Below are 53,815 nucleotides of genomic sequence, written 5' to 3'. Positions count from 1 at the left end.
GCTCAAACCGGACAAGCCCACAGGCTCGCCGCGCGACGTGGCGCTGGCGGGAGTCTGGGCGGGGCTCAAGAGATCAGCCAGGCTGTGACGATCCAGCTGCTCCAGGAAGGCCGCGAGCGCCTCGTTGAAGATCCCGGTCAGGCGGCAGCGGCCAGTCAGGCTGCAGGCATTGCCATTGCCGAGACACTCCACCAGGTAGAAGTCGGGCTCCACGGCACGCACCAATTCGCCGAGCATGATGTCACCCGGCGCCAAAGCCAAGCTCATGCCCCCGCCTTTGCCACGCACGGTACGAATCCAGCCGCCCAGGCCGAGCTGGTGGGTGATCTTGGTCAGATGGGCTTCCGAGATGTCATAGGCCTGAGCGATCTCAGCCGTGGTGCAGAGCCGATCGGGTTGCTGACCCAAATAGATCAGCATGCGCAAGGCGTAGTCGGTCATGGTGGTCAAGCGCATGGCTGATCCTTGTTGGTTTTGAACGGGGCCATGTACTCATCCGGGAAGCCCATCAACCCTGGGCCGCAGAAGCATGGGACCATAACGCCACAAATACAGGGCAAATGCCAAGGTCCAGCACAGGGCAGACAGCCAGACCGCCCATAGCAAGGCCGCCGGCAGCAGCAGCGGCAGAAACACCCGCAGCACTGCGGCCGCAAGCAAGGCCAAGTAGGCCGCCGTCTCCACCGGCCCAGCTTTCAGCGGCCGACCCGTGTGCCCGAGGGCGGTGCGCGTGATCATGCCCAGGGTCATCAGTCCGATCAGGCCCACCGTCAGGGCATGGGTCGCAGAGGCCGCGGGCAGCCAGTCCAGGGTCGCCGCTGCACGCAGAGCCAGGTGCAGCAAGAGCCAAGCGTAGGCCGCGTGCAGCACCCAGACCAAAGGGTTGCCCAGGGTCTTCCAAGGCTGCCAGAGCGCGAAGCGCAAGCTGTGCGCCAGCAAAGCCGGCAGCAGCGCCAGAAGCATCACGGGGCCACTCAAGCCCAGTGCGTCGCAGGCGGCCAGCAGCAGCAGCGCCGCCAGTGCGACGCGCTCCAGGCGAGGCTCACGGCGCGCGTTCATGCCGGGCACACCATTGTTGGAGAACATGGGCAGCACTCGGCCGGCCATGACGGCAATCATGAACAAGAGCAAATCGAGCGCAAAGGGCAAGCCCAGGCCTTGAAAAGGTGCCACCGGCAGCTGAAGCTCGGCCCACAGGCCCAACTGCCCGAGATGTAAAGCAGCGGTGGCCAAGCCCAGGGCCAGCAGCAAGCCGACAAAGAAGTAATTCCGCCGGTTGCCGCCTGCGTGCAGGGCACGCCACAAGCCCCAAGCCGCCAGCCAAGGCACGGCCACATTGACCGCCAGCGAGGCCCACAGCCAAGGCGTCAGCACCAGCACGCGGGCGAGCACCCAGAGCGCCGCCAGCGCCATCAAAGGGCGGCCCGTCGGCGTGGCCCGCCCCGACCAGTTTCGACCGGCCGTGAACAAAAAACCGATCACGATGGCCAAGGCATAGCCGAACACCATCTCATGGGCATGCCAGGCTGAACCGCGCAGACCTCCACTGGCCAGCAAGCCGCTGAATTGCAGCGCCCACAAAGGCACGGACAGCATGGCCAGCAAGGCGGCCAACAGATAAAACGGCCGAAAGCCCAGATCCCAGAGCGCCAACCCCTGGCCGGATCGGTGCCGCCGAGGCGGCTCCTGCAACTGAACGAACACAGTGCCCATCCTGCTCTCCTCCTGCCGCTTCGCTCAGCGGGCGCCGCTGCAGCAACCGCAGCAACTCTGGGCCACCAAGCGCCGACCGATACGAAGACGCCATTGCGTCGGACCAGCATCCAAAACCTCCCAATCGAACTGACCGGGCCACAAGGACTGGAACTGCTGCCTCAACGGAACAGGTTCATGGTCGCTGTGTAGCTCGAACCAAGCGCCGACCGGCAAGCTTTCAAAGTGCCGGAAGATCAGGACGTGGCGCTGCGCCGGGGCAACCAGTCGCACATCAATAACGGAGTGTCTGGCCGGCACGGCGCAGTGGTCGGAGTCGATGTTCATGCGAGATCCCTAATAAGTTGCATTCACAATGAATCTATTGTTTCGCAACCCGATCCGTAAAGCAACATATAAAATGCATCTTCTGTTTCGCCGCCATGCACTTCAGCGAACGGAATACGATGCGATGTGCACGGCGAGTCCTTGTCGGAGCGGAAGACAAGCGAGACAGCCCTTCGCGCAAAACTGCGGGCAGTAGTCCCTCAACTTTCAGAATGCTGTCAAACCAACGCTTGCGAGGGCGAACGACTGCAACGCGAAGCCGCCGCGACGCACCCGGATGCCAACGCAGCGCGTAATGGCCTCCAACGTCTGCTGGAAGAGCTCGCCGCGGCGCACCGGGGAAAGACGAGCAGCGTGTCGAGCTCGAGGCAGATCGCCGCGCGCATGCCGGCACTGCAGCGCGGCTCCAGGAGGCTCCCGCGCAGTTGGATCTTGGTAGCCAACAGCAGCAGCAGACGCAGGAGGCTTACAGCAGCGCCCTTGCCAAGGTGTGCCAGGCTGACACTGCTCCCACCTCATCCGGCAAGAGGGGTTTGCAAAATTGGAATACCTTCCGACCAGGACCAACGAGATGATCTGGCCCGGCAAGCGCACCGGTTAATTGTGGCCAGTGAATCGCCCCGGGTTTCGAGGAGGCTCCAACTCTGGAGAATGGAGCCATGAAGAAGTCCCCGAAGTTTTCGCCCGAGGTGCGTGAGCGTGCCGTGCGCATGGTGCTGGAGCACCGAGCAGAACACCCGTCGCAGTGGGCGGCCATCGAATCCATCGCCGACAAGATCGGCTGCGTGCCGCAGACCTTGCACACTTGGGTGAAACAGCACGAGGTCGATGCCGGCCAGCGAGACGGTGTCTCGACTGCGGAGGCTCAGCGCATCAAGGAACTGGAACGAGAGGTGGCGCCCGTTTGACGTAGAGACCGCGCACCATCTCATCCTCGGCGCGTCGCGCCCAGTCCTCAGCATCACGCTTGAGGCGGAAAGTCTTGGTGGCAGTGGGGAAGCCGGTCTTGCGGATGACGGCTTTCCAGTTCCCTGATTCGGTCTTGACGATGGTAGGCATGCAGGCTCTCGATTGGCACTGTCCCTGACCACTGTACCGAATTTGTACCTTTGGGTACTTTTCGGTGCGCAGCGGAGCGAAGAAATCGCCCGCAAACCCGCATGAATACTTGGTAGGCCGTACAGGACTTGAACCTGTGACCAAGGGATTATGAGTCCCCTGCTCTAACCAACTGAGCTAACGGCCCCCCGGGGGACTTGCGACCCTTGGAGAAAAGGAAAAATCGCCGGCCTTGCACCGGCGAAGCCCGCGATTGTATAGGGGGGAGCTGCGGGCGAGGGCTGGGGCCCCAAGGGGCTCGTGAATCGCGAGTCGTGAATGGTGAAGCAGCCTGACCCGCAGGTGTTCACCTGTTCACCCGTTCACTCATTCACCACGCGCGGGGTACGCGCCCGCCCCTCATTTCTGCGACAGCGCCTGACTCACCATCCTCGAGGTGATGTCCACGATCTGGATCATGCGGTCGTAGGCCATGCGGGTGGGGCCGATGACGCCCAGGGTGCCGACGACCTGGCCGTTGACCTCGTAGGGCGAGGAGACGATGGACAGCTCTTCGAAGGGCACGACCTGGCTTTCGCCGCCGATGTAGATGCGCACGCCCTCGGCGCGGCTGGAGACATCGAGCAGGCGCATCAACTGGGTCTTCTGCTCGAACATATCGAACAGGCGGCGCAGGCTGCCCATGTCGTTGGAGAAGTCCTGCACGGTGAGCAGATTGCGCTCGCCGGAGATGATGACGCGCTCCTGCTCGTCGGCCATGGCTTCGCTGCCCACCTGGACCGCGGCGCTCATCAGGCCGGAGATTTCGCTGCGCAGCTGGTCCACCTCGCTCTTGAGGCGCTCGCGCACGGCCTCGAGGCTCAGGCCGGCGTAGCTGGCGTTGAGGCGGTTGCTGGCCTCGGCCAGCTCGGCCTGGCTGTGGTCCTGGGCGGTGAAGATGACGCGGTTCTGCACATCGCCATCGGGCGAGACCATGATGACCAGCACACGGCGCTCGCCCAGGCGCAGGAACTCGATGTGGTGGAAGACGCTGGGCTTGCGCGGCGCGGTGACCACGCCGACGAAATTGGACAGGCTGGACAGCAGATGCGCGGCGCTGGCGATCACGCGCTGGGGCTGGTCGGGCTGGATCTGGGCCTCGATCGGCCGGTCATCGGGCACCACCAGGCCGGGCTGGGCGGTCAGCATGGTGTCGACAAAGAGGCGGTAGCCGCGCGCCGTGGGGATGCGGCCGGCGCTGGTGTGGGGGCTGGCGATCAGGCCCAGCTCTTCCAGATCGGCCATCACATTGCGGATGGTGGCAGGGCTCAGCTCCAGACCCGAGGCTTTGGACAGGGTGCGGGAACCGACAGGTTGGCCGTCCGCGATATAGCGTTCGACCAGGGTTTTCAGCAGGGATTTGGATCGCTCGTCGAGCATGGCGGCATTGTAGGGACTGGCGCCCGCCTTCAGCGGACTGACATAGTGCTGTGGTGTAATTCTTCGCTATGGCCAAACGTTTCCAACATGTGGCAATCGTCGGCAAACACCAGGCCCGCGGCATACGCCCGATTCTGGAGGAGATTGCCGATTTTCTGATGCGGCAAGGCCTCGATGTTTCCCTCGAAAGCGAAACCGCCCTCAACACCGGCATGACGGCCTTCGAGGCCTTGACGACCGAGGAGCTGGGCTCGCGCTGCGACCTGGCCATCGTCGTCGGCGGTGACGGCACCATGCTCGGTTTCGCGCGCGAGATGGCGCCGCATGGCATCCCGCTGGTGGGCATCAACCAGGGCCGGCTGGGCTTCATCACCGACATCTCGCTGGAGAAGTTTCAGGAAGCGCTGGCGCCGATTCTGGACGGCGATTTCGAAACCGAAAAGCGCTCCATGCTGGAAGGCTCGGTCTGGCGCGATGGCGAGAGCATCTTCGACGGCCTGGCCCTGAACGATGTGGTGGTCAGCCGCGGCGCCACCGCCAGCATGGTGGAGCTGCGCATCGATGTGGGCGACGAGTTCGTGGCCAATATGCGGGCGGATGGCGTGATCGTCGCCTCGCCCACCGGCTCCACCGCCTACGCCCTCTCGGCCGGCGGCCCCATCATGCACCCCAGCATCGGCGGCTGGCTGCTGGTGCCGATTGCCTCGCACACGCTGTCCAACCGGCCCATCGTGCTGCCGGACACCGGCGAGGTGCGCATGGAGATCGTGGCCGGCCGCGATGCCAGCGTCAATTTCGATATGCAAAGCCTGGCCAGCCTGCTGCACGGCGACCGCATCACCGTGCGCCGCTCGGCCCACCAGGTCTGCTTCCTGCACCCCAAGGGCTGGAGCTATTACGCCACCCTGCGCCGCAAGCTGCGCTGGTATGAAGGGGTGAGCTGAACCATGTTGCGACGCCTGAGTCTGCGTGACTTCGTCATCGTGCCCGAGCTGGAACTCGATTTCGGCGCCGGTTTCTCGGTGCTGACCGGCGAAACCGGCGCCGGCAAGTCCATCCTGATCGACGCGCTGCAGCTGGCCCTGGGCCAGCGCGGCGATGCCGGCGTGGTGCGCGAAGGCGCGGCGCGCGCCGAGATCTCGGCCGAGTTTGACTGCCCCGCGCACCTGAGCGGCTGGCTGGACGAAGCCGGTTTTGAATCCGAGGGCGCCAGCTTGCTGCTGCGCCGCGTGATCGACAGCCAAGGCAAGAGCCGCGCCTGGATCAATGGCAGCGCCGCCACCGTGAGCCAGCTGCGCGAGCTGGCCGACCGCCTGCTGGACATCCACGGCCAGCACGCCTGGCAAGGCCTGACCCGCCCGGCCTCGGTGCGCGAGCTGCTGGACCAGTACGCCGACCTCGACACCCGCCCCCTGGCCGCCGCATTCGCCGACTGGAAGCGCGCCAGCGAAGCGCTGGACGCCGCGCAGACACGCCAGAACGAGCTGCTCAGCGAGCGCGAACGCCTGGCCTGGCAGATCGGCGAGATCGACCGCCTGGCCCCGGGCGCCGACGAGTGGGACGAACTCAATGCCGAGCACCAGCGGCTCTCGCATGCGCAATCGCTGCTCGACGCGGTGCGCGCCGCGCTGAACGCGCTCAGCGAAGCCGAGGACAGCACGGCCGAAGGCCTGACCGGCGACGCACTGGACCGGCTGGAAGATGTGCTCGAGTACGACGCCCGCCTGGCCCCGGCCGTGGAAGCCCTGCGCGGCGCCCAGGCCCAGATCCAGGACGCCAGCCACACCCTCAGCGCCTATCTGCACAAGGCCGATGGTGAACCCGGCCGCATGGAAGAGCTGGACGAGCGCGTCTCCGCCTGGCTGACCCTGGCCCGCCGCTACCGCCGCCCGCCGCAGGAGCTGCCGGCCCTGCATGCGCAGTGGCGCGAGGAGCTGGCCGCGCTGGACGCCGCCACCGATCTGGCCGCCCTGCAAACCAGCCTGGCCGCAGCCCGCAAGGCCTTTGATGCCGAGGCCCGCCGGGTCAGCGCGGCGCGCGCCAAAGCAGCCCCGGCCCTGGCCAGCGCCGTCACCGCCGCCATGCAGCTGCTGGGCATGAACGGTGGCCAGTTCGACATCGCCCTGCTGCCGCAGGAACAACCGCAAAGCTACGGCCAGGAGTCGGCCGAGTTCCTGGTGGCCGGCCATGCCGGCAGCGCACCGCGGCCGCTGGCCAAGGTGGCCTCGGGCGGCGAGCTCTCGCGCATCGCCCTGGCGATTGCCGTGACCACCTGCCAGAAGACCGGCACCGGCGTGAATGCCGGCGTGGGCACCTTGATCTTTGACGAAATCGACGCCGGCGTCGGCGGCGCCGTGGCCGAAACCGTAGGCCGGCTGATGAAGCAGCTGGGCCGCAGCCGCCAGGTGCTGGCCGTCACCCACCTGCCCCAGGTGGCGGCCTGTGCCGACCACCATCTGGTGGTGGCCAAGGCCTTGCGCGGCGGCCAGACTTGCAGCGATGTACAGCCGGTGCTGGGCGAAACCCGCGTGGCCGAAATCGCGCGCATGCTGGGCGGCGAGCGGCTCTCCTCGGCCGCCCAGGCCCATGCCCAGGAGATGCTGGACCTGTCGGCCCTGGACGCAGCGAACACGAGCCCTTCTTCACTCTCTTCCCCCTCTTCTCCTTCCGCCGGCAAGGCCAAGAAAGCACGTTCATGAGCACGACGACATCCCCCTACGATGCCGCCCAAGCCGAAGCCAGCTCGGTGGTCCTGGTGACCGGCATGTCCGGCGGCGGCAAGTCGCTGGCCATGCATGCGCTGGAAGATGCCGAGTTCTTCTGCGTGGACAACCTGCCGGCCGAGCTGCTGCTGGACTTCCTCAAGCTCGAAGCCCAGCGCGGCGAGCGCCGCGTGGCGATTGCGGTCGATGTGCGCAGCGCCGGCTCCCTGCCCCTGCTGCTGCCCCTGTTCAAGCAACTGCGCGCCTCGGGCGTGTCCATCCGCTCGATCTTTCTGGATGCCAACACCGAGACCCTGATGCGGCGCTTCTCGGAAACGCGCCGCCCCCACCCGCTGCGCATCGACGAGACCAGCCAGTTCGGCGAGCTGGACGGCGGCGAATCGCGCACCCGCGGCGGCCACGGTGGCTCGGACAACGGCCACCGCGCCCTGCTGGAAGCCATCGAGCTGGAACGCGAGATGCTCGCCGCCCTGCGCGTGGAATCCACCGTGCTGGACACCAGCCAGCTGCGCCCGGCCCAGCTGCGCGCCTGGGTGCGCGATCTGGTGCTGGCGCCCAGCAACAAGCTGACCCTGGTGTTCGAGTCCTTTGCCTTCAAGCATGGCGTGCCCAGCGATGCCGACTTTGTGTTCGATGTGCGCGTGCTGCCCAACCCCTATTACGACCGCGAGCTGCGGCCGCTGACCGGGCGCGACAAGCCGGTGGCCGATTTCCTCCAGGCCCAGCCCGAGGTGCAGGTGATGTTCAAGCAGATCGGCGAGTTCCTGAACCGCTGGCTGCCCAACTTTGCCGCCGATCAGCGCAGTTATCTGACCGTGGCCATCGGCTGCACCGGCGGCCAGCACCGCTCGGTCTATCTGGTCGAGACCCTGGCCCGCCTGTTCGGCAAGCATGGGCCGGTGCTCAAGCGCCACCGCGAGCTGGACGCGCGCTGAGCGCCTTTTTCACTCTCGCCATGAAAAAAGCCCCGCATGCGGGGCTTTTGTCTTTGTGAGGCGGAAGCTCAGAAACGGTAGCTGGCCTTGAGGCTCAGGAAGCGGCCGCGCGGGTCGCCCTGGCTGTAGTCGTAGCTGCCGGTTGAGGCATCCCAGGGCAGCTTGGCATCGCTGAGGTTTTGCAGGGTCAGCGTGGCCTGCAGCTGGCGGCTGAGCTGCCAGTCCACATTCAGATCCACGGTGTTGATGGCGCGCACACGCTCGGCGATTTCGGGCCGCGGGCGGTAGGTTTGGGTGTAGCTGCCCACGCGGTTCCAGCTCAGGGTGCTGGTCCAGTCGCCCAGGGTCCAGACTGCGCTGGTGCTGCTGCGCCAGGCCGGCAGGGAACCGAACTCATTGCTGCCCGCGCCGTTGACAGCGGCCTCGCCTTCGGCCGGCGGCAGGGTGAACTGCAGCAGGCGGCTCAGCTGGGTCTTGAGCTTGAGGCGGCCGGCGCCGCCGAGCGCGAAGCTGCGGCTGGCCTCGATGTCAAAGCCCGAGACGCGGCGCGTGCCCTGGTTCTTGAACTGGCGGGTCAGCGAGACGATGCGGCCCTGCTCGTCGCGCAGCACGCGGCCGGGCAGGCGCGCCTCGTTGGCGATGATGAAGTCGGCCGTCTCGGTGTCGATCAAGTCCTTCTGGCGGATGTTGAAGTAGTCGACGCTGATCTGGCTTTGCGCATCGGGCGAAAGCACCACACCGAAGTTGAAGTTATTGGCCCGCTCGGGCTTGAGGTTCGGGTTGGCGGCGGTCAGGTTGGTGACGCCGCGGGCCACGGTGGGCGAGATCGGATCACGCGGGTCGATCACCGAGCCGTAGCTGACGCCGGTGCTCTGCGTGATCTCGGGCAACGAGGGCGCGCGGAAGCCTTGCGAGACATTGGCGCGCAGCACCATGCTGTCCAGCGGCTGGAAGCGCAGGCTGGCCTTGGGCGAGACGGCGGAGCCGAAGTCGCTGTAGCGGTCAGCGCGGGCGGCGAGATTCAGGCTCAGGCTCTTGAGCAGGGGCACATTGAATTCCGCAAAGGCCGCGCCTACCGTGCGGCCGCCCTGGATGATGTTGATGGCCGGGCGCAGCTCGGTGCCGCTGAGCACCTGCTCCGAGGTGCGCGAATCCATGGTCTCGCGGCGCAGCTGCACACCCAGCGCAAAGCTCAGGGAGCCGGCCGGCAGGCGGGTCAGCTCGGTCGAGGCGCTGGCGTCCAGGGCGATCAGCTCGGCGCTGGCCGGGCGCAGGGTGGAGATGCGCAGGGCCTGGCGCTGGGCCTCGCTGTTCAGGCTCTGGTCGGCGAAGTTGTAGCTGCCGGCCTTGAGCGCGCGCTCGAATTCATAGCGGTTGCCAAAGTTCTGCACCGTCTCGCGCAGGCGGCTGCTGGACTGGGTGAAGGAGGCCTCCCAATCCCAGGCGCCCGTGGTGCCGCGGGCACCGGTCAGCACGCGCTGGAACTGCACGGCGTCTTGCTTGAAGCGGGTGCCCAGGTCGAACAGGGTGGCGTTCAGCACGGCCGAGCCGCTGGCCGGGTAGTTGGGATGGTTCTTGGGCAGGACGACCGAGATGGTGTCCAGCGACTGGGTCTTGTCGTTCCAGGCGCGCAGGCTGCTGGAGACCGACAGCGGCGCGCCGAAGATCAGATCGGCCCGCGAGCTGCCCAGCAACAGCTCGGCATAAGCCTCGACGTCCTCCGTCAGGCGCCAGGTCGCGCGGGCCGAGCCGTGGTAGCGCTCGGCACCGGGGATCAGGGTCTTGTAGGCGGCCGGGTTGTAGGCCAGCACGGTGCCGGTCTTGCCGGGGGTCAGGTCGCCGTAGTTGATCAGTTGCAGCGGGCCTTGCACGCCGCCGAGCTTGTTGGTGGGATCGCTGCCGAGGTAGTTGGTCGCCACCCAGGCCAGGGTGCCGCCGGGCTCGCTGCGGAAATCGTTGTCGCGCAGCCAGGCGACCTGGCTCTGGTCCAGGCGGTCGCGCTTGAGTGCGTCGAAGCTCAGCGTCAGGTTGAAACCCTCGCGTGCCAGATCGCCGAAGCCATGGCGCAGCTCAAAGCTGCGCTCGCTCTGGCCCGTGCCCTCGGTCGAACGGCCCAGGCCCACGCGGGCCTCGGTGCCCTGGAAGTCGTCGTAGAGCACGATATTGACCACGCCGGCGATGGCGTCCGAGCCGTAGATGGACGAGGCGCCGTCCTTGAGCACATCGATGCGGCGCACGGCGGCCAGAGGCAGGCTGTTCAGGTCGGTGAACACATCCTGCATGTTCTGCGCCGTGGCATAGGGCGCCACGCGCCGGCCGTTGACCAACACCAGGGTGTTCTGCTGGCCCAGGCCGCGCAGGGACAGGCCGGCCGTGCCGGCGGAGAAGCTGCCGGTGAACTGCTCGTTGAAGCTGTTGCCGCTGTTGGCGGCGATCAGGCGCAGCACCTCGGGCAGGCTGGTCTTGCCGCTGGCCTTGATGTCGGCCGCGCTCAGCACCTGCACCGGGTTGGCGCCCTCGCGCTTGAGGCTGACGATGTTGGAGCCGGTGACGGTGACGCGCTCCAGGCGCTTGGCGCCCTCGGGCTCGGCGGTTTGCGAATGGGCGGTCGGCAGAAAGACCGCGGCCAGGGCGGCGGCCAGGAGAGAAGGCTTCAGAGACATGATGGGTGACAGCTAAAGGATCGAAACGAGATGAAACCTGCGCAGCAAAAGGAGGCAGGGCAAAGCCGAGCCAGCGGCAGCGCCGATCGGTCGCTGCGCGGGGCACACGGAGAAAAACGGGCGTGGTGAAGCCGTCTGCATGGGCTGCCGGGGGGCAGCTGCAGAGCTTCAAACGGAGGGGGGATTTGTGAGGCGGGCGGAGGGCGCCGCGGCTGCAGCCGTCGCGTCGACGGTCAGCGCAGCTCGGCCCCGCTGCCGCGGCCGGCCATCAACACATTCGGCCGATGGGGGCGCGGGTTGGACCCGGGAGGGTCATCAAATCAACAAACTGCAAAGCGAGGGATGGCATCGCGGGGGCTCTTGTTCAACTGCACGCTCTTGTTGGCGCCCCTGAAATTTAGTGGAAACCCTTACTTCACCCAAACAATAAAAACTTGTTTGCTTATGCATACCGCTTAGATACCACCTCGCGGATCGCTGGCGGCGAGCCTCAGCGCTCAGCCCAGCAGCTTCTTCAAGGGCGCCGGAAGGCCGTAGCTGGCCAGCGCCTCGCGCGCCACCCATTGCCCTTGCTGGCCGGCGCGCTGCGCGGCCTCGGCACCCAGCACCGCGCGGCGCGGGTGCAGCACCCAGTCCAGATGGGTCAGCGCATGCTCGATGCGCGGCAGCACATCGGGCGTGGCGCCCAGGTTTTTCGCATGCGATTGCAGCTGCGCCTCGTCCTCGAACAAGGGCAGGCTCCAGAGCCCGGCCCAGACGCCGGTGTCCGGCCGCTGCTGCAGCAAGACCTGACCCTCATGCTCCAGCCACAGCCACCAGTTCTCGCGCCGGCTGCGCTTGAGCTTGCGGGTCTTGATCGGGAACTGGGTGGGCTCGCCCGTCTTGCGCCCGGCGCACAAGGTCTCGGCCGGGCAGATCAGGCATTGCGGCGAACGCGGCGTGCAGACCGTGGCGCCCAGATCCATCAGCCCCTGCGTGTAGGCCTCGATGCCTTCCGCCGGCAGCAAGGCCTGGGCATGCTGCCAGAGCAGCTTTTCCTGCGCGCTGCTGGCCAGGTCGCCTTGGAAGGCCAGCAGGCGGCCGAGCACGCGCTTGACATTGCCGTCCAGAATGGCGATGCGCTCACCGAAGCAAAAAGCCGCAATCGCCGCGGCGGTGGAGCGGCCGATGCCGGGCAGCTCCTGCAGCTCGGCCGCGGTCGACGGGAAACGCCCGTCGGGCCGGTCGGCCACAGCGCGCGCGCAGGCATGGAGGTTGCGCGCCCGGCTGTAGTAGCCGAGGCCGGCCCATAGCGAGAGCACCTCATCCAGCGAGGCCGCACCGAGATCGGCCACGGTCGGGAAGCGCTCGAGAAAGCGCTGGTAATAGCCCAGCACCGTCGTTACCTGGGTCTGCTGCAACATGATCTCGGACAGCCAGACGCGGTAAGGGTCGCGCGTCTTCTGCCAGGGCAGCTCGTGCCGGCCGTGTCGCTTTTGCCAGGCCACCAGGCGCTCGCCAAACTCCAGCGGCAGCACGGTCGCATCGCCGGCTGCGGTCTTCTTCGTCATCTCTTTTGGCATTGGGGACAGAAAAACGTGGAGCGGGCGCCCTGGACGATGCGGCGAATCGGCGTGCCGCAGACGCGGCAGGGCTGGCCTTCACGGCCGTAGACCTGGGCCTGCATCTGGAAGCTGCCGGCCACGCCGTGCGCATCCTTGAAATCCCGCAAGGTGCTGCCGCCGGCTTCCAGCGCCTGCGCCAGCACCGCACGCACGGCGGTGGCCAGGCGCGCGGCGCGCGGGCGGCTCACTTTGCAGGCCGCCAGGCGTGGGTCGATGCCGGCCAGGAACAAGGCTTCGCAGGCGTAGATATTGCCGGCGCCGACGACGATGTCGCCAGCCAGCAAGGCCTGCTTGACCGCCACGCGCCGGCCGCTCAGACCGGCATGCAGATGGGGGCCGTCGAAGCGGGCGTCGAAAGGCTCCAGCCCCAGGCCAGCCAGCAGCTTGGCGGCCGGGTCGGCCTCCAGGCCCGGCGACCAAACAACGGCGCCGAAGCGGCGCGGGTCATTCAGGCGCAACAAGCCGCGGTCGGTTTGCAAATCAAAGTGGTCGTGCGCGCCGGCCGGCGCTGAGGCATCGGCACTGAAGCCCAGGCTGCCCGACATGCCCAGGTGCAGCAGCAAGCCGCCCGGGGCGAGCTGCGAACTCAGCGGCAACCACAAATATTTACCTCGCCGCGTGGTGGCACCCACGCGGGCGCCAACCAGGCGCTGCGGCTCCAGGCCCAAGGGCCAGCGCAGCGGCTTGCCCAGGCGAACCGACTGCACTGTGGCGCCGCAAATGGCATCGGCAAAGCTGCGGCGGGTGACTTCGACTTCGGGGAGCTCGGGCATGGCGGCGATCATATCGGTGCAGAATGGCCGCAGCCCGCGTGTGCCTAGCCCGGGCTTTGTGATCACGCAGGAGCTTGTTGCATGCCCGAATTCGTCCGCCGCCGCCCCCAATTGAACGCCAGCCTGCTGGTGCTGCTGGCGGCCGGCCTGCTTCACGGCCTGGCAGGCGCCGCCAGTGCGCCGTCCCGTGCACCCGAAACCCCGGCCGCGCCCAAAAGCGACGCTGCAACTGCTGCCACCATCCACAACTCCGAACTCGACGCGCCGCTGTTCTACCAGCTGCTGGTCGGCGAGCTGGAACTCAGCACCGGGCAGACCGGCGTGGCCTACCAAGTGCTGCTGGACGCCGCCCGCCGCACCAAGGACGAAGAACTGTTCAAACGCGTGGTCAACATCGCCCTGCAGGCTCGTGCTGGTGACCAGGCCCTGAGCGCCGCACGGGCCTGGCGCGAGAGCCTGCCGACCTCACTGGCGGCGCAGCAGATGACCATCCAACTGCTGGCACTGCTGAACCGCCCGGCCGAGGTGGTGGAGCCGCTGCGCGCCCTGCTGGCCCTGAACCCACCCGAGCTGCGTGGCGCGGTACTGGCCGGCCTGCCCCGCCTGTTCCAGCGCGCGCCCGAGCCCAAAAAGGTCTTGAGCGCGCTCGAGCCCCTGCTGCACAACGCCAGCCAGGCCAAGGAAACCCGCGTGGCCGCCCAGGTGGTGTTGGCGCGCCTGGCCCTTTCGGCTGGTGACAGCAAGCGGGCCCTGGAGCTGACTCAGTCGCTGAACCAGCAATTCCCCGAAGGCGATGACGCCATGCAGCTGGCCCTGGAGCTGATGCCCAACGAGCCGGCGGCCGAGGCCTTGATCCAGGCGCGGCTGCAGGCCTCGCCCGATGACACCAAGCTGCGCCTGGCCTACGGCCGCGCCCTGGCCCGCGCGCAGAAGCCGTCGGACGCAGCGCGCGAGTTCCGCGCTGTCACGCTGAAGGACCCCGAGCAACTGAGCGCCTGGTTCGCCCTGGGCACGCTGGAGCTGGAGCTGCGCCAGGCCGAAGCGGCCGACCATGCCTTGCGCGAGTACCTGCGCCGCCTGGACCTCGCCGCCGCGAAAGAGGCCAAGGAACCCGGAGGCGCAGCCAAGGAGACGAGCGACAACAGCCAGGCCGAGTTCAACCAGGAGGCCCGCCAGCAATCCTGGTTGATGCTGGCCCAGGCGGCCGAGCTGCGCGGCGACCTCAAGGGCGCCGAAGCCTGGTTGATCAAGGTGGACAGCCCGCAGCGCCGCTTTGAGGCCCAGTACCGCCGCGCCTCGCTGATCGCCCGACAGGGCCGCATGGCTGAGGCACGCAAGCTGCTGCAAGGCCTGCCCGAAAACACCCCCGATGCGCTGCGCGCCAAGGTCATGGCCGAATCGCAGCTGCTGCGCGACCAGCGTGAATGGAAGCAGGCCTACGAGCTGCTGGCCCGCGCCACCGAGCGCCTGCCCGAGGACGCCGATCTGGTCTACGAGCAATCGATGATGGCCGAGAAGCTGGGCCAGCTTGACGAGATGGAAGTCCTGCTCAAGCGCGTGATCGCCATCAAGCCCGATCACCACCACGCCTACAACGCCCTGGGCTACTCGCTGGCCGATCGCAACATTCGCCTCGACGAAGCGCGCGGCCTGATCGCCAAGGCCCTGAGCTTCGTGCCCTCCGAGCCCTTCATCCTGGACAGCATGGGCTGGGTGGAGTTCCGCCTGGGCAACAAGGAAGAAGCGCAGCGCCTGCTGCGGCTGGCCTTCGAGGCGCGACCCGATGCCGAGATCGCTGCCCACCTGGGCGAGGTACTCTGGGCCAGCGACAAGGCCGAGGAAGCGCGCCGCGTCTGGGCCGAAGGCCTGAAACGCGACCCCAAGAACGAAGCGCTGCTGGACACGCTCAAGCGCCTCAAGGTCAAACCGTGACCTGGATGACACGCGCCCTGCCCGGTCGGCGCGCCAGCTTGGCTGGGGTTCTGATGCTGGCCCTGCTGCCAGTCTTGAGCGGCTGCGCCAGCCTGGCGCCACAGGCGCCGCCCGCCGCTGTTGCGAATGCCCCCGACGCCATCCACCTAACCGGCCGCTTGAGCGTGCAGGTGACAGGCGTCAGCGGCCGACCGAGTGGCGGCAATGTCAGCTTCGACCTCAGCGGCGGCCCGACCGCAGGCCAACTGGAGCTGAGCACGCCGCTGGGCGCCCTGGTCGCCCGCGCGCGCTGGGGCGGCGGCGAAGTGAGCCTGCAAACCCCCGAAGGCGAGCGCCGCTTTGAAGATCTCGACGCCCTGACCCGCGAGATGCTCGGCGAGACCATCCCCCTGGCCGCCCTGTTCGACTGGCTGCGCGGCCAGCCCTGGCCGCAGGCCGCGCACGAGCCCCTGCCGGCGCCGCAAAGCGGCTTCGAGCAACTGGGCTGGCGCCTGGATCTGGCACGCCGCGCCGATGGCCTCATCATCGCCAGCCGCAACGGCGAGCCCAGCGTGACCCTGCGTGCACGACTGGATGCTTCGAACTGAACCCCACAAGATCCGCGCCTCAAGATCCGCACCACCCCGATTTCCCTCCCGCGCCGGCCCCGGCCTTTTCCCATGCAAGCGATTTACGACGTCCCCGCCCCCGCCAAGCTCAATCTCTTCTTGCACGTGGTGGGCAAGCGGCCCGATGGCTATCACCTGCTGCAGTCCATCTTTGCCCTGATCGATTGGGCCGACACCCTGCATTTCGAGCGCCGCAGCGATGGCCGCCTGCAGCGCCACGACCAGGGCGACGCCCTGCCCGAGGACGACTTGTGCCTGCGGGCTGCGCGCGCACTGCAGCAGCAAAGCGGCTGCACGCTGGGCGCCAACATTCACATCGAGAAGCGCTTGCCCGCGGGCGCCGGCATGGGTGGCGGGTCCTCCGATGCGGCCTCCACCTTGCTCGCGCTGAATCGCCTCTGGGGCCTGAACTGGCCGCTCTCGCGCCTGCTGCCCCTGGGTTTGAGCCTGGGTGCGGATGTGCCGTTTTTCCTCGGCGGCAGCCACGCTTTCGTCGAAGGCATCGGCGAAATCCTGCATCCGATCGAGCTGCCCGAAATGACGTTTGCCGTCGTGAAACCGGCCGCCAGCATCCCCACGCAGAAAATATTTTCGAGCCCCCTCTTGGCAAGGTCGAATTCTGTGGCTATAGTAGCGGGCTTTCCTGCACACAACAGCAGCGACGACAAAACGAGCAGCGACAGCCGCTCGGCCGAGTCAGAAGATGCTGGCGCCGTGACAAGCGCAGTAAGCCTGGATGCTGAAGGAGTCGAGAAATTCTTGAATGGCTTCGGTCGCAATGACCTGCAAAAGCCGGCCGAGGATTTCTGCCCTGAGGTGGTTCAGGCACTCGAACTGCTGGAATCGCGATTCGGCAACAGCCGGATGACGGGTTCAGGCAGTGCGGTTTTTGCAAGAGTTGATGCTGCAACGCTCGACACTTTCAATAAGCCTGAGGGCGGGAAAAACGGGATTGACTACCGTGAAAAAAATCAGCTGATTTCGGGTTTGCCCACTCACTGGTCTGGTAGAATTTGCCGCAGTCTGAATCGCCACCCCTTGCAGGGTTGGGCTGAGTAAAGACACAAGTTATAGGGTGCTGCAGCTCTGCAGTGTCCTGTGTAGGGGAGTCGCCAAGTTGGTTAAGGCATCGGATTTTGATTCCGACATGCGAAGGTTCGAATCCTTCTTCCCCTGCCAAATTTCTTTCTCTTGAATACCCACCCGGACACGCTGGCTGGCCACGGGTCCTTGACCCAAAGGATGGCCCGTGCTGCTCAATACCGTCCTCTTCACCGGTAACGCCAATCCGGTTCTCTCCCAAGAAATCGCCACCCACCTGGGCCTCGAGCTTGGCAAGGCCGTGGTCGGTCGTTTCTCTGATGGCGAAGTCACCGTCGAGATCCAGCAAAACGTCCGCGCCCGCGATGTGTTCGTCATTCAGCCCACCTGCGCGCCGACGAACGAGAACCTGATGGAACTGCTGATCATGGTCGATGCCCTCAAGCGCGCCAGCGCTCGCCGCATCACCGCCGTGATCCCCTACTTCGGTTACGCACGCCAGGATCGCCGCCCCCGTTCGACCCGCGTGCCGATTTCGGCCAAGGTCGTGGCCAATCTGCTGGAAACCGTCGGTGTCGAGCGCGTCCTGACCATGGACCTGCACGCCGACCAGATTCAAGGTTTCTTCGACATCCCGGTCGACAACATCTACGCCTCCCCAGTGCTGCTGTCGGACCTGAAGGCCCGCAACTACAGCAATCTGGTCGTGGTCAGCCCCGACGTTGGCGGTGTGGTGCGTGCACGCGCCCTGGCCAAGCAGCTGGGCTGCGATCTGGCCATCATCGACAAGCGCCGTCCGGCCGCCAATGTCTCGGAAGTGATGCACGTCATCGGCGAAATCGACGGCCGCAACTGCGTGATCATGGACGACATGATCGACACCGCCGGCACCCTGGTAAAGGCCGCTGAAGTGTTGAAGGACCGCGGCGCCAAGAGCGTGTTCGCGTATTGCACCCACCCGATTCTGTCGGGCCCCGCCATCGAGCGCATCTCCAAGTCGCACCTGGACGAAGTCGTCATCAGCAACACCATCCCGCTGAACGACGCTGCCAAGGCCTGCGGCAAGATCCGCCAGCTGTCGGTCGCCTTCCTGTTCGCCGAAACCATCCGCCGCATTTCGGACGGTGAATCGGTCACCTCGCTGTTCAGCGAGCAGAACAACAACTTCTAAGTTCTTCGGGCGACGCGGTGCAAGCTGCGGCGCCCGAATCACATGCAGTCGCCGTACGGACTGCATTTCACTGAGCAGCCTGGTCGCGGGCGCTCAACACCTTGAACACCGCTTGCGGTGTTCAGCCATTTGGAGTCACTATGAAATTCACCGCTTTTGATCGCAAGCTGCAGGGGACCGGAGCGAGCCGCCGCCTGCGCATTGCTGGTCGCGTTCCTGGCATCGTTTTCGGCGCTGGCGAACCCGCCAACATCGAACTGGACCACAACGCCCTGTTCCATGCCCTGAAGAAGGAAGCCTTCCACAGCACCATCCTCGAGATGGAACTGAACGGCGTGGTCACGCAAGTTCTGCTGCGCGACTTCCAGCTGCACCCCTACAAGCCGCAAGTCCTGCACGCTGACTTCCAGCGCGTGGACGGCACCACCAAGATCACCAAGAAGGTGCCGCTGCACTTCATCGGCGAAGAAAACTCGCCGGCCGTGAAGACCGACAGCTGCACGGTCAACCACGTGATCACCGAGCTGCAAATCACCTGCCTGGCCCAGCAACTGCCCGCTTTCATCGAAGTGGACCTGAGCGGCCTGACCAAGGGTCACTCGGTGCACGTGAACGACCTGAAGATCCCCGCTGGCATCAAGGTTGTGACCCACGGCAAGCCGAACCCCGTGGTCGCCACCCCGGTGGAGCCTGTGGTCGAAGTGGTGGTGGCTGCTGCCGCTCCCGCCGACGACGGCAAGGGCAAGAAGAAGGGCAAGAAGTAATCCTTCTTCCCCACGGCTTCATGCCTCACGAAAAGGCCCTGCACTGCAGGGCCTTTTTCTTGCCCGCTCGGCGGCGCACGGCGCCCGCCCCATCTGCAAGCCCCGCCCCGTTCGCCCCTTTCTCTCGGCCACGGTGGCCACCGATAATCTCCGCCCATGATTCGACTGTTTGTTGGCCTCGGCAACCCCGGGGCGGAATATGAAGACACGCGCCACAACGCCGGTTTTTGGTGGGTGGATCAGCTGGCGCGCAAACTGGGTACCACGCTGCAGGCCGAACGCAACTATTACGGCCTGTGCGCGCGCGTCAACAACGCGCCCGGCTGCGACGGGCCGATCTGGCTGCTGCAGCCCATGACGTACATGAACCTCTCGGGCAAATCGGTGGCGGCGCTGGCGCGCTTCTTCAAGATTGCGCCGGAGGAGATCCTGGCCGTCCATGACGAGCTGGACCTCCTGCCCGGTGAGATGAAATTCAAGCAAGGCGGCGGCAACGGCGGCCACAACGGCTTGAAGGACATGCAGGCCCAGCTCGGCTCGGCCAATTTCTGGCGCCTGCGCCTGGGCATCGGCCACCCCGGCCACAAGGGTGAAGTGGCCGCCTATGTGCTGCGCAAGCCGCCCCTGTCGGAGCGCGAGGCGGTGCAGGATTGCATCGACAAATCCCTGGCCACCGTCGAACTGATGCTGGCGGGCCAGATGGACAAGGCCCTGGCCAAGATCCACGCCAAGCCGCCGCGGCCCAAACCACCCAAGCCGGCAGCCCTGGCCGCAAAGCCCGAAGGCAGCCCCGGTCAGCCCACCACCCCAGCCGCCCCCACCGAAAGCTGAGCCCATGCACCACCGCACCCTGCCCCGCCCCGTCCTGGTTTTGAATGGCGCGGCCTGGGCTGCGGTGCTGGCCGTGCCCCTGCTGGGTCTACCCCCTGCCGCACAAGCCCAAACGGAGACGCGCAGCGCCCAGGTCTACCGCTGCGGACCACAGGGCCGCGATCTGCGCGACTCGCCCTGCCCCGAAGGCAGCGCGCAAGCGCCCAAGACCATCGCCTTTGACCAACCGAGCGACGCCGACCGGCGCGCCGCCCAGGCCCTGGCCAGGGACGATGCGCGTCGCGCCCGCGAGATGGAAGCTCGTCGCCTGAAAGAAGAATCGGAAGCGCTGCGTCGGGCGCCCGGCTCGGTGGCCATCCATGGCCGCGGCCTGCCTGCCTCGGCGCCTGCGCAGACCCAACCCGCGCAAGCCGCTCATCCCAAACCGCCCAAAGCACCCAAGGCGCCCAAACCCTTGAAGCCCCTGACACCGGCAGACACGAAGGCAAAAGCGCCGCCCGCGCCCGCATCCATCGGCGCCCAGCCCGGCCGGGCCGCCTCGGCCGCAAGCTAGAATCCAGCCCGTTGGTGCTCGTGCAGGCATTGCGTCTTGCACAGTTAAACGGGAATCAGGAAGGCGCGCTGCCACGCTCGCAAGCAAGCCCAACCTGAGCTGTCCCCGCAACGGTAAGTGAACGAAGCCCTGGCCGCACGCCTCATCGCGACAGCCGCCAGCGCGCTTCAAGCGCTGTCCTCAGTCCACTGAAACCCTCGGGTTTTGGGAAGGACACAGCTGCTGAGGTTCACCAGCCCGGATACCGGCCAACAACGTGGTGCGCCGCGTCCCCTGCCCCTCGACGGGCGGGTGCTGCAGCACATCGTTCCACAGGCGCTCAGCGGGTGAGCTGGTGCCTGGCAGTTCTGCTTGCTGTTTCTTTTGCTCATGACCTCTTCCGTCCGGCCCTTGGCCCGCACTCAGGCGCGCGCGTTCCTGCCCGCTGCACCTTCGTCCTTTGCTGTTCGCGCCCAAGCCTTGCCCTTCGCCTTGGCCCTGCTCGCCATGGCCATCCAGGGCCAAGCCCAGGCACAAGGCCCTGGCCCCAACAAGCTCGATTCGGTGGTGGTCACCGCCACCCGCTCGCCCATTCGCTTGAGCGAGGTCCTGACCGACCTGACCGTGCTGACCCGGGCCGACATCGAGCGCCAAGCCTTTGGCGGCTTGGCCGATCTGCTGCGCAACAGCGGCTGCGTGGAGATGGTCCGCAACGGCGGCCCCGGCACCACGACATCGCTCTTCCTGCGTGGCGCTGACACCCGCCACACGGTGGTTCTGGTGGACGGCGTGCGGGTCGATTCGCAAGCCAGCGGCGGCGCGGCCTGGCAAGGCATCCCGCTGTCGCAGATTGAACGCGTGGAAGTGCTCAAGGGCCCGGCCAGCGCCATCTATGGCTCGGACGCTGTCGGCGGCGTGGTGCAGATCTTCACCCGCAAGGGCGGCCCGCGCCTGCAGGCCGAACTGGGTGCCGGCCTGGGCAACCTGGGCACCCGCAAGCTCGACGCCGGCCTCACCGGCAGCGCGGGCCTGCTGGACTTCGCCCTCAGCGCGGCGGCCGAGCGCAGCGACGGTTTCAACAGCACCATCGATTCACCCGCCAGCTTCTACTACATCGCCGACCGTGATGGCTGGAAGAACCACAACCTCAAGGGCCGCATCGGCCTGCAGCTGAACACGGCCCACCGGCTTGAGGCGCTGGCGCTGAGCAGCCATTCCGACGCCCAGTACGACGGCTCGAAGAGCGCCCCCGACAAGGACGACCACAGCATCCAGGACACCCGCGTGGCCCAGCTGAGCTGGAGCGCGCAATGGCTGCCGGCGCTGCAGACCCAGCTGAGCCTGGCCGAATCGACCGAGACCTACGAGACCCAACCCTCGGCCTACCTGACCGAAACCCAGCTGCGCAATATCAGCCTCAATGGCAGCTACCAGATCGCCAAAGGCCAGCAACTCAACTTCATCCTGGAGCGCCGCGAGGACCGCCTGGAGAACCCGAACCTGCTGAGCGACAACAAGATCGACAAGCGCCGCCAGCATGGGCTGGCCCTGGGCTGGCTGTGGAACCAGGATGCGCTGAGCCTGCAAGTGCACGGCCGCCATGACGATGACAGCCAGTTCGGCGGCGTCAACACCGGCACGGTCGCGGCCGGCTATGTGCTCGCACCTGGCCTGCGCCTGGTCAGCTCCGTCGGCACGGCCTTCCGTGCACCGACCCTGTTTCAGCGCGCTAGCGAATATGGCCCCAATCTGAGCAAGCCCGGCGTCAAGCCGCTGGACCCCGAGCGCGGCCGTAACCTTGAGTTCGGCCTGAAGTACAACACCGAGCACAGCGACTTTTCGCTCACGGCCTACCGCAACCGCATCCGCGACCTGATCATCTTCGGCGCACCCGGCAGCTGCATCAACACGCGTGGCTGCTATCAAAACGTGGCCTCGGCCCGTTTGCAAGGCCTGAACCTGCAAGGCAGCACCGAGATCGCCGGCATTCGTCTCACCAGTACTTTGGATCTGCAAGCCCCCAAGAACATGAGCAACGACAAGCTGCTGGCCCGCCGTGCGCGCGTGTACGGCAGCCTGCGCGCAGACACCACGGTGGCGAACTGGAAGTTGGGGGCGGTCGTGCAGAGCTCAGGCCAGCGCTATGACGACGTATCCAACAGCAAGCCGCTCGCAGGCTATGCCTTGCTCAACCTCGACGCCCAGTACAGCCTGACGCGCGAGCTGCGCCTGCAGCTGAATCTGGACAACGCCTTCAACCGCAGCTACCAGACAGCAGGCGGCTACGCCCAGGCACCGCGCACGGTCTTCGTCGGCCTGCGCTACAGCCCCGCCTCGCTGTAAATCTGACGCAGGCAAAAGCGACCATGGCGGCTGATCAGCTTCAGAGGCACCAGCTCATCGTCGGCGGCCAGCGCAGCGGCAAGAGCCGCCATGCCGAGCGCCTGGCCCTGCGCTGGCTGAAGGCCTCGCCGGCGCATGAGGTCTGTGTGCTGGCCACGGCCCAGGCCTGGGACGAGGAGATGCGCCAGCGAATTGCCCGCCACCAGGCCGACCGGCCGGCCGGGTTTGCCGCCGTGGATGTGCCGCTGTCGCTCACCCGCGCCCTGCGCGCCCAGAGCGCGCCGGGCCGGCTGCTGCTGGTGGACTGCCTGACCCTGTGGCTGACCAACTGGCTGATGCCCATGGACGGCCGGCCGGACCGCGCCGGCTGGGAGGCCGAGCGCAGCGCGCTGCTGGCCGCGCTGCCCGAGCTGGCCTCACCCGTGCTCTTCGTATCCAACGAGGTGGGATGGGGCATCTCGCCGCTGGGGCGCGAGGTGCGCGACTTTGTCGATGAACTGGGCCGGCTCAACCAGGCGGTGGCCAGCCGCTGTCAAGACCTGACCCTGATGGTGGCCGGCCAGGCCTGGACCCGGCCGGTGCATGTGGAGACCGATCTGCCATGAAGCTTCGCTTCGCATCCCTACTCGCGGCCTCGCTGCTCGCGCTGACACTCGGCCCGGCGCATGCGCAATCTCAAGCGCCTGCCAAGGTCGAGATCAAGGACGACCTCGGCCACACCACCCAGTGGAGCCGCCCGCCGCAGCGCATCGTCACCCTGCTGCCCTCGCTGACCGAGACCATCTGCGCCCTGGGAGCCTGCGATCGCTTGGTGGGCGTGGACCGCTATTCCAACCACCCCGAGTCGGTGGGCAAGCTGCCCAAGCTCGGTGGCCTGGACGACACCCAGGTCGAGACCATCGTGTCGCTGCGGCCCGATGTGGTGCTGCTGGCGCCGTCGTCTCGCGTGACCGAGCGGCTGCGCAGCCTGGGCCTGACCGTGGTGACGCTGGAGGCCAAGTCTTACGCCGATGTGCAGCGTGTGCTCGACAAGATCGGCACCTTGTTGCAGGTGCGCGATGCCCAGGCCGTCTGGCGCCGCATCGAGGCCCTGGTCGGCGCCGCCGCGCAGAGCATCCCGCCGCAGGCGCGCGGCGCCCTGGTCTACTACGAAGTCGACCGCTCGCCCTATGCCGCCGGCCCCGTGTCCTTCATGGGCGAGACCATGGCCCGCCTGGGCCTGAAGAACATCATCACGCCCGAGATGGGCCCCTTTCCCAAGATCAGCCCCGAGTATGTGGTGCGCGCGGCACCGCAGCTGATCATGATCGGCAAGCGCAATGCCGATGGCCTGACGGACCGCCCCGGCTGGTCGCGCATTCCCGCCATCCGGGACCAGCGCGTCTGCGTCTTCGACGCCAAGCAAAGCGATGTGCTGGCCCGACCCGGCCCGCGCATGGGCGAGGCAGCGCAGATCATGGCGCAATGCCTGCGCGAGCAGTACGGCAGCAAGCCATGACCGCCCCGCCCACCACGCCCGTGTCGCCGCCAGCCGCGTCGCTCCCGGCCGCGCCGACGTCCTGGCGGGCCTGGCCCCTGCTGGCCGGCCTGCTGCTGGCAAGCGTCCTGGCCCTGGCTGTGGGCGTGGCCGTGGGCAGCACCGGCTTGACCCTGGACTGGCGCGGTGAGGATGCCATGCAGGCGCAGATCCTCTGGGATATCCGCCTGCCCCGCTCGGCCGGTGCCTGGTTGGCTGGCGCCCTGCTGGGCCTGGCTGGCGCCATCACCCAAGGCCTGTTCCGCAACCCCCTGGCCGACCCCTATCTGCTGGGCAGCGCCGCCGGCGCACGGCTGGGCGTGGCGCTGAGCCTTTCGCTGCTCGGCACCACACCAGCCGGCATGCAGTGGCTGGAACGCCTGGGCCTGACCGGCGTGGCCTTTCTGGGCACGCTGATGGGCGTCAGCCTGACCCTGGCCATGGCGCGCGGCGTCGAGCAGACGCTGCGCCTGCTGCTGGCCGGCGTGGTGGTCGGTGTGGTGCTGGGCGCCGTCACCGATCTGGTCACCCTGGCCGACCCCGACATCCTGCGCACCATGCAGGCCTTTGTGCTGGGCACGACCAGTTTTCTCGGCTGGCCCAGCATTGTGCTGATGGGCTGTGTGCTGCTGCTCAGCCTGGCCGTGGCGCTGGGCGCCAGCGAAGCCCTGGATGCCCTGACCCTGGGCGAGGCCACCGCCGAATCGCTGGGCGTGCGCCTGGGCCTGGTGCGGGTGCTGCTGATTGGCGCCTTTGCCCTGGCCACCGGCACCGCCGTGGCCCAGACCGGCATGATCGCCTTCGTCGGCCTGGTGGCCCCGCATCTGGTGCGCAATCTCTGCCATGGCTCACACCGCCAGCTGCTGCTGCTCTCGGCTTGCGCCGGCGGCCTGCTGCTGCTGGCGGCCGACATCCTTGCGCGCTGGCTGATGGCGCCGCAAGAGCTGCCGGTGGGCGTGATCACCGCCATCCTGGGCGGCGGCTATCTGCTGCGCCTGATGCACAAGCGCAAATACGGAGGCCGCGCATGATGAGCACGACCCACGCAACAGCGCTGAGCTGCAAAGACCTCAGCGCCAGCTTGCAAGGCCAGCCGGTGCTGCACCGGCTCTCGCTGGAGCTGCCGGCCGGGCAATGGACGGCCATCGTCGGCCCGAATGGCGCCGGCAAATCGACCCTGCTGCGCGCCCTGGCCGGGCTGATCCCCAGCCTGGGCAGCATCGAGCTGCTCGGCCGCCCCCTGACCGAGTGGCCGCGCAAGGCACGCGCCCGCGAGCTGGCCTGGCTGGGCCAGAACGAAAGCAGTGGCGACGAGCTGAGCGCGCAAGATGTGGTGATGCTGGGCCGCCTGCCCCATCGCGCCTGGCTGGCGCCACCGAGCAGCGCCGACCAGGCCGCCGTGCAGCAGGCCATGCTGCAGACCCAGTGCTGGGACTGGCGCCAGCGCCCGCTGGGCCAGCTCTCGGGCGGCGAGCGCCAGCGCGTGCTCTTGGCCCGCGCCCTGGCCGTGCAGGCCCAGGTGCTGCTGATGGACGAACCCCTGGCCCATCTGGACCCGCCCCACCAGGCCGACTGGCTGCAGCTGGTGCGTGGCCTGGCCCGGGCCGGCGTGGCCGTGGTCAGCGTGCTGCATGAACTGAACATGGCCTTGCAGGCCGACGGACTGGTCATCATGCAAGCCGGCCGCGTGCTCTGCCACGGCCGCCCCGGCGCGGCCGACAGCCACCGCGCCCTGCAGCAGGTGTTTGACGAGCGCCTGCATCTGCTCGAGGTGCAGGGCCAGTGGCTGGCCTTGCCCACGGCGCCGATGATGGCGCCCGCAGCCAGCCCGGCCGCCTTCAGCAATGTCGTGCCTCTCAAACAAAAAGCCGATTGAATTCACTCGCCATGCCGCTGAACGCCGACACCACCGCCCTCTGCCCCGCCGTGCTGATCAGCGCGCCCTCCTCGGGCTCGGGCAAGACCAGCGTCACCGCGGCCATCGCCCGCTGGCACCGGCGCCAGGGCCAGCGCGTGCGCGTGTTCAAGACCGGGCCGGACTACCTCGACCCCATGGTGCTGGAGCGCGCCAGCGGCCACCCGGTGTATCAGCTGGACCTGTTCATGGGCGGCCTGGCGCATTGCCGTGCCCTGCTGGCCCAGGCTGCCGCTGAAGCGGACCTGATCCTGGTCGAGGGCGTGATGGGCTTGTTCGACGGCGACCCCAGCAGCGCCGATCTGGCCGCTGCCTTTGGCCTGCCGGTGCTGGCCGTGATCGATGCCTCGGCCATGGCCCAGACCTTTGCCGCCCTGGCCACCGGCTTGCAGCGCTACCGCAGCGACATCACGCTTTGCGGCGTGGTGGCCAATCGCGTGGGCAGCCCCGGTCATGGCCAGATGGTGGCCCAAGGCCTGCCGGCCGATCTGCCCCTGGCCGCCGCCCTGCTGCGCAAGCCTGAGCTGAGCCTGCCCGAGCGCCACCTGGGCCTGGTTCAGGCCATGGAGCTGCCCGAGCTGGACAGCCAGCTGGACGCCTGGGCCGATGCCTGGGGCGAGGCGCTGAGGCCCGAGTTCGAATGGCCGCGGGTGCGCTTCGATCTGCAAGAACCCCTCTGGCCCGCGAGCGAGGTGCCGCCGCAGGCCCTGGCCGGCCGGCGCATCGCCGTGGCGCAAGACGCCTGCTTCTCCTTCATCTACCCAGCCAATCTCGATTGCCTGCGCGCACTCGGCGCCGACGTGATCACCTTCTCACCGCTGCAGGGTCAGGTCTTGCCCGACTGCGATGCGCTCTGGCTGCCCGGCGGCTACCCCGAGCTGCATGCGCCGGCCCTGGCCGCCCACCCGAGCTTCTTCGCCTCGCTGCGCCAGCACCTGGCGCAGGCCAAGCCCCTGCTGGCCGAGTGCGGCGGCATGCTCTGCCTGCTCGACAGCCTGGCCGATGCCGAGGGCCAGGTCCACCCCATGGCCGGCCTGATGCCCGGCCAGGCGCGCATGCAGAAACGCCTGGCCGCGCTCGGCCTGCAAGCCCTCGATTGGCCCGAGGGCCCGCTGCGCGGCCACAGCTTTCATCACTCGACGATGGACACGCCGCTGGCACCTGCCGCCATCGCCAGCAACCCCAATGCCAAGACCGGCAGCCGCGCGGCTGAGGCGCTCTACCTCCAGGGTTCGCTGCGGGCCAGCTATGTGCACCATTACTTCGCCTCCAACCCGGTGGCCGTGGCACGCTTCTTCTCGGCGGGTGCTTGCCGGTGATCCACTGCGCCCAGCACCAGTTCAGCACGGCGGAGCGTGACACCGTCTACGCCAACATCGCCCTGCGCCGCGACATCCGCCACTTCGCCCCCGGCGGACAGGTGGACGATGCGCAGCTGCAGCGCATGCTGAACGCCGCGCATCAAGCGCCTTCGGTGGGCTTGATGCAACCCTGGCGCTTCATGCGCATCCGCCAGCCCGCGCTGCGCAGGCAGATCCAGGCCCTGGTGGAGGCCGAGCGCCAGCGCACGGCCGCGGCGTTGGACGCGCGTGCGGCGGAGTTTCTGCGCCTCAAGGTTGAGGGCCTTGGCGAATGCGCCGAGCTGCTGCTGGTGAGCCTGGCGCCCGAGGACGGCACGGTGTTTGGCCGCCGCAGCATGCCGCGCGAGATGGCGCTGTGCTCGGCCGCCTGCGCGGTGCAAAACCTCTGGTTGGCCGCGCGCGCCGAAAACCTGGGCCTGGGCTGGGTCTCGATGTTCGAACCCGAGGCCCTGGCCGCGCTGCTGCAGCTGCCGCAGGGCGCCATGCCCCTGGGCCTGCTCTGCCTGGGCCCGGTGGCCCGCTTTTACGAACGCCCCATGCTCGAGCAGCTGGGCTGGCGCGATGCCCGCCCGCTGGCCGAGATGCTGATGGACGAACCCTCTCTGGAATTGAGCTGACCATGGAAATCGAAAAACCCCCCGTCGACCGCGAACGCATCATCCCCACGGCCGAGCGCCGCGGCCTGATCCTGGTCCACACCGGCGACGGCAAGGGCAAGAGCACGGCCGCCTTCGGCCTGGCCCTGCGCGCCCATGGCCGCGGCAAGGCGGTCAAGATCTACCAGTTCATGAAAGTGCCCAGCGCCCGCTTTGGCGAGCACCGCCTGTTCGAGCAGCTCGGTGTGCCCATCGAAGGCCTGGGCGATGGCTTCAGCTGGAAGAGCAAGGACCTGGAGCACAGCGCCCAGCTGGCCCGCGATGGCTGGGCTCGCGCCGCTGCCACCATTGCCACGGGCGAACATTTCCTGGTGGTGCTGGACGAGATCATGTACCCGCTGCGCTACGGCTGGCTGCCGCTCGAGCCGGTGCTGCAAGCCCTGCGCGAACGGCCGGCCCATGTCCATGTGGTGCTGACCGGACGTAACGCGCCGGACGAGCTGATAGCACTGGCCGACACCGTGACCGAGATGACGCTGATCAAGCACCACTTCAAGGCGGGTGTGCCAGCGCAGCGCGGCATAGAAGATTGAGCAGCCCATGAACATGGCCTGGCTGCTGCCGCTGGCGTTTGCCTTCGCCCTGGCGATCGATCGCCTCTGCGGCGAGCCGCCGCTGTGGGCGCATCCGGTGGTGGCCATGGGCAAGTATCTGGGCCTGTTCACGGAAGCGCTGGCGCGGCAGCCGGCGGGCCTGGCATTCGTCGGTGGCGCCTTGGCCTGGTGCTTGGGCGGGGCGGCCTGCATCGTCCTCGCTGCCGGGCTGGAGACGCTGCTGATCACGCAGCTGCAAGCCTGGCAGAGCGGCACGCGCCTGCTGCTGGCTGCCGCCCTGCTGGGCCTGCTGCTCAAGCCCTTGCTGGCCTGGCGCATGTTGCGCGAAGAGGTGGCGGCCGTCGAGACGGCTCTGGCCGAATCGCTGCCGGCCGGGCGGGCGCGGCTGGCGCGACTGGTCAGCCGCGACACCACGCACTTGAGCGAGGCCGAGGTGCGCGAGGCTGCGCTGGAGACCCTGGCCGAGAACCTCAATGACTCGGTGGTGGCACCCCTGTTCTGGGCCATGATCGCCGGCCTGCCCGGCGCGGCGCTCTACCGCTTTGCCAACACGGCCGATGCCATGTGGGGCTACCGCGACCGGCGCGAATGGTCGGGCAAATGGGCGGCGCGCGCCGACGACGCCCTGTCCTGGATTCCCGCGCGCCTGACCGCCCTGGGCCTGCTGCTCGGCCGGCCCAAGCTATGGCTGTCACTGTTCAGTCAGGCGCGCCGCACGCCCTCGCCCAACAGCGGCTGGCCCATGGCGGCCCTGGCTTTGCGCCTGGGTCTGAGCCTGGGCAAGCCCGGGGTCTACTGCCTCAATGAAGCAGGGCGCGCGCCGCAGCGCGGCGATCTGGCGCCGGCCCTGGGCCTGGCGCGCTGGAGCCTCCTGCTCAACGCCGGCCTGCTGGCACTTGGCGCGGCCTGGCTGCGTGGCGGCTTGTCATGAGCGCCGCGCTCCCTTTCATCCCCGAGCATGGCGGCGCCGACGGCGGCCCGACGCCACGCCATGATTTCTCCAGCAATGCCAGCCCCCTGGGCCCGCCGCCGGCGCTCTGGCAGGCGGTGCTGGATGCCGACCGCAGCCGCTACCCCGATCCGCAGTACCGCGCCCTGCGCCAGCGCCTGGCTGCGGCGCACGGCCTGGAAGAGGGCGAGCGCGTGCTGCCGGCCTCGGGCGGGGCCGAAGCGATCCGGCGCCTGAGCCTGGCGGCCCTGCGCGCCGGCCTGCGCCATGTCTGGCTGCCCAGCCCCGGCTTTGCCGACTACGAGGCCGCAGCCCTGGCCCTGGGTCTGCAGGTGCACCGTTATGCAGCGAGCCAGGACTTGGTTCAGGGCCTGGGCCGGCAAGAAGACGGCTTGCCCTGCGCCGCACCAGCCCTGGTCTGGGTCTGCGACCCGTGCAACCCGACAGGCGCAAGCTTCAGCCTCGACGAGTGGATGGTGCTGGACCTGGCCTTGCAGGACAGCGCCTCCATCCTGGCCGTGGATCAGGCGTACGAGCCCTTGCGCCTGGACGGCGCCTGCGCCCTGCCCGCCGACTTGGCCGAGCGCGCCTGGCGCCTGGTCTGCCCGAACAAGGCCCTCGGCATGACCGGCGTGCGCGCGGCCTATCTGCTGGCGCCCGCGGCCTGCCCGCTTCAAGCCCTGGCCCTGCAGCTGGCGCCCAGCTGGGTGCTGGCCAGCGAGGGCTGCGCCCTGCTGCAGGCATGGTGCAAGCCGGAAACTGAGCGCTATCTGAGCCAGGTCAGGGCCCAGCTGCGCGAATGGCGGCAGGATCAGCGCGCGCTGCTGGCCGAGCTGGGCTGGCAGCAAAGTGAGGCGAGCTGCGGCAATTTCTGGCTGACCCGGCCCAAGCAGGACAGCGACAGCCTGCTGCGCGCGCTGCGCCAGCGCGGCATCAAGCTGCGCGATGCCCGCAGCTTCGGCCTGCCGGGCTGGCTGCGCGTCTCGACCCAGCCGCCCAGCGCTCAGGCCGCCCTGTACCAAGCGATCAAGGACCTCCCGCAATGACGCCCCAAAAAGAAGAACAAGTAAGAAAGACCGCCAAGGCCGTGATGGTGCTGGGTACCACCAGCGGCGCGGGCAAGAGCTGGCTGGCCACCGCCCTGTGCCGCTACTACGCCCGGCAAGGCCTCAAGGTCGCGCCGTTCAAGGCCCAGAACATGAGCAACAACGCCCGAGTGGTTGTGGGCCTCCCGCCTGCGGGTACGCAGTCGGCCCCCCGAGGGGGCGCGAGTCCAGAGCGGGATCGACCCGCCCTGGACCGCTCAAGCCGGGCTTGGGACGGCCCGGCGCCCGGCTTGAGTCATGAATACGGCCGCCTGGGCGAGATCGGCAGCGCGCAGTACTTCCAGGCCCTGGCCGCGCGGCGCACGCCCGAGGTGCGCATGAACCCGGTGCTGCTCAAGCCCGAGGCGGACACGAAATCCCAGGTCATCGTGCTCGGCGAGGTGGACCCGGTGCTGACCGAGTGGCCCTGGCGCGAGCGCAGCGAGCAGCTCTGGCTGCGCGCCCGGCCGCCCCTGCATGAACTGATGGCCGAGAACGATGTGGTGGTGATCGAGGGCGCGGGCTCGCCGGCCGAGATCAATCTGCACAGCAGCGACTACGTGAACATGCGCACCGCGCTGGAGGTGCGCGCCGCCTGCCTGCTGGTGACCGACATCGACCGCGGCGGCGCATTTGCCCACCTCTACGGCACGCACCAGCTGCTGCCGGCGCAGGAGCGCGCGCTGATCCGCGGCTTTGTGCTGAACCGTTTCCGTGGCGATGCTCGCCTGCTGGCCCCGGGGCCGGAGCAGCTGCAGGCGCTGACCGGCGTGCCGACGTTGGCCGTGTTGCCGATGTGGCGCGGCCACGGCCTGCCCGAGGAGGATGGTGTTTACGACGACCGCCCCACCGGCAGCGGCCAGGCGCGCCTGCGCATCGCCGTCATCGCCTACCCGCGACTGTCCAATCTCGATGAGTTCCAGCCCCTGCGCAGCCTGCCCGGCGTGCGCCTGAACTGGGCGCGCAGCCCGGCCGAGCTGGAGGGGGCGGACTGGATCATCCTGCCCGGCTCCAAGGCGGTGGCGGCCGATCTGGCCTGGCTGCGCGCGCAAGGCCTGGACCTTCCGATCGCCCAGCATGCCGCCGCCGGCCGGCCGGTGCTGGGCATCTGCGGCGGCCTGCAGATGCTGGGCGAAAGCCTGCTCGACCCGCATGGCCTGGACGGCAATGCGCCGGGCCTGGGCCTGCTGCCCCTGGTCACCCAGTTCGAACGCGACAAGCTCTTGCGCCCCTGCGATCTGCGCTTTGCCGAGCTCGAAGGGCCATGGGCCCCGCTGAGCGGCGTGGCCGCCGGCGGCTACGAGATCCACCACGGCCGCACCGTCCAGCACCCCAGCCTGGCGCCGGCCCAGGTGGCCTTGCGCAACGAGGCGGGCGAGGCCATCGGCTGGCGCGAGGGCTCGGTGCTGGGCCTCTACGCCCACGGCCTGTTTGAGCAGGACACGGTGCTGCGCGCCCTCTTCGGCCAAAGCCTGCCCGGCCTGGACGCGGTCTTCGACGGCCTGGCCGACTACATCGAACAGCATTTCGAGCCCGGCGCCCTGATGGGCCTGCTCCAGGACCCGAGCGCCAAGCCATGAGCCGCCCCGAACGCATCGCCTGCCTGTCCACCGAAGCCGTGGACACGCTCTACCGCCTGGGTGCGCAAGCGCGCATCGCCGGTATCTCCGGCTACACCGTCTACCCGCCCGAGGCACGCCAAGAGAAGCCCAAGATCAGCGGCTTCACCACCATGAAGCTGGAGAAGATCCAGGCCGTGCAGCCGGATCTGGTGATCGGCTTTTCGGACCTGCAAAAGCCGCTGCTGGCCGAATGCGAGGCCGCCGGCCTGGCCACGCTCAGCTTCGACCACCGCGATCTGGCCGGCATCCATGCCATGGTGCGCGCGCTCGGCGCCCTGGTCGGCCATGAGGCCCAGGCCGAGCAGCTCTGCGCCCAGCTGCAGGCCACGCAGGACGAGATCGCCGCCATCGGCCGCCAGCTGCCGCGCCGGCCACGCGTCTGCTTCGAGGAATGGGACGAGCCGCTGATCATGGGCATCGGCTGGGTCAGCGAGATCATCGCGCTGGCCGGCGGCGAGGATGTGTTTGCCGACCGCGCCCGCGCCAGCCTGGCGCGCGAGCGCATCGTCAGCCCCGCGGAGGTGCTGGCGCGCCGGCCCGAGCTGATCCTGGGCAGTTGGTGCGGCAAGCGCTTCGTGCCCGAGCGGGTGCTGGCCCGGCCCGGCTTTGCTGAGCTGGGCGCACGCCTGATCGAGATCAAATCGGCCGACATCCTGGCCCCTGGCCCCACGGCCATCGAGCGCGGCGCCCGCCAGGTGCAGGCCGCCCTGCAATCCCTGTTTCAAGATTCCACGGAGAACCCATGACCATGGCCGAGCATCTGATCCCCGACATCGCCCCCCTGCAAGACCCGGCCCTCGCCGCCGCCCTGCAGGCCCGCATCGACGGCAAGACCAAGCCCCTGGGTGCCTTGGGGCAGCTGGAAACCCTGATGCTGCGCCTGGGCCTGATCCTGGGCAGCGAGACGCCGCAGCTCCAAAGCCCGCAGATGATGGTGTTCGCCGGCGACCACGGCCTGGCGCGGCGCGGCGTGTCGGCCTACCCCAGCGATGTGACCTGGCAGATGGTCGAGAACTTCCTGGCCGGCGGTGCCGCCATCAGCGTGCTGGCGCGTCAGCATGGCCTGACGCTGAGCGTGGTCGATGCCGGCGTGGCCCATGACTTTGCGCCGCGCGAGGGTTTGATCATCGCCAAGATCGCGCCCGGCACGCGCGACGCCTCGGCCGAAGCGGCCATGAGCATCGACCAATGCGCCACCGCCATCGCTGCCGGCAAGAACCTCTTGCGCAGCAAGCCTGGCAATGCCCTGCTGCTGGGCGAGATGGGCATTGGCAACACCTCGAGCGCCGCCCTGCTGCTGGCCCGGCTGCAAGGCCTGCCGGTGGCCGACTGCACCGGCCGGGGGACAGGTCTTGACGATGCCGCCCTGGCGCGCAAGGTGGCGGTGCTGCAGGAGGTGCTGGACCTGCATGCCCAGGCCCAGGCGCCGCTGCAGGCCCTGGCGGCGTTCGGGGGCTTCGAGATCGCCATGATGGTGGGTGCGGTGCTGCAGGCGGCGCTGGAGCGACGGGTCATCGTCGTCGACGGCTTCATCGCCAGCAGCGCGGTGCTGGTGGCCGCCCGCCTGCAGCCGGCGGTGCTGGAGCGTTGCATCTTTGCCCACCGCTCGAACGAGAGCGGCCACCGCCTGATGCTGGAGGCCTTGCAGGCCGAGCCCCTGCTCGACCTGGGCCTGCGCCTGGGCGAGGGCTCGGGCGCGGCCCTGGCCTGGCCATTGCTGGAATCCGCCTGCCGCATCCTGACCGAAATGGCCAGCTTCGCCTCGGCCGGCGTCAGCGAACAGCACTGAAATCATTGCCCAAAGCTCTGTTTACAGGGCTTGCGCTGTGGCCATAATCGGGCCAGCCACGCTGCATCAGGACATGCGCCATGACGGATTTGGTTTTTGCTGACGAGAGCCCCGAGCTGGATACCGACGGCAACGCCCCCAAGGCGCTGGAGCCCTGGGTCGTCATGATCGTGGACGACGATGTGGCCGTGCACCAGGTCACCCAGCTGGTGATGGCCGATTTCGAGTTCAGCGGCCGGCGCCTGCAGTTCCTCGATGCCTACAGCGGCGCCGAAGCGCGCGAGCTGCTCAAGACCCGGCGCGACATTGCCCTGATCCTGCTCGATGTGGTGATGGAGTCCGAGCATGCCGGCCTGGACCTGGCGCGCTACATCCGCGAAGAGCTGGACAACCACCATGTGCGCATCGTGCTGCGCACCGGCCAGCCGGGGCAGGCGCCGGAAGAGCATGTCATCAAGAGCTACGACATCAACGACTACAAGGAGAAGACCGAGCTGACCAAGCGCAAGCTGATCACGGTCTTCTACGCAGCGCTGCGCAGCTACCGCGACATCATGATCATCGAGCAGTCGCGCCTGGCCCTGCGCCGCTCGATCGACGCCATCACCCGCATCTACGACTCGCACAATCTGCGCCGCTTTGCCTCGGCCGTGCTGGAGCAAGCCGCGCATTTGCTCGGTTATGAAGCCCAGGGCCTGTGTGCCAGCCGCGTGGCGGCCTACGCGGCCTCGCACATCGAGGGGCGGCTCAAGGTGCTGGCGGCCACCACCGAGTACTCGCGCCTGCTGGTCGATGAAGAGATCAGCAACCTGCCGGCCGAAGTGAAGGTGGCCCTGGACCGCGCGCTGGACGACCAGGTCAGCTCCTTCGACGCCCACCACTTCGTTGGCTACTACCGCAGCAGCAGCGGCAACGAGACCCTGCTCTACATGACCTTCTCCGAGCCAGTGGATGCCCAGTCGCGCGAGCTGCTGGAGATCTTCTGCGCCAATGTCGCCATCACCTACGAAGCCCTGCTGCTGCGCGAGGAGATCCAGGACACGCAGCGCTCCACCGTCTACATCATCGGCGAGGCGGTCGAGCGCCGCAGCAAGGAAACCGGCGCCCATGTGCGCCGCGTGGGCGAGCTGGCCGCCCTGCTGGCCGAGCTCTCGGGCCTGCGCAGCAGCGAGGTCGAGTTCATGCGCCAGGCCGCGCCCCTGCACGATGTGGGCAAGATCGGCATCCCCGACCGTGTGCTCAACAAGCCCGGCAAGCTGGACGCCGAGGAGTGGGAGGTGATGAAAACCCACTCGCGCATCGGCTTTGAGCTGCTGAGCAAATCGGACAAGCGCATCCTGCAGCTGGGCGCCATCATCGCCCACGAGCACCATGAGCGCTGGGACGGCCAGGGCTACCCGCGCGGCCTGCTGGGCGAGCAGATCCACATCGCCGGCCGCATCGTCGCCCTGGCCGATGTGTTGGACGCCCTGGTCAGCCGGCGCTGCTACAAGGAGAGCTGGAACTTCGACGAAGCACTGAGCTATGTGCAGGAACAGGCCGGCCTGCAGTTCGACCCCGATCTGGTGGCCAAGCTGATGGCCAACCTGCCCGCGGTCAAGGACATCTACACCCGCTACCCGGATTCCTGAGGCCGCCATGAGCAGCCTGACTCCCTCCGACATGAGCGGCTCGGTTCCCACCGGCCCGGGCGAAACGCCGCAGCAAGAGCTGCAGCGGCTGCAGCGCGAGCTGCAACTCGCCACCGAGCGCCTGCTGGAGCAGGAACAGCTGGCCGCCCTGGGCAATCTGGTCGCCGGCGTGGCGCATGAGATCAACACGCCGATCGGCATCGCCGTCACCGCCGCCTCGGGCATGGAAGAGTTCGCCCGCAGCCTGACGCGCAAACTCAGCGGCGACAAGGTCAGCCGCAGCGAGCTGCAGACCCTGGCCAGCCAGCTGGAAGACGGCGCCCGACTGGTCAACAACAACCTGGCCCGAGCAGCCGATCTGATCAGCAATTTCAAGACCCTGGCCGTGGACCAGTCCAGCGCCGCTGAGATGCATGTGGACCTCAGCCCCTATCTGCGCGGCATCGTCATGGCCCACAACCCCGTGCTGCGCAGCGCGCAGACCCGCGTCGAGCTGGACACGCCCGAGCACCTGCACGCCACCCTGGTGCCCGGCCAGTTCTCGCAAATCGTCTCCAACCTGATCGTCAATGCCCTGACCCATGCGTTTCAAGAGCAGCCCGAAGACCGGCCGCGCCTGATCCGCGTGCGCCTGCACAGCCAAGGCGAGCGCCTGCAGCTGCACTTCAGCGACAACGGCCGTGGTGTGCCGCCCGAGGTGCGGGCGCGCATGTTCGAGCCCTACTTCACCACCCGCCGCGGCAGCGGCGGCTCGGGCCTGGGCCTCTACATCGTGCACAAGCTGTGCGAGCAGATGGGCGGCCAGATCGTGGTGGACGAGGCCCATGCCCCCGGCCTGGGCTTCCGTGTCGATCTCCCCCTGCGCGATTGATTGCGAGCGCGCACCTGTTCTTTTCTTCTCCCCTCCGCATGCCTGTCCTGCTCCACGAGCTTCGCCTGTTCTTCATCGCCCTGCAGTTTTTCACCCGCTGTCCCGTGCCCGCCTGGGTCGGCTTTGAGCCGTCCTGGCTGCAGGCCTGCGGGCGCTACTTTCCGGCCGTGGGCCTGCTGGTCGGCGCCTGGTCTGCCGCCGTGCTGGGCGCGGCCCTGTGGCTGTGGCCACCGATGGTGGCGGTGGGCCTGAGCATGGCCGCCAGCATCTGGCTGACCGGCGGCTTCCACGAAGATGGCTGGGCCGACAGCTGCGATGGCCTGGGCGGCGCGGTCAGCCGCGAGAAGGCCCTCACCATCATGAAGGACTCGCGCATCGGCAGCTACGGCGCCCTGGGCCTGATCCTGATGCTGGGGCTCAAGGCCGCGTGTTTGCTGGCCCTGGTCGAGCACAGCCCCATGCTGGCCCTGCTGGCCCTGATCTGGGCCCACAGCGCCTCGCGCCTGGCGCCGGTCTGGCTGATGCACGCCCTGCCCTACGCTGGCGATGCCGAGCATGCCAAGGCCAAGCCTCTGGCCACCGAGGCCAGCCTGGGCACGGTGTTCGCGGGCCTGCTCTGGCCCTTGGCCCTGGCCGGCGGCATGCTGGTTCTTCTGCCGGGCCTGCTGCCGGCGCTCGGCGCTGCCAGCCTGGCCGGCCTGGGCCTGACTTGGTGGATGCAGTCCATGCTGAAACGCCGCCTCGGCGGCTACACCGGCGACAACCTCGGCGCCACGCAGCAGCTGGTGGAACTGGGCCTGCTGCTGGGTCTGTTGGCCGTGGCCCATGCCGCTTGAGTCTGCCCAAGCCTGGGTCTGGCGCCACCCCAAACCCGAGGGCGCGGCCGGCCGCTGCATCGGCGCGGGCACGGATCTGCAGGTCGACCGGCGCCGCGCCAAGCGCCTGGCCCGGCGCATTCAGCGCTTCGCGCGCCGCCACCGCCTGCCCCATGTGGTGCACAGCTCCGGACTGCAGCGCTGCGCCGACGTCGGCCACTGGCTGCGCCGCTGGGGTTGGCGGCATCACATCGATCCGGCCTTGGCCGAGATGAACTTCGGCGCCTGGGACGGCCGCCCCTGGGCCGAGCTGAGCACCGACGATTTCGAGCCCTGGATGCAGGACTTTGCCGGCCACGCGCCGGGCGGCGGCGAATCCCTGAGGCAACTTCTGGCGCGCGCGGCCGCCTGGCCGGTGCCGGCGGGCGGGCTGCTGATCAGCCATGGCGGCTGGATGTTGGCACGCCAGTGGATGGAACGAGAAGGGCTGCTCAAAACCCCAAACGCGGCCGTGTGGCCAGCGCCCCCGCGCTACGGCGAATGCTGGGCGCTGCGGGTCGGCCCGGTCTGAATCAGGCCGCCGGCGTGGTCGAGACCGCGGTCAATCGCAGGTACTTGGCCATCAAGGTTTCCTTGTCCTCGACATGGGCCGGATTGACCGGGATGCACGCAACCGGGCAAAGCTGCACGCACTGTGGCTCATCGAAATGGCCCACGCACTCGGTGCACTTGTCGTGCGCGATCTGGTAGTACTCTTCGCCCATGGAGATGGCGTTGTTGGGGCACTCGGGCTCGCAGACGTCGCAATTGATGCATTCGTCGGTAATCATCAGCGCCATAGCGCCCCCTCCTCCAAACCGACGAAAACGGGCAGCGCCTGCATGCGCAGCCCGCGCGCGAGGGCGCAAGGCATGCCTTGCGGATTCCCCTCGCCCGTGTCCGTGATCATCAACGCCATGGAATCAGCCCTCCTTCCGCGCCAAGCGCTCTTGCAAACGCGCCAGCACCAGTGGCGAGACAAACTTGCTGACGTCGCCGCCGAGCTGCGCGATCTCGCGCACAAAGGTGCCGGTGACGAACTGGTAGGCGTCCGAGGTGGACAGGAACACGGTCTCGACACCAGGCATCAGGTGGCGGTTCATGCCAGCCATCTGGAACTCGTATTCAAAATCACTGTTGGAGCGCACACCGCGCACCACCGCCTGGCCGCCCTGCCCCAGAACAAACTCGCTGAGCAGGCCGCTGAAGGCAATCACCTCGACCTGCGGCAGCGGCCCAGCCAGTTCCCGCGCCATGGCCAGGCGTTCATCCAGGCTGAACAGGGTGCGCTTGTGGTGAGCGGCCGCCACAGCCAGCACGACCCGGTCGAACATGCGGCAGGCGCGCTGCAGCAGGTCCTCATGGCCGAGGGTCAAGGGATCGAAAGTGCCGGGGTAGACGGCGGTCAGCGAAGGTCGGCTCATGGAATCGGTCCGGCGGAGAGGCTCTGGACCACGGCGTTGGCGAGTTGGAATTATCCCTTGCGCCGAAAGACCTGGAAATGCACGGCCCCGGCCTTGCCCGAGCGCCAGACCTCCAGGCCCAGCTCTTCCGGCGCCACGATGGGTTCACCGGACTCCAGATAGACCAGGCCATCCGGCACCAGCAGCGGCAGGGCCGCACGCAGGGCCGGCAGGAACAAGTCCTGCTGAAACGGCGGGTCAAGCAGCACCAGCTCGAAGCGCGCCGGCGCGCAACGCGCCATCCAGGCCAGGGCGTCGCTGCTCTCCACTCGCAAGGTGTCGGCCTTGAGGCGAACTTTGCTGGCATTCAGGCTGCGTGCAAGTTCGGCGTCACGCTCCAGCAGCAGCACTTCAGCCGCACCGCGGGAGGCGGCCTCGAAACCGAGGGCGCCACTGCCGGCAAAGGCATCGAGCACACGCCAGCCATCGAGGTCCTGGCCCAGCCAGTTGAACAGGGTTTCGCGCACGCGGTCGGGCGTGGGCCGCAGGCCTGGCCGGTCGGCCACCGGCAGCTTGGAGCGTTTCCACTGGCCGCCGATGATGCGCACCTCGCGCGGCGCCATGCGGGGCGAGCCATGGGTTTTCGACTGCGGCGCAGCCGAGCCTGCCTTGGCGGCCGCGCTGGAGCGGGGGCGACCGCCGCTCATTGCCGCACCGCAATGCCGCGCGCGGCGAGCAAGGCCTTGGCCTCGCCGACCGTGTGCTGGCCGTAGTGAAAGATGCTGGCAGCCAGCACCGCATCGGCACCGCCGATCGTGATGCCATCGGCCAGATCCTCCAGCGAGCCGACGCCGCCCGAGGCGATCACCGGCACCGACACGGCGTCGCTGACCGCGCGCGTCAGCGCCAGATCAAAGCCGCTCTTGGTGCCGTCGCGGTCCATGCTGGTCAGCAGGATTTCGCCCGCGCCGAACTCGGCCATCTGCTTGGCCCACTGCACCGCATCGAGGCCCACGTTCTTGCGCCCGCCATGGGTGTAGACATCCCAGCCCGGGCCGCGCGCGTCGCCCTCGGCGCGGCGTTTGGCATCGATGGCGACGACGATGCACTGGGCACCGTACTTGTCGGACGCTTCGCGGATCAGCTCGGGACGCGCCACGGCAGCGGAGTTGAAGCTGACCTTGTCGGCGCCGGCATTGAGCAGGCGCCGCACATCGGCCACCTCGCGCACGCCGCCGCCCACCGTCAGCGGAATGAAGACCTGCGAGGCCACGGCCTCGATGATGTGCAGGATCAGGTCGCGACCATCGCTGGTCGCGGTGATGTCGAGAAAGGTCAACTCATCGGCGCCCTGCTCGTTGTAGCGCGCCGCGATCTCCACCGGATCGCCCGCGTCACGCAGCTCGGTGAAGTTGATGCCCTTGACGACCCGCCCGGCGGTCACGTCCAGGCAGGGAATGATGCGTTTGGCCAGCATGACGAGCTTTCGCGAGAGAGAGAAAAAAGAGAAGAGCAGACGGCAGTCTGATCGACCTGGAGTTGGCAAGAATCGGCACGAAGCCGAACTTGGAGCGGGGGTTGATCGGGTCGGCTGGGCACTCTGCTCCGTTCATGTCCCCCGGCGCCCGACTGCGTCGGACACCTCCTCCTTGACTTCACTGCGCAGAGCACCCAGCCGACCCGATCCAGCGCAGCTGCTCAACCTCAACGACGACGACCGTTTGCGCTGCAAAGGGGGATCGGGTGAGTGCTGAAGCGAAGTAAAGGGGGAGGCCTGTGCACAGCACAGGCCGGAGGACATGAGCGGAAGCACTCGCCCGATCCCCCTGTGCAACAGACAGATCTAAGCAGCTACTTTGTGTCGAGCACAGACGCAGCTGCGCACTTCAGCCCAAGGACAACTCGTCCGCGCGCGCCTGGCCCGCGGTGAAATCCAGATCGCCGGTGTAGATGGAGCGGCCGCAGATCACGCCTTCCACGCCTTCGCCTTCAACGGCGCAAAGCGCTTCGATATCGGCCATATTCGACAGGCCGCCCGAGGCAATCACGGGAATCGTCAAGGCTTGCGCCAGCTTCACGGTCGCTTCGATATTGATGCCCGTCAGCATGCCGTCGCGGCCGATGTCGGTGTAGATCACGCCTTCCAGGCCATAACCTTCGAACTTGCGGGCCAGGTCGATCACTTCGTGACCGGTCAGCTTGCTCCAGCCATCGGTGGCGACCTTGCCGTCCTTGGCGTCGAGGCCGACGATGATGTGGCCGCCAAAAGCGGTGGCGGCATCCTGCAGGAAGCCGGGGTTTTTGACTGCAGCCGTGCCGATGATGATGTAGCTCAGGCCCGCATCGAGGTAGCGCTCGATGGTGTCCAGATCGCGGATGCCGCCGCCCAACTGCACGGGGATCTCGCCGTTGACCTCGCGCAGGATCGCTTTGATGGCCGGCTCGTTGACCGGCTTGCCCGCGAAGGCGCCGTTCAAGTCGACCAGATGCAGGCGCCGCGCACCGGCGTCGATCCAGCGACGCGCCATGGCTGCTGGGTCTTCGCCGAAGGTGGTGGACTCGTTCATATCGCCTTGCTTGAGGCGCACACAACGACCGTCTTTCAGGTCAATAGCAGGAATCAGCAACATGGCCGAGGTCAGTGGTGAGGAAGTAGATGGGGTTGGACGGAAGGACAGGAACAGGGGTCAAAGCCGCTGAAACTCAAGTACCCGAGCAGACCGCGCATGCATGGATGCATATCGATGATGGCTGGGTCAAGGAGGTGAGACGCTCAGGGTTTCCAGTGGAGGAAATTGCGATACAGGGCGAGACCCAGCGCAGCACTTTTTTCAGGGTGGAATTGGGTGGCAAAAATATTATCCCGGGCGACCGCGCAGGTAAAGCGCAGGCCGTAATCGGTCTCGCCGGCACTGTGGCGCGCATCTAACGGCGCGGCATAGAAGCTGTGCACGAAGTAGAACCAGCTCTCATCGGGGATGCCGGCCCACAGCGCATGGGGCTGCGCCTGACGCACGCGGTTCCAGCCCATCTGCGGCACCTTGTAGCGGCTGCCATCGGGCTGCAGCTGACCTTCCAACTGGAAGCGCCGCACGCGGCCGGGAATCAAGCCCAGGCCCGGCGTGTCCTGCTCTTCGCTGTGATCCAGCAGCATCTGCATGCCCACGCAGACGCCCATCAGCGGCTTGCTGGCGGCGGCTTCAAGCACCGCTTGCTGGAGGCCGGAATCCTTGAGCTCGCGCATGCAGTCACGCATGGCGCCCTGCCCCGGCAGCACCACGCGCTCGGCGGCGCGCACGGCCTCGGGCTCGGAGGTGATCACCACCTCCAGCCCGGAGTCCTGCGCCACATGCAGCACGGCCTGCGAAACCGAGCGCAGATTGCCCATGCCGTAGTCGACAACCGCAACAGTCCGCTTCATGTCAAAGACTGCCCTTGGTCGAGGGGATCACGCCCAGCGAGCGCGGGTCCAGGGTCAGGGCCATGCGCAACGCGCGGCCGAAGGCCTTGAAGATGGTTTCACACTGATGGTGGGCGTTATGTCCCTTGAGGTTGTCCACATGCAAGGACACCAGGGCGTGGTTGACGAAGCCCTGGAAGAACTCGAAGGCGAGCTGGGTGTCGAACGCACCAATCGAGCCGGCGGTAAATCTCACATCCATGGCCAGGCCGGGTCGGCCGGAGAAATCGACCACCACGCGCGACAGCGCCTCGTCCAGCGGCACATAGCTGTGGCCATAGCGCGTCAGGCCCTTCTTGTCGCCGACCGCCTGGGCCACCGCCAGGCCCAGGGTGATGCCCACGTCTTCCACCGTGTGGTGGCCGTCGATGTGCAAGTCCCCTTTGGCTTCGATCTCCAGATCGATCAGGCCATGGCGGGCGATCTGGTCCAGCATGTGGTCGAAGAAGCCGATGCCGGTGTTCAGGCGGGCCTCGCCCGTGCCGTCAAGGTTGACGCGCACGCGGATCTGCGTTTCCTTGGTGTTGCGGCTGACTTCGGCGATGCGCGCCGCGGGTGTGGGGCTCAGGACCAGATCGGTGCTCGTCATGATGATGCTCAGAGACTTTCTTTCAAGGCAGCCAGCATGGCTGTGTTTTCCTCGGCCGTGCCGATGGTGATGCGCAAGCAGTTGGCCAGCAAGGGGTGGGCGCTGGACGCGTTCTTGATCAGCACGCCGCGCGCCTTCATGGCGGCGAACGTGGCCGCCGCGTCCGCCACCCGTGCCAGCAGCATATTGCCCTGGCTGGGGAAGACCTGCACGCCAGGCAGGCTTTGCAGCGCCGCCAGGACCCGCTCACGCTGGGCCCGCAGCTCGGCCGCCTGCGCGGCATACACCTCGGCATGTTCGAGCGCAAAGAGGCCGGCCTCGGCATTGAGCACGCCGATATTGAAGGGCGGGCGCAGTTTTTCGATCTGCGCGACCAGCTCGCTGCGGCCCATCAGATAGCCGATGCGCACTCCGGCCAGGCCGAACTTGCTCATGGTGCGCATGACCAGCACATTCGGGTGGCGGCGCAGCCAGGCCATGGAGTCGGCGGCGGCAAAGGGCTGGTAGGCCTCGTCCATCACCACCAGGCCGGGCGCGGCGGCGATGATCTGCTCGATCACGGCTGCGTCCCAGAGATTGCCGGTCGGGTTGTTCGGGTAGGCCAGGTAGATCAGCGCTGGCTGGTGCTGCGCAATCGCCGCCAGCATGGCCGGGCCGTCCAGCTCAAAGTCTTCCGCGCGCAGTGGCACGCCGACAAAACCCAGGCCCTGGTAACGGGCCGAATGCTCGTACATCACAAAGCTGGGCAGCGGCGTCAGCACGCAAGCGCCGGGCTGGCTGACGGCCATGCTCAGCAAGGTGATCAACTCGTCCGAGCCATTGCCCAGCACGATGTCGCAGCCCTCGGGCATGCCGGTATGGGCGGCCAGGGCCAGGGCCAGCTCGCGGGTGCGCTCGGCCGGATAACGGTTAATCGCCACGGCACCGAGGCGGCGACCCAGGGCCTCCTGCAACTCGACCGGCAGACGAAACGGGTTCTCCATCACGTCCAGCTTGATCAGGCCGGCGCTGCCCTGCACCGGGTAGGCGCTCATGGCGCGCACATCGGGCCGGATGGCGGCCAGGGCCTGCGGCAGAGAATCGGCGGGGGCGTCGCTGGGGCGGTTCATGGTCGTCGTCATTGCAGGGCCTCGGGCACCATCAGCAAGGGGTTGAGGATCTGCACGCTGTCCAGCTGCAGCTCATGCTTGAGCTCCAGGCTGAGCAGGCGGCTGCAGCCCTGGGCTTTGGCGGCGGCCACGATCAGGGCGTCGGCATAGGGCAGGCCGAAACGGCTTTCGATCGACCAGGCGCTTTCCACCGTCGCGTGATCGATGGCCCAGGGTTGCCAGCGCTGGTAGCGCCGCACCTCGGCCCGCGCGTCGCCATTGGGCATGGGCGGCTGGATGCGGGTGGTGACCAGGCGGTAGAAATCGTTGAGCACCTGGGTCGAGAGCCGGCCACGGCGCTGCTGCCAGAGCAGGCGCAGCACGGCCATGACCTGCTCGCGCGCCTCGGGCTGGGCGCCGTCTTCGCTGAGGATGAGCACCGAGGTGTCGACAAACACCGGCTCGCGGATGGCCAGCACGGCACTCATGCCGCGTCGCCCCGCTGCGGATAGGCGGCGCCGTCCGAGGCCCAGCTGCGCTCGCGGTGCAGCCAATCCTGCATGGCGCGCTCGTAGGCGTCGTCGTGGCGCATCTTCTCGGCCAGCATCTCGCCGACCAGGCGCGAAACGCTGGTGTTGCGCCGCGCAGCTTCGAGCCGGGCCCATTCGGCGACGCTGTCTTCCATGGAGATGGTGACGTTTTTCACGGCTCGCAGAGTAACACGAAGTCCGTGAAACACGAAGTTCGTGTCGAATCGAAAGCAAACAGCGCTCAGACTTTCCAGCCGGACGGTCGAAAACATGAGCTGGACGACCCACGCGACCGAGCCGTCGCGGCCATCGCTGGGTGCCTCAACTGCCATGGAGCTCGCATGTCCCGTTTTGACCTGTCCAGCCTCTCGCTCAAAACCCGCTTCGCCCTGCTGATTGCCGCCAATCTGCTGGCCACCGGCCTGCTGCTCGGCCAGGCCGTGCGCGGGTTCGAACAGCTGCACGAAGACGCGCAGCAGAGCTTTGTGGCCAAGGATGTGGTGGCCGACATCCTGCCGCCCCCCATGTATCTGATCGAGCTTCGCCTGGTGCTGTCCCAGGCAGTGGAACAAACAATCAGCCTACAAATGGCGCAGGCCGAAGTCCAGCGACTGCAAGCAGAGTACGAGGCCCGCGTTCAGCATTGGACCCAGCACCCGCCTCACGGCTTGGAGCGCCAGCTCCTGGGGGAACAGCACCGACTGGCGCAGCAGTTGCTCGATCTGGCGCGTGAGCAGGTGCTCAAGCCCTTGATCCGGCAGGACCCGGAGGCCGCCCGCCGCGGTCTGGATCAAGCCCACCAACGCTACCTCGCCCATCGCCAGGCGGTGGACGAAACCGTCAAGACCAGCAACCAGTTCGCCGAGCAGGCCATGCAGCGTTTCGACCGCACCCGCTGGCAAGGCTACCTGGGCATGCTGATCGTCGGAGGCCTGGCCGTGCTCTTGCTCGGGGGCAGCTTGTGGAGCCTGCAACGCTCCATCATGGGCGCCCTGACGCAAGCATCCACCGTGGCCCGCACCGTGGCCGAGGGAGATCTGCGGCAGGAAGCCCTGGAAGAGCGCAGCAACGCCAACGACGCCCACAGCCGCAATGAATTGCGCAAGCTGCGTGGCGATATCGCCAGCATGGTTTTCAAGCTGCGCGAGTTGATCGCGCGAGTGCAGCAGGGCGCAGGTCATATCGACAGCAGCTCCCGCAATATCTCGCAAGCCAATGCAGAGCTCTCGGCGCGTGCCCTGTTGGAAGTACACGACCTGGAGAACGCGGGCGCCGCTTTGCAAGCCATGGATGCGCAGGCCAAGGTCGGCGCCAGTTCGGCGGCCGAGGCCAACGAGCGCTCACAACAAGCGGCCAGCTTGGCACGCCAAGGCAGTGCGGACATGCAGGCCGTGGTCGGCGCCATGGACGAAATCGAACAAAGCAGCCGCCGCATTGCAGACATCACCGGCGTGATCGACGGCATTGCCTTCCAAACCAATATCCTGGCCCTCAACGCGGCGGTGGAGGCGGCGCGCGCCGGAGAGGCCGGACGGGGCTTCGCCGTGGTGGCCAGCGAGGTGCGTACGCTGGCCAAGCGCAGCGCAGATGCCGCACTGGAGATCAAGCATCTGATCGCTGGCAGCAGCACCCAAGTCGAGCGCGGCGCAGATGCGGTTCAGCACACGCGCAACACCATCGACGCCATGGTCGAGCAAGTCACCGAAGTCAGCCGCCTGATTCAGGGAAGCAGCCATGAACTGCAGCAGCAGCTCGGTTCGATCGCCGAGCTGCAAAACCTGCTCGACGGGATCGCCAAACGAATCCGAGAAAACAGCGACATGGTCGATCGAACGGCCAGCGAATCCATCGAACTGCAGAGCGAGGGGGCCTTGCTGCACGAGGCGGCAAAACGCTTCCGCCTCTGAGCCAGGATTCTTCAAGGCTGCATCCACAGCTCCTTGCGCGCCAGCGGCGTCTCGGGCGGCAGCAAGGGGTTGTGCAGTTCCAGCACCCGGCGCCGGCTCAGCACATGGCGGGCCAGGATGGCGCCGTGGTACTGCATGAAGATGCGCTCGAAGCTGCCCTTGGCCAGCAAGCGATTCAGGCCACGCTCGACCAGGCCGGCCAGGCGCTCGTTGCCGCGGCCGACGAAAAAATACATGGCCGTCGGGTAATGCAGGCAGAGATGGGGGTCGATGGCCAGGCTGTCGGCATGGCTCTCCAGCTCCCAGTCGATCTCCAGCAGCGCACGCGGAAAGGCCTGGCCGCGCTCCAGGCGCAGCATGCTGAACATGGCGTCGAAGGAGGAGCCGGTCACCACCTGCAAGCCATTGGCCCGCAGGATGGCGGTATCCGGCCAGTCATGACCCTGAACCAGGCTGTAGCGGCGCAGATCGGCCAGGCTGCGCACCTCCCGCAGCAGATGCGGCTCCAGCCCGCGCTTGAGCAGCATCAGGCGCCAGCCGTACAGGCCTTTGTAGATCGGGAAGCGGATGGGCAGCAGGTGCCGCTCGCGCTCGATGCTGGTCATGCTCCAGGCGATGTCCAGCCCGTCCTGGCCGTTCTGCAGGTCCAGCAAGGCGCGGCTTTGCACCATCACCTGGCGCGTGGGCTCCAGCTCACAGCTGACGCCGCAGGCCTCCAGCGCCAGCTTGAGCAATTGCAGCGGGTACCAGCTGCTGGGGTCGATCTCGCGCATGGGCCGCGGGTAACGCACGCGCAGCGGCGGCGCCGCCGCAGCCAAGCAAAAGCCCGGCGCCAAGCTGGCCACAGGCAAGGCACTGATCAGCAGTTGACGGCGGGGCAGGCAGGTCAAGACAGGAGGCGCAGAGCCATGGCAGACGCAGAAACCTGACTCTGCCACAGCCCGGGCCGCCGCCGACAACTCGCTAACCCCGGGTCTGGGCGCAGCGCAGCCCGAAAGTTCAGCCGATGCAGCCGGCCTCAGGCGCGCAGGCGCAACTCCGCCGCCCTTGCATGGCCTTGCAAGCCCTCGCCATAGGCCAGCTCGGCGGCGATCGGACCCAGCTTTTGCGCGCCGGCTTCGCTAACCTCGATCAGGCTGCTGCGCTTCTGGAAGTCGTAGACGCCCAGCGGCGAGGAGAAGCGCGCCGTGCCCGAGGTGGGCAGCACATGATTCGGCCCGGCGCAATAGTCGCCCAGGGATTCGCTGGTGTAGGCGCCCAGGAAGATAGCACCGGCGTGGCGCAGCAGCGGCTCCCAGCGATGCGGGTCGCGGCTGGACACTTCCAGATGCTCGGGCGCGATGCGGTTTGATATAGAGCAGGCCTCTTCCATCGAACGCGTCTGGATCAGCGCACCACGGCCTTCCAGCGAGGCGCGGATGATGGCCTGGCGCGGCATGGTGGGCAGCAGGCGCTCGATTGCCTCAGCCACCTGGGCGATGTAGGCGGCATCGGGGCAGAGCAGGATGCTTTGTGCCAGCTCGTCATGCTCGGCCTGGCTGAACAGATCCATGGCCACCCAGTCGGGCGGCGTGGAGCCATCGGCCAGCACCAGGATCTCGCTGGGGCCGGCAATCATGTCGATGCCGACCTGACCGAAGACATGCTTCTTGGCGCTGGCCACATAGGCATTGCCGGGGCCGGTGATCTTGTCCACGCGCGGCACCGTGGCCGTGCCATAGGCCAGGGCCGCCACAGCCTGGGCGCCGCCCAGGGTGAAGGCGCGGTGCACGCCGGCCACATAGGCCGCAGCCAGCACCAGGGGGTTCTTCTCGCCACCGGGCGTGGGCACCACCATGATGATCTCGGGCACACCGGCCACCTGGGCGGGGATGGCGTTCATCAGCACGCTGCTCGGGTAGGCCGCCTTGCCGCCGGGCACATAGATGCCCACGCGGTCCAGCGGCGTGACCTTCTGGCCCAGCAGACTGCCGTCTTCGTCGCGGTAGCTCCAGCTTTCGCCGCAGGCGGCTTTCTGGCGCTCGTGATAGCTGCGCACACGGGCGGCGGCGGCTTCCAGGGCGCTGCGCTGGGCCGGGCTGATGGCCTCGAAGGCGGCCTTCAGCTCCTCGCGGCTCAGCTCCAGCTCGCCCACGCTGGCGGCCTGCAGGCGGTCGAAACGGGCGGTGTACTCCAGCACGGCGGCATCGCCGCGCGCGCGCACATCGGCCAGGATCTCGGCCACCCGGCCCTCGATGGCGGCGTCGGCCTCGGCCGACCAGTGCAGCACGCGCTGAAACTCGGCTTCGAAATCGGCGCTGGCGGTGTTCAGTTGACGAAGTTGCAGGGACATGGCGTTCGTTCTCACTTCGGAATGGCAGAAGCAAAGGCGTCGATCATGCGGCGCAGCGGCTCGCGCTTGAGCTTGAGCGCGGCCTGGTTGACCACCAGGCGGGAGGAGATGTCCATGATCTGCTCGACCTCGACCAGGCGGTTGGCCTTGAGCGTGTTGCCGGTGGAGACCAGGTCGACGATGGCATCGGCCAGACCGGTCAGCGGCGCCAGCTCCATGGAGCCGTAGAGCTTGATCAGGTCCACGTGCACGCCCTTGTCGGCGAAGTGCTGACGGGCAATTTCCGTGTACTTGGTGGCCACGCGGATGCGCGAGCCCTGTTTGACGGCGCGGGCGTAGTCGAAGTCATCGCGCACCGCCACGCTCATGCGGCAGCGGGCGATGTTCAGGTCCAGCGGCTGGTACATGCCGGCGGCGTTGCCGCCCAGGGCATGGTTGTGCTCGATCAGCACATCGCGGCCAGCCACGCCAAGATCAGCACCGCCGTACTGCACATAGGTGGGCACATCGCTGGCGCGCACCAGCACCACCTGCACCTCGGGGCTGTTGGTGGCCAGGATCAGCTTGCGCGATTTCTCCGGGTCCTCGAGCACGGTGATGCCGGCGGCCTGCAGCAGCGGCAGGGTTTCTTCGAAGATGCGGCCTTTGGAGAGTGCCAGGGTGATCATCATGGGCGTCGGTCCTTGGTGGGTCTGAATCTGGGGATTCAGCGGACGGCCGTGAGATTCACCTGGGTGGGGCGTCTCACCGCCACCCGCATCTCAATCCAGAAGATTTGTTGCGGATGCCGGTTCAGGCGTGATGGTGATGCGATGCCGCCGCCGTGGCAGCATGCTCGGCCGGGGTGTGGGTCTTCATGGACAGCGCGTGGATCTGCTCGCGCATGCGCTCACCCAGGGCCGCGTACACGCGCTGGTGACGGCGGATGCGGCTCAGTCCCTCGAACTCCGAGGACACGATGGTGGCGAAGAAATGCCGCCCGTCGCCTTCGACGTGCAGGTGCTCGCAGGGCAGGCCTGCGGCGATGTATTGCTGGACTTCAGCGGGTGTCGGGTCGGCCATAAGCCCTCGATTCTAGTTTCAAGCGCGCGATACGGGGTTGCAGGGCAGTTGCAGCGCGGTTTCAGGAGCGGATCTTGTAGCCGCGCCGCAGCAGTTCCAGCGCCAGGCTGGCCACCGCCACAAAGCTGCCGCCGACCACCGCCAGGCTCAGCCAGGGCGAGGCATCACTGACGCCGAAGAAGCCGTGGCGGAAGCCATCGATCATGTAGAAAAACGGGTTCAGATGGCTGACGCCCTGCCAGAAGCTGGGCAGCGAATGCACCGAATAGAACACGCCCGAAAGGAAGGTCATGGGCATGATGATGAAGTTCTGGAAGCCGGCGAGTTGATCGAACTTCTCAGCCCAGAGCCCGGCGATCAGGCCCAGGGTGCCCATCATGCCGGCGCCCAGCAGGGCGAAGGCAGCGATCCACAACGGGTTGGACACGCCCGGCGGCGCAAACCAGAAGGTCACCAGCAACACGCCCAGGCCCACGACCATGCCGCGCACCATGGAGGCGCCCACATAGGCCACGAACCAGGCCCAGTGCGAGAGCGGCGTCACCAGCAGAAAGACCAGGTTGCCGGTCACCTTGCTCTGGATCAGGCTGGAGGACGAATTGGCAAACGAGTTCTGCAAGACGCTCATCATCACCAGACCCGGGATCAGGAAGGCCGTGTAGCCGACCGTGCCGTAGACCTTGACGTGATCTTCCAGCACATGGCCGAAGACCAGCAGGTAGAGCACCGCCGTCAGCACCGGCGCGGCCACGGTCTGGAAGCTGACCTTCCAAAAGCGCAGCACCTCTTTGTAGAACAGCGTGCCGGCGCCCTTCAATTGAATACCTCCGCCGCCACTCATGCCGCGCTCCCTTCTTGTTGCATGATTTCCAGGAACACGTCTTCGAGGTCGGCGCGGCCGATCTCCAGGTCTTCGATCGGGCATTGCGCCGCGCGCAGCGTGGCCAGCACGGTTTCGACTTCGGCCGCGTCATGGGCCTTGATCTGCACGATGCGGCCGGTGGTGCGGGCCTGCTCTTGCAGCGAGGCCGGCAGGGCGGCATCGGTCTTGAAGCGCAGCATGGTCGAGGCGCGACCTTTGAGCAGGTCCGAGGTTCGGTCCAGCGCCACGATGCGGCCCAGCTTGAGCATGGCCAGGCGGCCGCACAAGGCTTCGGCCTCTTCCAGGTAATGGGTGGTTAGCAGCACCGTGTGGCCTTCGCGGTTGAGGCGGGCAATGAATTGCCACAGGGTCTGGCGCAGCTCCACGTCAACGCCAGCGGTGGGCTCATCGAGCACGATCACCGGCGGCCGGTGCACCAGCGCCTGGGCCACCAGCACGCGCCGCTTCATGCCGCCCGAGAGCTGGCGCATGTTGGCGTGGGCCTTGTCAGCCAGGCCGAGGTTTTCCAGCAGCTCGTCGATCCAGGCTTCGTTGTTGCGCACACCGAAATAGCCGCTCTGGATCTTGAGCGCCTCGCGCACGCTGAAGAAGGGGTCGAAGACCAGCTCTTGCGGCACGATGCCCAGAGCCTGGCGGGCCGCGGCGTAATCCGTCACGACGTCATGGCCCATGACCTTGACGCTGCCAACGCTGGCCTGGGCCAGGCCGGCCAGGATGCTGATCAGGCTGGTCTTGCCCGCGCCATTGGGGCCCAGCAGGCCGAAGAACTCGCCCTGGGCGATGTCGAAGGACACACCGTCCAGCGCGCGGACCTGCCCCCCGCGGTAGGTCTTGGAGACCTTCTGAAATGAAATGGCGGGCACCGAGGGCCCGCCATGCGACGACGCTGAAGACACTGTTGGCTGCATGCAGGCATTGTAGGAAGCAAGACCCGCCCCCGCTGGCCCAGGGTTTTCAGCAGGCAAACGGTGCCATTTGTAGCCAAACTCTAGAGCGGCCCCGCTGCTTGATGCCAGAATCAGCCAAAGCAGGAGACAACCTTTACATGGCCACAAAAAAGCCGCCACGCCGGACCGCCGAGCGCATCCTCGAAGTCACGCTGGACCTGTTCAACCGCTTTGGTGAGCCCAATGTCTCGACCACGCTGATCTCCGCCGAGCTGGGCATCAGCCCCGGCAACCTCTACTATCACTACCCGGCCAAGGACGAGCTGATCAATGCGCTCTTCAACCGCTACGAGCGGGAGCTGGGCGACTTGCTGGTGGCGGCCGAGAATGTGCGCAATGTGGAGGACGCCTGGCTGTTCTTCCACATGCTCTACGAGCTGATCTGGCAGCACCGCTTTCTCTACCGCGATCTGAACGATCTGCTGTCCAAGAACCGCCGTCTGGAGATGCATTTCCAGAACGTGCTGACACAGAAGAACCAGGCCATGCGCGCGGTGCTGGCCGGCTTGCAAAAAGGCGGCGCGCTGGAGATGGCGCTGCGCGAGGCCGGGCCGACCGCCAACTCCATGGTCGTGCTGCTCAGCTACTGGCTCAGTTTCGAATACGTACGCGACCCGCGCCATGCCCTGGAGCCCGAGCAGGCCGGTGCCGCCCTGATGCGCGGCGCCTTCCATGTGCTGAGCCTGCTGCTGCCTTACTTGGAGCCGGCCTCCAAGGATCACCTCTTCGCCCTTGCCAACCAGTACCAAACCTGAAGGACGCCGCACCATGGCCAAGTGGACCGCTTTCCCCCATGACAACAGCGCTTTCCAGTACAGCGCCGCCAGCCTGAAGAAGCATTGGGCCCGCCTGCACGCCGGCGACGCCGAGCCCTGGCCCAAGGACGCGGCCGTGGTCGAGGCCTGGATCCACTTCCACGCGGGCGACTTCCAGAAAGCCTACGAGGCCGGCCTGGCCGCCGGCGGCGCCGGCATCACGGTGGCCAACAAGGCCCAGGCCATCTACGCCAACTACCTGGAAAAGAAAGAGAAGACCAAGCTTGAGATGTTCCTGGAAGTGGCCGAGCGCGCCGACGCCCAGCAGCAGGAAGAGCCCAAGAACCCCGCCGCCTACTACTGGCAGGCCTATGCCATCGGCCGCTACGGTCAGGGCATCAGTGTGGCCAAGGCCCTGGCCCAAGGCCTGGGCAGCAAGGTCAAGAACGCGCTCGAGAAAACCATCGAGCTGGCGCCCAAGCATGCCGACGCCCACATCGCCCTGGGCGCCTTCCATGCCGAGGTGATCGACAAGGTCGGCAAGCTGCTGGGCAAGACCCAGGGCGCGGACACTGCCACCGGCCTGAAGATGTTCGAGCAGGCGATCAAGCTCAACCCCAGCAGCGCCATCGCCATGATCGAGCGGGCCAACGGCCTGGTCATGCTGGAAGGCGACAAGCGCATGAAAGAGGCCGAAAGCCTCTATGCCGATGCCGCCGCTTGCGAGCCCATGGACGCCATGGAATGCCTGGACGTCGAAATGGCGCGAGAAGAGCTGGAAGACTGATCGGCTGTGTGACAGCGCTTGAAAACAGCGCGGCCAAAGCCCGGAAAAGCGTGCACAAACGCACGTTTTCAATTGGATGGAAAGCCGCCTCCCCCCGCACTCGCGGATGGATTTTCAGCAGCAGGCTGGCTAAGCTGTGACATCTGAGGCGGACACCTTCGAGCCAGCTGCTTGACCGAGCCCGCGGACTTCACCTCACCCCGACACGAAAAGGTTGATCCACCATGAAGCGCACCCTGATTGCCCTCGCCCTCGCCCCGCTGGCCGCGGCCTCCTGGGCCCAAACCCCCGAAGCCACCGCCCTGCGCGTGGAATGCGCCGCCAAGTACCAGTCCAGCATCGAGCCCGCCCAGGCCGCCGCTGAGTACCAATTCGTCTACCGCAAGGGCGAGTACCGCGGCGAGAAGCAAGGCAACAAGACCATCGGCTGCACCGAGAAGCAGTACAACGCCTACTTGGCCAGCGTGGACCCCACCCGCGTGATGAACGCCTACCCGACCGCCGCCGGCCGCCCCAACATCAAGCCGAACCTGAAGCCCAACCTGGCCGACCAAGTCGACAAGAAGTGATCCAAGCGCCCTGCATGGGGCGCTCGTGATTCAGCCGCAAAAGGCGCGCAGCTCCCAAGGGGGCTTGCGCGCTTTTTTCTTGGTGGGCGGGCGGCGGTGATGAGCACAAAGCAGCCTTTGGTTTGGCTCGTGAGGCCCTGCAGCCCGCGCCGCCACCGGGCTCATGGTTCCGGGGTCGGCCCTCTCGGGCCGACTTCCCTGCGCTGCTCGCACCTCGGGGCTGGCGCATAACTCACTCCGCTCCCTGCGTTCGCTTCGTTCA

General features: G+C 67.3%; 56 protein-coding genes, 2 tRNA genes, 1 pseudogene and 1 riboswitch (1 of these 60 cut by a window edge). Of the genes and pseudogenes, 33 read left to right on the top strand and 26 right to left on the bottom strand.

The features are described 5' to 3' along the window. The 3 genes in view from AC1Q6P_RS19985 to AC1Q6P_RS19975 are tightly spaced (at most 36 nt apart) and all read right to left on the bottom strand, a layout consistent with a single transcriptional unit that may run on beyond the window. On the bottom strand, nucleotides 1–456 hold the 5' portion of the coding sequence (locus tag AC1Q6P_RS19985; protein WP_492665641.1) for an RrF2 family transcriptional regulator. The gene continues 54 nt to the left of window position 1, outside the view; only the first 456 of its 510 coding nucleotides appear in the window; its start codon is at nucleotides 454–456; its stop codon lies beyond the left edge, outside the window. 36 nt (nucleotides 457–492) lie between these two features. Then, on the bottom strand, nucleotides 493–1,713 hold the full coding sequence (locus AC1Q6P_RS19980; RefSeq protein WP_492665640.1) for an NnrS family protein: 1,221 nt from the start codon (nucleotides 1,711–1,713) through the stop codon (nucleotides 493–495). Nucleotides 1,714–1,737: 24 nt separating this feature from the next. Beyond that, entirely contained in the window at nucleotides 1,738–2,040 is a 303-nt protein-coding gene (locus AC1Q6P_RS19975; RefSeq protein WP_492665639.1) for a DUF2249 domain-containing protein, read from the bottom strand. A gap of 659 nt (nucleotides 2,041–2,699) precedes the next feature. On the opposite strand from AC1Q6P_RS19975, the pseudogene AC1Q6P_RS19970 reads away from it, so the two are divergent. Continuing rightward, nucleotides 2,700–2,936, top strand: a pseudogene (locus tag AC1Q6P_RS19970) (transposase); the annotation flags it as partial. Here the strand turns inward: AC1Q6P_RS19970 and AC1Q6P_RS19965 are convergent. The 3 genes from AC1Q6P_RS19965 to hrcA form a co-directional block, all read right to left on the bottom strand. Then, nucleotides 2,914–3,099: a hypothetical protein gene (locus AC1Q6P_RS19965; protein WP_492665638.1), complete on the bottom strand. Its 186-nt coding sequence runs from the start codon at nucleotides 3,097–3,099 to the stop codon at nucleotides 2,914–2,916. The pseudogene AC1Q6P_RS19970 and the gene AC1Q6P_RS19965 sit on opposite strands and share 23 nt — an antisense overlap. 110 nt (nucleotides 3,100–3,209) lie before the next feature. Beyond that, a tRNA-Ile gene (locus AC1Q6P_RS19960) sits at nucleotides 3,210–3,286 on the bottom strand. 212 nt (nucleotides 3,287–3,498) lie between these two features. Beyond that, nucleotides 3,499–4,518, bottom strand: coding sequence for a heat-inducible transcriptional repressor HrcA (hrcA, locus tag AC1Q6P_RS19955; RefSeq protein WP_102767963.1), 1,020 nt, complete (start codon nucleotides 4,516–4,518; stop codon nucleotides 3,499–3,501). Between the two features lie 68 nt (nucleotides 4,519–4,586). On the opposite strand from hrcA, the gene AC1Q6P_RS19950 reads away from it, so the two are divergent. The 3 genes from AC1Q6P_RS19950 to rapZ are packed head-to-tail and all read left to right on the top strand — an operon-like array spanning nucleotide 4,587 to nucleotide 8,176. After that, the gene (locus tag AC1Q6P_RS19950; RefSeq protein ID WP_102767964.1) at nucleotides 4,587–5,462 is read left to right on the top strand and encodes an NAD kinase; all 876 of its coding nucleotides are present in this window, start codon (nucleotides 4,587–4,589) and stop codon (nucleotides 5,460–5,462) included. A gap of 3 nt (nucleotides 5,463–5,465) precedes the next feature. Then, nucleotides 5,466–7,217 carry a DNA repair protein RecN gene (gene recN / locus AC1Q6P_RS19945; protein WP_492665637.1) on the top strand — a complete coding sequence of 584 codons (1,752 nt, stop codon included), beginning with the start codon at nucleotides 5,466–5,468 and terminating at the stop codon, nucleotides 7,215–7,217. After that, nucleotides 7,214–8,176 (top strand): RNase adapter RapZ, encoded by a 963-nt coding sequence (rapZ, locus tag AC1Q6P_RS19940; protein WP_102767966.1) that lies wholly within the window; start codon nucleotides 7,214–7,216, stop codon nucleotides 8,174–8,176. Before recN ends, rapZ begins: the two co-directional genes overlap by 4 nt. Nucleotides 8,177–8,244: 68 nt before the next feature. Here the strand turns inward: rapZ and AC1Q6P_RS19935 are convergent, their stop codons facing one another. The 3 genes from AC1Q6P_RS19935 to mutM form a co-directional block, all read right to left on the bottom strand. Next, on the bottom strand, nucleotides 8,245–10,839 hold the full coding sequence (locus AC1Q6P_RS19935) for a TonB-dependent receptor (protein WP_492665636.1): 2,595 nt from the start codon (nucleotides 10,837–10,839) through the stop codon (nucleotides 8,245–8,247). A 497-nt stretch (nucleotides 10,840–11,336) separates the two neighbouring features. Next, entirely contained in the window at nucleotides 11,337–12,389 is a 1,053-nt protein-coding gene (gene mutY, locus AC1Q6P_RS19930) for an A/G-specific adenine glycosylase (protein ID WP_492665635.1), read from the bottom strand. Next, nucleotides 12,386–13,216 (bottom strand): bifunctional DNA-formamidopyrimidine glycosylase/DNA-(apurinic or apyrimidinic site) lyase, encoded by an 831-nt coding sequence (gene mutM, locus AC1Q6P_RS19925; RefSeq protein ID WP_171827567.1) that lies wholly within the window; start codon nucleotides 13,214–13,216, stop codon nucleotides 12,386–12,388. The genes mutY and mutM overlap by 4 nt, the downstream gene beginning before the upstream one ends. 81 nt (nucleotides 13,217–13,297) lie before the next feature. Here mutM and AC1Q6P_RS19920 point away from each other — a divergent pair, with 81 nt between their 5' ends. The 25 genes from AC1Q6P_RS19920 (at nucleotide 13,298) to AC1Q6P_RS19800 (ending at nucleotide 37,773) form a co-directional block, all read left to right on the top strand. Continuing rightward, nucleotides 13,298–15,148: a tetratricopeptide repeat protein gene (locus AC1Q6P_RS19920; protein WP_102767969.1), complete on the top strand. Its 1,851-nt coding sequence runs from the start codon at nucleotides 13,298–13,300 to the stop codon at nucleotides 15,146–15,148. A 5-nt stretch (nucleotides 15,149–15,153) separates the two neighbouring features. Further along, a complete protein-coding gene (locus tag AC1Q6P_RS19915; RefSeq protein ID WP_492665682.1) occupies nucleotides 15,154–15,735 on the top strand; it encodes a lipoprotein insertase outer membrane protein LolB in 582 nt (193 codons plus the stop codon). A gap of 72 nt (nucleotides 15,736–15,807) precedes the next feature. Further along, a complete protein-coding gene (gene ispE, locus AC1Q6P_RS19910) occupies nucleotides 15,808–16,815 on the top strand; it encodes a 4-(cytidine 5'-diphospho)-2-C-methyl-D-erythritol kinase (RefSeq protein WP_492665634.1) in 1,008 nt (335 codons plus the stop codon). 43 nt (nucleotides 16,816–16,858) lie between these two features. Then, nucleotides 16,859–16,935: transfer RNA gene (locus AC1Q6P_RS19905), tRNA-Gln, on the top strand. A gap of 70 nt (nucleotides 16,936–17,005) precedes the next feature. Beyond that, on the top strand, nucleotides 17,006–17,968 hold the full coding sequence (locus AC1Q6P_RS19900; protein ID WP_102767972.1) for a ribose-phosphate pyrophosphokinase: 963 nt from the start codon (nucleotides 17,006–17,008) through the stop codon (nucleotides 17,966–17,968). A gap of 140 nt (nucleotides 17,969–18,108) precedes the next feature. Continuing rightward, complete coding sequence (locus tag AC1Q6P_RS19895; RefSeq protein WP_102767973.1) at nucleotides 18,109–18,732, top strand: 50S ribosomal protein L25/general stress protein Ctc; 624 nt, start codon at nucleotides 18,109–18,111, stop codon at nucleotides 18,730–18,732. A gap of 156 nt (nucleotides 18,733–18,888) precedes the next feature. Beyond that, nucleotides 18,889–19,563, top strand: a complete 675-nt coding sequence (gene pth / locus AC1Q6P_RS19890) for an aminoacyl-tRNA hydrolase (protein WP_492665633.1) — start codon at nucleotides 18,889–18,891, stop codon at nucleotides 19,561–19,563. Between the two features lie 4 nt (nucleotides 19,564–19,567). Beyond that, complete coding sequence (locus AC1Q6P_RS19885) at nucleotides 19,568–20,116, top strand: hypothetical protein (RefSeq protein WP_271008375.1); 549 nt, start codon at nucleotides 19,568–19,570, stop codon at nucleotides 20,114–20,116. Then, nucleotides 20,112–20,383, top strand: a riboswitch (cobalamin riboswitch). Its footprint overlaps the gene before it by 5 nt. Nucleotides 20,384–20,485: 102 nt before the next feature. Continuing rightward, the gene (locus AC1Q6P_RS19880) at nucleotides 20,486–22,438 is read left to right on the top strand and encodes a TonB-dependent receptor plug domain-containing protein (protein ID WP_492665632.1); all 1,953 of its coding nucleotides are present in this window, start codon (nucleotides 20,486–20,488) and stop codon (nucleotides 22,436–22,438) included. A 23-nt stretch (nucleotides 22,439–22,461) separates the two neighbouring features. Beyond that, entirely contained in the window at nucleotides 22,462–23,043 is a 582-nt protein-coding gene (gene cobU, locus AC1Q6P_RS19875; protein WP_492665631.1) for a bifunctional adenosylcobinamide kinase/adenosylcobinamide-phosphate guanylyltransferase, read from the top strand. Beyond that, entirely contained in the window at nucleotides 23,040–23,936 is an 897-nt protein-coding gene (locus tag AC1Q6P_RS19870) for an ABC transporter substrate-binding protein (protein ID WP_492665630.1), read from the top strand. Before cobU ends, AC1Q6P_RS19870 begins: the two co-directional genes overlap by 4 nt. Continuing rightward, nucleotides 23,933–24,985, top strand: coding sequence for a FecCD family ABC transporter permease (locus AC1Q6P_RS19865; RefSeq protein ID WP_492665629.1), 1,053 nt, complete (start codon nucleotides 23,933–23,935; stop codon nucleotides 24,983–24,985). Before AC1Q6P_RS19870 ends, AC1Q6P_RS19865 begins: the two co-directional genes overlap by 4 nt. Beyond that, nucleotides 24,982–25,830, top strand: coding sequence for an ABC transporter ATP-binding protein (locus AC1Q6P_RS19860; RefSeq protein ID WP_492665628.1), 849 nt, complete (start codon nucleotides 24,982–24,984; stop codon nucleotides 25,828–25,830). The genes AC1Q6P_RS19865 and AC1Q6P_RS19860 overlap by 4 nt, the downstream gene beginning before the upstream one ends. Before the next feature lie 11 nt (nucleotides 25,831–25,841). Then, nucleotides 25,842–27,188 carry a cobyrinic acid a,c-diamide synthase CobB gene (locus AC1Q6P_RS19855; protein ID WP_492665627.1) on the top strand — a complete coding sequence of 449 codons (1,347 nt, stop codon included), beginning with the start codon at nucleotides 25,842–25,844 and terminating at the stop codon, nucleotides 27,186–27,188. Further along, a complete protein-coding gene (bluB, locus tag AC1Q6P_RS19850; RefSeq protein WP_492665681.1) occupies nucleotides 27,185–27,847 on the top strand; it encodes a 5,6-dimethylbenzimidazole synthase in 663 nt (220 codons plus the stop codon). The genes AC1Q6P_RS19855 and bluB overlap by 4 nt, the downstream gene beginning before the upstream one ends. A 2-nt stretch (nucleotides 27,848–27,849) precedes the next feature. Then, nucleotides 27,850–28,419 (top strand): cob(I)yrinic acid a,c-diamide adenosyltransferase, encoded by a 570-nt coding sequence (gene cobO / locus AC1Q6P_RS19845; RefSeq protein ID WP_492665626.1) that lies wholly within the window; start codon nucleotides 27,850–27,852, stop codon nucleotides 28,417–28,419. Between the two features lie 13 nt (nucleotides 28,420–28,432). Continuing rightward, a complete protein-coding gene (gene cbiB, locus AC1Q6P_RS19840; protein WP_492665680.1) occupies nucleotides 28,433–29,371 on the top strand; it encodes an adenosylcobinamide-phosphate synthase CbiB in 939 nt (312 codons plus the stop codon). Continuing rightward, nucleotides 29,368–30,435 carry a pyridoxal phosphate-dependent aminotransferase gene (locus AC1Q6P_RS19835; protein WP_492665625.1) on the top strand — a complete coding sequence of 356 codons (1,068 nt, stop codon included), beginning with the start codon at nucleotides 29,368–29,370 and terminating at the stop codon, nucleotides 30,433–30,435. Before cbiB ends, AC1Q6P_RS19835 begins: the two co-directional genes overlap by 4 nt. Then, nucleotides 30,432–32,054, top strand: a complete 1,623-nt coding sequence (locus tag AC1Q6P_RS19830) for a cobyric acid synthase (RefSeq protein WP_492665624.1) — start codon at nucleotides 30,432–30,434, stop codon at nucleotides 32,052–32,054. The genes AC1Q6P_RS19835 and AC1Q6P_RS19830 overlap by 4 nt, the downstream gene beginning before the upstream one ends. Beyond that, complete coding sequence (locus tag AC1Q6P_RS19825; protein WP_492665623.1) at nucleotides 32,051–32,842, top strand: ABC transporter substrate-binding protein; 792 nt, start codon at nucleotides 32,051–32,053, stop codon at nucleotides 32,840–32,842. The genes AC1Q6P_RS19830 and AC1Q6P_RS19825 overlap by 4 nt, the downstream gene beginning before the upstream one ends. 2 nt (nucleotides 32,843–32,844) lie before the next feature. Further along, nucleotides 32,845–33,885 (top strand): nicotinate-nucleotide--dimethylbenzimidazole phosphoribosyltransferase, encoded by a 1,041-nt coding sequence (gene cobT, locus AC1Q6P_RS19820; RefSeq protein ID WP_492665622.1) that lies wholly within the window; start codon nucleotides 32,845–32,847, stop codon nucleotides 33,883–33,885. Between the two features lie 80 nt (nucleotides 33,886–33,965). Further along, nucleotides 33,966–35,516 carry a DUF3369 domain-containing protein gene (locus AC1Q6P_RS19815; RefSeq protein ID WP_492665621.1) on the top strand — a complete coding sequence of 517 codons (1,551 nt, stop codon included), beginning with the start codon at nucleotides 33,966–33,968 and terminating at the stop codon, nucleotides 35,514–35,516. A gap of 7 nt (nucleotides 35,517–35,523) precedes the next feature. Beyond that, nucleotides 35,524–36,387 carry a sensor histidine kinase gene (locus AC1Q6P_RS19810; protein ID WP_171827553.1) on the top strand — a complete coding sequence of 288 codons (864 nt, stop codon included), beginning with the start codon at nucleotides 35,524–35,526 and terminating at the stop codon, nucleotides 36,385–36,387. A gap of 38 nt (nucleotides 36,388–36,425) precedes the next feature. Continuing rightward, complete coding sequence (locus AC1Q6P_RS19805) at nucleotides 36,426–37,223, top strand: adenosylcobinamide-GDP ribazoletransferase (RefSeq protein ID WP_492665620.1); 798 nt, start codon at nucleotides 36,426–36,428, stop codon at nucleotides 37,221–37,223. Beyond that, a complete protein-coding gene (locus AC1Q6P_RS19800; RefSeq protein ID WP_492665619.1) occupies nucleotides 37,213–37,773 on the top strand; it encodes a histidine phosphatase family protein in 561 nt (186 codons plus the stop codon). Before AC1Q6P_RS19805 ends, AC1Q6P_RS19800 begins: the two co-directional genes overlap by 11 nt. Before the next feature lies 1 nt (nucleotide 37,774). Here the strand turns inward: AC1Q6P_RS19800 and AC1Q6P_RS19795 are convergent, their stop codons facing one another. From AC1Q6P_RS19795 to AC1Q6P_RS19745, 11 genes are all read right to left on the bottom strand, one after another. Beyond that, nucleotides 37,775–38,041, bottom strand: coding sequence for a YfhL family 4Fe-4S dicluster ferredoxin (locus AC1Q6P_RS19795; RefSeq protein WP_263516862.1), 267 nt, complete (start codon nucleotides 38,039–38,041; stop codon nucleotides 37,775–37,777). Next, nucleotides 38,032–38,160, bottom strand: a complete 129-nt coding sequence (locus tag AC1Q6P_RS19790; protein ID WP_263299966.1) for a hypothetical protein — start codon at nucleotides 38,158–38,160, stop codon at nucleotides 38,032–38,034. Before AC1Q6P_RS19790 ends, AC1Q6P_RS19795 begins: the two co-directional genes overlap by 10 nt. Before the next feature lie 4 nt (nucleotides 38,161–38,164). After that, nucleotides 38,165–38,665: a pantetheine-phosphate adenylyltransferase gene (gene coaD, locus AC1Q6P_RS19785; protein ID WP_263564576.1), complete on the bottom strand. Its 501-nt coding sequence runs from the start codon at nucleotides 38,663–38,665 to the stop codon at nucleotides 38,165–38,167. A 50-nt stretch (nucleotides 38,666–38,715) separates the two neighbouring features. Further along, nucleotides 38,716–39,351 carry a 16S rRNA (guanine(966)-N(2))-methyltransferase RsmD gene (rsmD, locus tag AC1Q6P_RS19780; RefSeq protein WP_492665618.1) on the bottom strand — a complete coding sequence of 212 codons (636 nt, stop codon included), beginning with the start codon at nucleotides 39,349–39,351 and terminating at the stop codon, nucleotides 38,716–38,718. Next, on the bottom strand, nucleotides 39,348–40,121 hold the full coding sequence (gene hisF / locus AC1Q6P_RS19775; RefSeq protein ID WP_492665617.1) for an imidazole glycerol phosphate synthase subunit HisF: 774 nt from the start codon (nucleotides 40,119–40,121) through the stop codon (nucleotides 39,348–39,350). The genes rsmD and hisF overlap by 4 nt, the downstream gene beginning before the upstream one ends. Before the next feature lie 409 nt (nucleotides 40,122–40,530). Then, entirely contained in the window at nucleotides 40,531–41,274 is a 744-nt protein-coding gene (gene hisA, locus AC1Q6P_RS19770; RefSeq protein WP_171827548.1) for a 1-(5-phosphoribosyl)-5-[(5-phosphoribosylamino)methylideneamino]imidazole-4-carboxamide isomerase, read from the bottom strand. 143 nt (nucleotides 41,275–41,417) lie between these two features. Beyond that, entirely contained in the window at nucleotides 41,418–42,065 is a 648-nt protein-coding gene (hisH, locus tag AC1Q6P_RS19765) for an imidazole glycerol phosphate synthase subunit HisH (protein WP_171827547.1), read from the bottom strand. A gap of 1 nt (nucleotide 42,066) precedes the next feature. Further along, nucleotides 42,067–42,693, bottom strand: coding sequence for an imidazoleglycerol-phosphate dehydratase HisB (gene hisB, locus AC1Q6P_RS19760; protein WP_492665616.1), 627 nt, complete (start codon nucleotides 42,691–42,693; stop codon nucleotides 42,067–42,069). 8 nt (nucleotides 42,694–42,701) lie between these two features. Then, nucleotides 42,702–43,802, bottom strand: a complete 1,101-nt coding sequence (hisC, locus tag AC1Q6P_RS19755) for a histidinol-phosphate transaminase (RefSeq protein WP_492665615.1) — start codon at nucleotides 43,800–43,802, stop codon at nucleotides 42,702–42,704. An 8-nt stretch (nucleotides 43,803–43,810) separates the two neighbouring features. Then, on the bottom strand, nucleotides 43,811–44,269 hold the full coding sequence (locus tag AC1Q6P_RS19750; RefSeq protein WP_492665614.1) for a PIN domain-containing protein: 459 nt from the start codon (nucleotides 44,267–44,269) through the stop codon (nucleotides 43,811–43,813). Further along, complete coding sequence (locus AC1Q6P_RS19745) at nucleotides 44,266–44,643, bottom strand: hypothetical protein (RefSeq protein WP_442952993.1); 378 nt, start codon at nucleotides 44,641–44,643, stop codon at nucleotides 44,266–44,268. The genes AC1Q6P_RS19750 and AC1Q6P_RS19745 overlap by 4 nt, the downstream gene beginning before the upstream one ends. Nucleotides 44,644–44,652: 9 nt before the next feature. On the opposite strand from AC1Q6P_RS19745, the gene AC1Q6P_RS19740 reads away from it, so the two are divergent. Then, nucleotides 44,653–46,218: a methyl-accepting chemotaxis protein gene (locus AC1Q6P_RS19740; protein WP_492665613.1), complete on the top strand. Its 1,566-nt coding sequence runs from the start codon at nucleotides 44,653–44,655 to the stop codon at nucleotides 46,216–46,218. An 11-nt stretch (nucleotides 46,219–46,229) separates the two neighbouring features. Here AC1Q6P_RS19740 and AC1Q6P_RS19735 read toward each other — a convergent pair whose 3' ends face one another. From AC1Q6P_RS19735 to AC1Q6P_RS19710, 6 genes are all read right to left on the bottom strand, one after another. Further along, nucleotides 46,230–47,108, bottom strand: a complete 879-nt coding sequence (locus tag AC1Q6P_RS19735; protein ID WP_492665612.1) for a substrate-binding periplasmic protein — start codon at nucleotides 47,106–47,108, stop codon at nucleotides 46,230–46,232. 128 nt (nucleotides 47,109–47,236) lie between these two features. Next, complete coding sequence (gene hisD, locus AC1Q6P_RS19730) at nucleotides 47,237–48,550, bottom strand: histidinol dehydrogenase (RefSeq protein ID WP_492665611.1); 1,314 nt, start codon at nucleotides 48,548–48,550, stop codon at nucleotides 47,237–47,239. A gap of 11 nt (nucleotides 48,551–48,561) precedes the next feature. Further along, nucleotides 48,562–49,218 (bottom strand): ATP phosphoribosyltransferase, encoded by a 657-nt coding sequence (hisG, locus tag AC1Q6P_RS19725; protein ID WP_102769610.1) that lies wholly within the window; start codon nucleotides 49,216–49,218, stop codon nucleotides 48,562–48,564. A 124-nt stretch (nucleotides 49,219–49,342) separates the two neighbouring features. Next, a complete protein-coding gene (locus AC1Q6P_RS19720; protein ID WP_102768000.1) occupies nucleotides 49,343–49,612 on the bottom strand; it encodes a BolA family protein in 270 nt (89 codons plus the stop codon). Between the two features lie 61 nt (nucleotides 49,613–49,673). Beyond that, nucleotides 49,674–50,453 carry an ABC transporter permease gene (locus AC1Q6P_RS19715; RefSeq protein ID WP_492665610.1) on the bottom strand — a complete coding sequence of 260 codons (780 nt, stop codon included), beginning with the start codon at nucleotides 50,451–50,453 and terminating at the stop codon, nucleotides 49,674–49,676. Further along, a complete protein-coding gene (locus AC1Q6P_RS19710) occupies nucleotides 50,450–51,358 on the bottom strand; it encodes an ABC transporter ATP-binding protein (protein ID WP_492665609.1) in 909 nt (302 codons plus the stop codon). Before AC1Q6P_RS19710 ends, AC1Q6P_RS19715 begins: the two co-directional genes overlap by 4 nt. 182 nt (nucleotides 51,359–51,540) lie before the next feature. Here AC1Q6P_RS19710 and AC1Q6P_RS19705 point away from each other — a divergent pair, with 182 nt between their 5' ends. From AC1Q6P_RS19705 to AC1Q6P_RS19695, 3 genes are all read left to right on the top strand, one after another. Continuing rightward, nucleotides 51,541–52,197 carry a TetR/AcrR family transcriptional regulator gene (locus AC1Q6P_RS19705; RefSeq protein WP_492665608.1) on the top strand — a complete coding sequence of 219 codons (657 nt, stop codon included), beginning with the start codon at nucleotides 51,541–51,543 and terminating at the stop codon, nucleotides 52,195–52,197. A gap of 13 nt (nucleotides 52,198–52,210) precedes the next feature. Next, a complete protein-coding gene (locus tag AC1Q6P_RS19700) occupies nucleotides 52,211–52,984 on the top strand; it encodes a tetratricopeptide repeat protein (RefSeq protein ID WP_102768004.1) in 774 nt (257 codons plus the stop codon). 224 nt (nucleotides 52,985–53,208) lie between these two features. Beyond that, nucleotides 53,209–53,553 (top strand): hypothetical protein, encoded by a 345-nt coding sequence (locus AC1Q6P_RS19695; protein WP_102768005.1) that lies wholly within the window; start codon nucleotides 53,209–53,211, stop codon nucleotides 53,551–53,553. Nucleotides 53,554–53,815: the final 262 nt, after the last annotated feature.

The sequence above is a fragment of the Roseateles sp. GW835-FHT13E02 genome, from assembly GCF_058794035.1.
Note: the sequence above shows the minus strand (reverse complement) of the source record. Positions and strands in the feature narration are given on the sequence as shown.

Coding starts and splice junctions, on each gene's coding strand:
- AC1Q6P_RS19705 (WP_492665608.1), top strand. CDS start 51,541: ATGGCCACAAAAAAGCCGCCACGCCGGACCGCCGAGCGCATCCTCGAA.
- rsmD (WP_492665618.1), bottom strand. CDS start 39,351: ATGAGCGGCGGTCGCCCCCGCTCCAGCGCGGCCGCCAAGGCAGGCTCG.
- AC1Q6P_RS19860 (WP_492665628.1), top strand. CDS start 24,982: ATGATGAGCACGACCCACGCAACAGCGCTGAGCTGCAAAGACCTCAGC.
- AC1Q6P_RS19800 (WP_492665619.1), top strand. CDS start 37,213: ATGCCGCTTGAGTCTGCCCAAGCCTGGGTCTGGCGCCACCCCAAACCC.
- AC1Q6P_RS19885 (WP_271008375.1), top strand. CDS start 19,568: ATGCACCACCGCACCCTGCCCCGCCCCGTCCTGGTTTTGAATGGCGCG.
- AC1Q6P_RS19865 (WP_492665629.1), top strand. CDS start 23,933: ATGACCGCCCCGCCCACCACGCCCGTGTCGCCGCCAGCCGCGTCGCTC.
- AC1Q6P_RS19855 (WP_492665627.1), top strand. CDS start 25,842: ATGCCGCTGAACGCCGACACCACCGCCCTCTGCCCCGCCGTGCTGATC.
- AC1Q6P_RS19740 (WP_492665613.1), top strand. CDS start 44,653: ATGTCCCGTTTTGACCTGTCCAGCCTCTCGCTCAAAACCCGCTTCGCC.
- AC1Q6P_RS19695 (WP_102768005.1), top strand. CDS start 53,209: ATGAAGCGCACCCTGATTGCCCTCGCCCTCGCCCCGCTGGCCGCGGCC.
- AC1Q6P_RS19745 (WP_442952993.1), bottom strand. CDS start 44,643: ATGGCAGTTGAGGCACCCAGCGATGGCCGCGACGGCTCGGTCGCGTGG.
- AC1Q6P_RS19805 (WP_492665620.1), top strand. CDS start 36,426: ATGCCTGTCCTGCTCCACGAGCTTCGCCTGTTCTTCATCGCCCTGCAG.
- AC1Q6P_RS19700 (WP_102768004.1), top strand. CDS start 52,211: ATGGCCAAGTGGACCGCTTTCCCCCATGACAACAGCGCTTTCCAGTAC.
- AC1Q6P_RS19790 (WP_263299966.1), bottom strand. CDS start 38,160: ATGGCGTTGATGATCACGGACACGGGCGAGGGGAATCCGCAAGGCATG.
- hisH (WP_171827547.1), bottom strand. CDS start 42,065: ATGAAGCGGACTGTTGCGGTTGTCGACTACGGCATGGGCAATCTGCGC.
- AC1Q6P_RS19935 (WP_492665636.1), bottom strand. CDS start 10,839: ATGTCTCTGAAGCCTTCTCTCCTGGCCGCCGCCCTGGCCGCGGTCTTT.
- hisB (WP_492665616.1), bottom strand. CDS start 42,693: ATGACGAGCACCGATCTGGTCCTGAGCCCCACACCCGCGGCGCGCATC.
- AC1Q6P_RS19975 (WP_492665639.1), bottom strand. CDS start 2,040: ATGAACATCGACTCCGACCACTGCGCCGTGCCGGCCAGACACTCCGTT.
- pth (WP_492665633.1), top strand. CDS start 18,889: ATGATTCGACTGTTTGTTGGCCTCGGCAACCCCGGGGCGGAATATGAA.
- AC1Q6P_RS19825 (WP_492665623.1), top strand. CDS start 32,051: ATGAGCCGCCCCGAACGCATCGCCTGCCTGTCCACCGAAGCCGTGGAC.
- recN (WP_492665637.1), top strand. CDS start 5,466: ATGTTGCGACGCCTGAGTCTGCGTGACTTCGTCATCGTGCCCGAGCTG.
- cobO (WP_492665626.1), top strand. CDS start 27,850: ATGGAAATCGAAAAACCCCCCGTCGACCGCGAACGCATCATCCCCACG.
- mutM (WP_171827567.1), bottom strand. CDS start 13,216: ATGCCCGAGCTCCCCGAAGTCGAAGTCACCCGCCGCAGCTTTGCCGAT.
- AC1Q6P_RS19880 (WP_492665632.1), top strand. CDS start 20,486: ATGACCTCTTCCGTCCGGCCCTTGGCCCGCACTCAGGCGCGCGCGTTC.
- AC1Q6P_RS19750 (WP_492665614.1), bottom strand. CDS start 44,269: ATGAGTGCCGTGCTGGCCATCCGCGAGCCGGTGTTTGTCGACACCTCG.
- hisD (WP_492665611.1), bottom strand. CDS start 48,550: ATGTCCCTGCAACTTCGTCAACTGAACACCGCCAGCGCCGATTTCGAA.
- hrcA (WP_102767963.1), bottom strand. CDS start 4,518: ATGCTCGACGAGCGATCCAAATCCCTGCTGAAAACCCTGGTCGAACGC.
- AC1Q6P_RS19835 (WP_492665625.1), top strand. CDS start 29,368: ATGAGCGCCGCGCTCCCTTTCATCCCCGAGCATGGCGGCGCCGACGGC.
- AC1Q6P_RS19870 (WP_492665630.1), top strand. CDS start 23,040: ATGAAGCTTCGCTTCGCATCCCTACTCGCGGCCTCGCTGCTCGCGCTG.
- hisC (WP_492665615.1), bottom strand. CDS start 43,802: ATGAACCGCCCCAGCGACGCCCCCGCCGATTCTCTGCCGCAGGCCCTG.
- AC1Q6P_RS19965 (WP_492665638.1), bottom strand. CDS start 3,099: ATGCCTACCATCGTCAAGACCGAATCAGGGAACTGGAAAGCCGTCATC.
- rapZ (WP_102767966.1), top strand. CDS start 7,214: ATGAGCACGACGACATCCCCCTACGATGCCGCCCAAGCCGAAGCCAGC.
- mutY (WP_492665635.1), bottom strand. CDS start 12,389: ATGACGAAGAAGACCGCAGCCGGCGATGCGACCGTGCTGCCGCTGGAG.
- cobT (WP_492665622.1), top strand. CDS start 32,845: ATGGCCGAGCATCTGATCCCCGACATCGCCCCCCTGCAAGACCCGGCC.
- AC1Q6P_RS19720 (WP_102768000.1), bottom strand. CDS start 49,612: ATGGCCGACCCGACACCCGCTGAAGTCCAGCAATACATCGCCGCAGGC.
- hisG (WP_102769610.1), bottom strand. CDS start 49,218: ATGATCACCCTGGCACTCTCCAAAGGCCGCATCTTCGAAGAAACCCTG.
- cobU (WP_492665631.1), top strand. CDS start 22,462: ATGGCGGCTGATCAGCTTCAGAGGCACCAGCTCATCGTCGGCGGCCAG.
- AC1Q6P_RS19980 (WP_492665640.1), bottom strand. CDS start 1,713: ATGGGCACTGTGTTCGTTCAGTTGCAGGAGCCGCCTCGGCGGCACCGA.
- AC1Q6P_RS19810 (WP_171827553.1), top strand. CDS start 35,524: ATGAGCAGCCTGACTCCCTCCGACATGAGCGGCTCGGTTCCCACCGGC.
- AC1Q6P_RS19715 (WP_492665610.1), bottom strand. CDS start 50,453: ATGAGTGGCGGCGGAGGTATTCAATTGAAGGGCGCCGGCACGCTGTTC.
- cbiB (WP_492665680.1), top strand. CDS start 28,433: ATGGCCTGGCTGCTGCCGCTGGCGTTTGCCTTCGCCCTGGCGATCGAT.
- AC1Q6P_RS19830 (WP_492665624.1), top strand. CDS start 30,432: ATGACGCCCCAAAAAGAAGAACAAGTAAGAAAGACCGCCAAGGCCGTG.
- hisA (WP_171827548.1), bottom strand. CDS start 41,274: ATGTTGCTGATTCCTGCTATTGACCTGAAAGACGGTCGTTGTGTGCGC.
- AC1Q6P_RS19920 (WP_102767969.1), top strand. CDS start 13,298: ATGCCCGAATTCGTCCGCCGCCGCCCCCAATTGAACGCCAGCCTGCTG.
- hisF (WP_492665617.1), bottom strand. CDS start 40,121: ATGCTGGCCAAACGCATCATTCCCTGCCTGGACGTGACCGCCGGGCGG.
- AC1Q6P_RS19950 (WP_102767964.1), top strand. CDS start 4,587: ATGGCCAAACGTTTCCAACATGTGGCAATCGTCGGCAAACACCAGGCC.
- AC1Q6P_RS19815 (WP_492665621.1), top strand. CDS start 33,966: ATGACGGATTTGGTTTTTGCTGACGAGAGCCCCGAGCTGGATACCGAC.
- AC1Q6P_RS19795 (WP_263516862.1), bottom strand. CDS start 38,041: ATGGCGCTGATGATTACCGACGAATGCATCAATTGCGACGTCTGCGAG.
- coaD (WP_263564576.1), bottom strand. CDS start 38,665: ATGAGCCGACCTTCGCTGACCGCCGTCTACCCCGGCACTTTCGATCCC.
- ispE (WP_492665634.1), top strand. CDS start 15,808: ATGCAAGCGATTTACGACGTCCCCGCCCCCGCCAAGCTCAATCTCTTC.
- AC1Q6P_RS19915 (WP_492665682.1), top strand. CDS start 15,154: ATGACACGCGCCCTGCCCGGTCGGCGCGCCAGCTTGGCTGGGGTTCTG.
- AC1Q6P_RS19895 (WP_102767973.1), top strand. CDS start 18,109: ATGAAATTCACCGCTTTTGATCGCAAGCTGCAGGGGACCGGAGCGAGC.